At 38.2% G+C, this 57,671-nt stretch carries 53 protein-coding genes; 28 read left to right on the top strand and 25 right to left on the bottom strand.

Going from position 1 to position 57,671, the window contains the following annotated elements; genetic code table 11:
• Positions 1 to 42 precede the first annotated feature (42 nt).
• From PGN18_RS01940 to PGN18_RS01890, 11 genes are all read left to right on the top strand, one after another.
• The gene (locus PGN18_RS01940) at positions 43 to 342 is read left to right on the top strand and encodes a hypothetical protein (protein ID WP_090984289.1); all 300 of its coding nucleotides are present in this window, start codon (positions 43 to 45) and stop codon (positions 340 to 342) included.
• A gap of 136 nt (positions 343 to 478) precedes the next feature.
• Positions 479 to 3,955 (top strand): preprotein translocase subunit SecA, encoded by a 3,477-nt coding sequence (locus PGN18_RS01935; RefSeq protein WP_335317685.1) that lies wholly within the window; start codon positions 479 to 481, stop codon positions 3,953 to 3,955.
• 521 nt (positions 3,956 to 4,476) lie between these two features.
• Positions 4,477 to 4,920: an SPOR domain-containing protein gene (locus PGN18_RS01930; RefSeq protein WP_335317684.1), complete on the top strand. Its 444-nt coding sequence runs from the start codon at positions 4,477 to 4,479 to the stop codon at positions 4,918 to 4,920.
• Entirely contained in the window at positions 4,907 to 6,091 is a 1,185-nt protein-coding gene (locus PGN18_RS01925) for a M20 metallopeptidase family protein (protein ID WP_335317683.1), read from the top strand. The genes PGN18_RS01930 and PGN18_RS01925 overlap by 14 nt, the downstream gene beginning before the upstream one ends.
• A gap of 116 nt (positions 6,092 to 6,207) precedes the next feature.
• Positions 6,208 to 7,149, top strand: a complete 942-nt coding sequence (locus PGN18_RS01920; protein ID WP_335317682.1) for a hypothetical protein — start codon at positions 6,208 to 6,210, stop codon at positions 7,147 to 7,149.
• A gap of 122 nt (positions 7,150 to 7,271) precedes the next feature.
• Complete coding sequence (locus tag PGN18_RS01915; protein ID WP_335317681.1) at positions 7,272 to 8,963, top strand: serine hydrolase; 1,692 nt, start codon at positions 7,272 to 7,274, stop codon at positions 8,961 to 8,963.
• A gap of 18 nt (positions 8,964 to 8,981) precedes the next feature.
• Positions 8,982 to 9,641 carry an SGNH/GDSL hydrolase family protein gene (locus tag PGN18_RS01910; RefSeq protein ID WP_335317680.1) on the top strand — a complete coding sequence of 220 codons (660 nt, stop codon included), beginning with the start codon at positions 8,982 to 8,984 and terminating at the stop codon, positions 9,639 to 9,641.
• Between the two features lie 838 nt (positions 9,642 to 10,479).
• A complete protein-coding gene (locus PGN18_RS01905) occupies positions 10,480 to 10,659 on the top strand; it encodes a GIY-YIG nuclease family protein (RefSeq protein ID WP_335317679.1) in 180 nt (59 codons plus the stop codon).
• A gap of 415 nt (positions 10,660 to 11,074) precedes the next feature.
• Entirely contained in the window at positions 11,075 to 13,051 is a 1,977-nt protein-coding gene (dnaG, locus tag PGN18_RS01900; RefSeq protein WP_335317678.1) for a DNA primase, read from the top strand.
• A 167-nt stretch (positions 13,052 to 13,218) separates the two neighbouring features.
• Positions 13,219 to 13,584: a YraN family protein gene (locus tag PGN18_RS01895; protein WP_335317677.1), complete on the top strand. Its 366-nt coding sequence runs from the start codon at positions 13,219 to 13,221 to the stop codon at positions 13,582 to 13,584.
• Positions 13,562 to 14,644 carry a glutaminyl-peptide cyclotransferase gene (locus PGN18_RS01890; RefSeq protein WP_335317676.1) on the top strand — a complete coding sequence of 361 codons (1,083 nt, stop codon included), beginning with the start codon at positions 13,562 to 13,564 and terminating at the stop codon, positions 14,642 to 14,644. Before PGN18_RS01895 ends, PGN18_RS01890 begins: the two co-directional genes overlap by 23 nt.
• Before the next feature lie 70 nt (positions 14,645 to 14,714).
• On the opposite strand, the gene PGN18_RS01885 is transcribed toward PGN18_RS01890, so the two are convergent.
• From PGN18_RS01885 to PGN18_RS01870, 4 genes are all read right to left on the bottom strand, one after another.
• Positions 14,715 to 15,245 carry a DUF4251 domain-containing protein gene (locus PGN18_RS01885; RefSeq protein WP_335317675.1) on the bottom strand — a complete coding sequence of 177 codons (531 nt, stop codon included), beginning with the start codon at positions 15,243 to 15,245 and terminating at the stop codon, positions 14,715 to 14,717.
• A 117-nt stretch (positions 15,246 to 15,362) separates the two neighbouring features.
• Entirely contained in the window at positions 15,363 to 15,974 is a 612-nt protein-coding gene (locus PGN18_RS01880) for a hypothetical protein (RefSeq protein WP_335317674.1), read from the bottom strand.
• A 79-nt stretch (positions 15,975 to 16,053) separates the two neighbouring features.
• The gene (locus tag PGN18_RS01875; RefSeq protein WP_335317673.1) at positions 16,054 to 16,392 is read right to left on the bottom strand and encodes a TfoX/Sxy family protein; all 339 of its coding nucleotides are present in this window, start codon (positions 16,390 to 16,392) and stop codon (positions 16,054 to 16,056) included.
• Between the two features lie 7 nt (positions 16,393 to 16,399).
• The gene (locus PGN18_RS01870; RefSeq protein ID WP_335317672.1) at positions 16,400 to 17,047 is read right to left on the bottom strand and encodes a hypothetical protein; all 648 of its coding nucleotides are present in this window, start codon (positions 17,045 to 17,047) and stop codon (positions 16,400 to 16,402) included.
• A gap of 124 nt (positions 17,048 to 17,171) precedes the next feature.
• Between PGN18_RS01870 and PGN18_RS01865 the strand changes: the two genes are divergently transcribed.
• The 4 genes from PGN18_RS01865 (at position 17,172) to PGN18_RS01850 (ending at position 21,087) form a co-directional block, all read left to right on the top strand.
• The gene (locus PGN18_RS01865; protein ID WP_335317671.1) at positions 17,172 to 17,780 is read left to right on the top strand and encodes a ribonuclease HII; all 609 of its coding nucleotides are present in this window, start codon (positions 17,172 to 17,174) and stop codon (positions 17,778 to 17,780) included.
• Positions 17,781 to 17,802: 22 nt separating this feature from the next.
• Entirely contained in the window at positions 17,803 to 19,005 is a 1,203-nt protein-coding gene (locus PGN18_RS01860; RefSeq protein ID WP_335317670.1) for a glycosyltransferase family 4 protein, read from the top strand.
• 195 nt (positions 19,006 to 19,200) lie between these two features.
• Positions 19,201 to 20,280 (top strand): glycine cleavage system aminomethyltransferase GcvT, encoded by a 1,080-nt coding sequence (gene gcvT / locus PGN18_RS01855; protein ID WP_335317669.1) that lies wholly within the window; start codon positions 19,201 to 19,203, stop codon positions 20,278 to 20,280.
• Between the two features lie 90 nt (positions 20,281 to 20,370).
• Positions 20,371 to 21,087 carry a 2-phosphosulfolactate phosphatase gene (locus PGN18_RS01850; protein ID WP_335317668.1) on the top strand — a complete coding sequence of 239 codons (717 nt, stop codon included), beginning with the start codon at positions 20,371 to 20,373 and terminating at the stop codon, positions 21,085 to 21,087.
• A 111-nt stretch (positions 21,088 to 21,198) separates the two neighbouring features.
• Here the strand turns inward: PGN18_RS01850 and PGN18_RS01845 are convergent, their stop codons facing one another.
• Together PGN18_RS01845 and gldB are read right to left on the bottom strand one after the other, a co-directional pair.
• Positions 21,199 to 21,969: a patatin-like phospholipase family protein gene (locus tag PGN18_RS01845; RefSeq protein WP_335317667.1), complete on the bottom strand. Its 771-nt coding sequence runs from the start codon at positions 21,967 to 21,969 to the stop codon at positions 21,199 to 21,201.
• Positions 21,970 to 22,027: 58 nt separating this feature from the next.
• Positions 22,028 to 23,062 carry a gliding motility lipoprotein GldB gene (gldB, locus tag PGN18_RS01840; RefSeq protein ID WP_335317666.1) on the bottom strand — a complete coding sequence of 345 codons (1,035 nt, stop codon included), beginning with the start codon at positions 23,060 to 23,062 and terminating at the stop codon, positions 22,028 to 22,030.
• Between the two features lie 28 nt (positions 23,063 to 23,090).
• Here gldB and PGN18_RS01835 point away from each other — a divergent pair, with 28 nt between their 5' ends.
• Together PGN18_RS01835 and PGN18_RS01830 are read left to right on the top strand one after the other, a co-directional pair.
• Positions 23,091 to 23,765 (top strand): porin family protein, encoded by a 675-nt coding sequence (locus PGN18_RS01835; RefSeq protein ID WP_335317665.1) that lies wholly within the window; start codon positions 23,091 to 23,093, stop codon positions 23,763 to 23,765.
• Positions 23,766 to 23,821: 56 nt separating this feature from the next.
• Positions 23,822 to 25,462 (top strand): NAD+ synthase, encoded by a 1,641-nt coding sequence (locus PGN18_RS01830; RefSeq protein ID WP_335317664.1) that lies wholly within the window; start codon positions 23,822 to 23,824, stop codon positions 25,460 to 25,462.
• A gap of 302 nt (positions 25,463 to 25,764) precedes the next feature.
• On the opposite strand, the gene PGN18_RS01825 is transcribed toward PGN18_RS01830, so the two are convergent.
• The 8 genes from PGN18_RS01825 to rsmI all read right to left on the bottom strand — a co-directional run bounded on the left by PGN18_RS01825 (position 25,765) and on the right by rsmI (position 31,740).
• Positions 25,765 to 26,181, bottom strand: a complete 417-nt coding sequence (locus PGN18_RS01825) for an OsmC family protein (RefSeq protein WP_090983017.1) — start codon at positions 26,179 to 26,181, stop codon at positions 25,765 to 25,767.
• A 204-nt stretch (positions 26,182 to 26,385) separates the two neighbouring features.
• Positions 26,386 to 27,135, bottom strand: coding sequence for a M57 family metalloprotease (locus tag PGN18_RS01820; protein WP_335317663.1), 750 nt, complete (start codon positions 27,133 to 27,135; stop codon positions 26,386 to 26,388).
• Between the two features lie 129 nt (positions 27,136 to 27,264).
• Positions 27,265 to 27,771, bottom strand: coding sequence for a signal peptidase II (lspA, locus tag PGN18_RS01815; protein WP_335317662.1), 507 nt, complete (start codon positions 27,769 to 27,771; stop codon positions 27,265 to 27,267).
• 3 nt (positions 27,772 to 27,774) lie between these two features.
• On the bottom strand, positions 27,775 to 28,236 hold the full coding sequence (locus tag PGN18_RS01810; RefSeq protein ID WP_335317661.1) for a DinB family protein: 462 nt from the start codon (positions 28,234 to 28,236) through the stop codon (positions 27,775 to 27,777).
• Positions 28,229 to 29,857, bottom strand: coding sequence for an apolipoprotein N-acyltransferase (lnt, locus tag PGN18_RS01805; protein WP_335317660.1), 1,629 nt, complete (start codon positions 29,855 to 29,857; stop codon positions 28,229 to 28,231). Before lnt ends, PGN18_RS01810 begins: the two co-directional genes overlap by 8 nt.
• A gap of 174 nt (positions 29,858 to 30,031) precedes the next feature.
• Positions 30,032 to 30,283: a GIY-YIG nuclease family protein gene (locus PGN18_RS01800; RefSeq protein WP_335317659.1), complete on the bottom strand. Its 252-nt coding sequence runs from the start codon at positions 30,281 to 30,283 to the stop codon at positions 30,032 to 30,034.
• Between the two features lie 51 nt (positions 30,284 to 30,334).
• Complete coding sequence (locus PGN18_RS01795) at positions 30,335 to 30,988, bottom strand: PH domain-containing protein (protein WP_335317658.1); 654 nt, start codon at positions 30,986 to 30,988, stop codon at positions 30,335 to 30,337.
• Between the two features lie 38 nt (positions 30,989 to 31,026).
• Positions 31,027 to 31,740 carry a 16S rRNA (cytidine(1402)-2'-O)-methyltransferase gene (gene rsmI / locus PGN18_RS01790; protein ID WP_335317657.1) on the bottom strand — a complete coding sequence of 238 codons (714 nt, stop codon included), beginning with the start codon at positions 31,738 to 31,740 and terminating at the stop codon, positions 31,027 to 31,029.
• 119 nt (positions 31,741 to 31,859) lie between these two features.
• On the opposite strand from rsmI, the gene serS reads away from it, so the two are divergent.
• A complete protein-coding gene (serS, locus tag PGN18_RS01785; RefSeq protein WP_335317656.1) occupies positions 31,860 to 33,131 on the top strand; it encodes a serine--tRNA ligase in 1,272 nt (423 codons plus the stop codon).
• Positions 33,132 to 33,229: 98 nt separating this feature from the next.
• On the opposite strand, the gene PGN18_RS01780 is transcribed toward serS, so the two are convergent.
• From PGN18_RS01780 to fabV, 5 genes are all read right to left on the bottom strand, one after another.
• On the bottom strand, positions 33,230 to 33,544 hold the full coding sequence (locus tag PGN18_RS01780; protein ID WP_335317655.1) for a hypothetical protein: 315 nt from the start codon (positions 33,542 to 33,544) through the stop codon (positions 33,230 to 33,232).
• A 94-nt stretch (positions 33,545 to 33,638) separates the two neighbouring features.
• Positions 33,639 to 34,325, bottom strand: coding sequence for an SIMPL domain-containing protein (locus tag PGN18_RS01775; RefSeq protein ID WP_335317654.1), 687 nt, complete (start codon positions 34,323 to 34,325; stop codon positions 33,639 to 33,641).
• 510 nt (positions 34,326 to 34,835) lie between these two features.
• On the bottom strand, positions 34,836 to 35,288 hold the full coding sequence (locus PGN18_RS01770; RefSeq protein ID WP_335317653.1) for a cold-shock protein: 453 nt from the start codon (positions 35,286 to 35,288) through the stop codon (positions 34,836 to 34,838).
• 330 nt (positions 35,289 to 35,618) lie between these two features.
• The gene (locus PGN18_RS01765; RefSeq protein WP_335317652.1) at positions 35,619 to 36,158 is read right to left on the bottom strand and encodes a GNAT family N-acetyltransferase; all 540 of its coding nucleotides are present in this window, start codon (positions 36,156 to 36,158) and stop codon (positions 35,619 to 35,621) included.
• A gap of 94 nt (positions 36,159 to 36,252) precedes the next feature.
• Entirely contained in the window at positions 36,253 to 37,446 is a 1,194-nt protein-coding gene (gene fabV, locus PGN18_RS01760) for an enoyl-ACP reductase FabV (RefSeq protein WP_335317651.1), read from the bottom strand.
• An 891-nt stretch (positions 37,447 to 38,337) separates the two neighbouring features.
• Here fabV and PGN18_RS01755 point away from each other — a divergent pair.
• Entirely contained in the window at positions 38,338 to 39,045 is a 708-nt protein-coding gene (locus PGN18_RS01755; protein WP_335317650.1) for a DUF2490 domain-containing protein, read from the top strand.
• 87 nt (positions 39,046 to 39,132) lie between these two features.
• The gene (locus PGN18_RS01750) at positions 39,133 to 40,023 is read left to right on the top strand and encodes a hypothetical protein (RefSeq protein ID WP_335317649.1); all 891 of its coding nucleotides are present in this window, start codon (positions 39,133 to 39,135) and stop codon (positions 40,021 to 40,023) included.
• A 222-nt stretch (positions 40,024 to 40,245) separates the two neighbouring features.
• On the opposite strand, the gene PGN18_RS01745 is transcribed toward PGN18_RS01750, so the two are convergent.
• The 6 genes from PGN18_RS01745 to PGN18_RS01720 all read right to left on the bottom strand — a co-directional run bounded on the left by PGN18_RS01745 (position 40,246) and on the right by PGN18_RS01720 (position 48,462).
• Positions 40,246 to 40,692, bottom strand: a complete 447-nt coding sequence (locus PGN18_RS01745; protein WP_335317648.1) for a DUF1572 family protein — start codon at positions 40,690 to 40,692, stop codon at positions 40,246 to 40,248.
• Positions 40,693 to 41,466, bottom strand: a complete 774-nt coding sequence (locus PGN18_RS01740) for a hypothetical protein (RefSeq protein ID WP_335317647.1) — start codon at positions 41,464 to 41,466, stop codon at positions 40,693 to 40,695.
• 405 nt (positions 41,467 to 41,871) lie between these two features.
• The gene (locus tag PGN18_RS01735) at positions 41,872 to 42,603 is read right to left on the bottom strand and encodes a head GIN domain-containing protein (RefSeq protein WP_335317646.1); all 732 of its coding nucleotides are present in this window, start codon (positions 42,601 to 42,603) and stop codon (positions 41,872 to 41,874) included.
• Between the two features lie 160 nt (positions 42,604 to 42,763).
• A complete protein-coding gene (locus tag PGN18_RS01730; RefSeq protein ID WP_335317645.1) occupies positions 42,764 to 44,419 on the bottom strand; it encodes a M1 family metallopeptidase in 1,656 nt (551 codons plus the stop codon).
• 134 nt (positions 44,420 to 44,553) lie between these two features.
• On the bottom strand, positions 44,554 to 46,419 hold the full coding sequence (locus tag PGN18_RS01725; RefSeq protein ID WP_335317644.1) for a CocE/NonD family hydrolase: 1,866 nt from the start codon (positions 46,417 to 46,419) through the stop codon (positions 44,554 to 44,556).
• 171 nt (positions 46,420 to 46,590) lie between these two features.
• Positions 46,591 to 48,462 carry a CocE/NonD family hydrolase gene (locus PGN18_RS01720; RefSeq protein ID WP_335317643.1) on the bottom strand — a complete coding sequence of 624 codons (1,872 nt, stop codon included), beginning with the start codon at positions 48,460 to 48,462 and terminating at the stop codon, positions 46,591 to 46,593.
• Positions 48,463 to 48,809: 347 nt separating this feature from the next.
• Here PGN18_RS01720 and PGN18_RS01715 point away from each other — a divergent pair, with 347 nt between their 5' ends.
• The 8 genes from PGN18_RS01715 to PGN18_RS01680 all read left to right on the top strand — a co-directional run bounded on the left by PGN18_RS01715 (position 48,810) and on the right by PGN18_RS01680 (position 57,224).
• Entirely contained in the window at positions 48,810 to 49,631 is an 822-nt protein-coding gene (locus PGN18_RS01715) for a DUF6515 family protein (RefSeq protein WP_335317642.1), read from the top strand.
• Positions 49,632 to 49,898: 267 nt separating this feature from the next.
• On the top strand, positions 49,899 to 51,059 hold the full coding sequence (locus PGN18_RS01710) for an esterase-like activity of phytase family protein (protein ID WP_335317641.1): 1,161 nt from the start codon (positions 49,899 to 49,901) through the stop codon (positions 51,057 to 51,059).
• Between the two features lie 23 nt (positions 51,060 to 51,082).
• On the top strand, positions 51,083 to 51,748 hold the full coding sequence (locus tag PGN18_RS01705) for an HAD family hydrolase (RefSeq protein WP_335317640.1): 666 nt from the start codon (positions 51,083 to 51,085) through the stop codon (positions 51,746 to 51,748).
• 120 nt (positions 51,749 to 51,868) lie between these two features.
• Positions 51,869 to 52,402, top strand: coding sequence for a DUF2306 domain-containing protein (locus PGN18_RS01700; RefSeq protein WP_335317639.1), 534 nt, complete (start codon positions 51,869 to 51,871; stop codon positions 52,400 to 52,402).
• 36 nt (positions 52,403 to 52,438) lie between these two features.
• A complete protein-coding gene (locus PGN18_RS01695) occupies positions 52,439 to 52,990 on the top strand; it encodes a Crp/Fnr family transcriptional regulator (protein WP_335317638.1) in 552 nt (183 codons plus the stop codon).
• A 62-nt stretch (positions 52,991 to 53,052) separates the two neighbouring features.
• Complete coding sequence (locus PGN18_RS01690) at positions 53,053 to 53,409, top strand: bleomycin resistance protein (protein WP_335317637.1); 357 nt, start codon at positions 53,053 to 53,055, stop codon at positions 53,407 to 53,409.
• Between the two features lie 378 nt (positions 53,410 to 53,787).
• The gene (gene lpdA / locus PGN18_RS01685; protein WP_335317636.1) at positions 53,788 to 55,194 is read left to right on the top strand and encodes a dihydrolipoyl dehydrogenase; all 1,407 of its coding nucleotides are present in this window, start codon (positions 53,788 to 53,790) and stop codon (positions 55,192 to 55,194) included.
• A gap of 482 nt (positions 55,195 to 55,676) precedes the next feature.
• On the top strand, positions 55,677 to 57,224 hold the full coding sequence (locus PGN18_RS01680; protein WP_335317635.1) for a choice-of-anchor I family protein: 1,548 nt from the start codon (positions 55,677 to 55,679) through the stop codon (positions 57,222 to 57,224).
• The last annotated feature ends 447 nt before the right edge of the window (positions 57,225 to 57,671 follow it).

Raw genomic sequence — 57,671 nt, 5'->3', positions numbered from 1 at the left:
ATTTCTTTTTATAAAAGATTAAAACTAGCTTTGCCGCAATTAATGAAACACTTTGTTACCATATCGCTTGTATTTTTTAGCTTAACACATTTAGCAAAAGCCGAACGTGTTGAAGGGCTAAGGATATTAAATGAATATTGTAATGAGCATAATATTTGCGTTAACGCAAGTGGTAAAGCCTCGGTTCAGCTCAATGAAGACCGTAATCCTTATTTGTTATCGTACACTAAGTTAGCTTTAATCGGAACGCAAGCTCCATTAAAAGTGGCTAAATATGTAAGTGCAGATCAGGTAATTGCTGATTTAACCATCAGAAAAAAACCAAAAAACAATAGTCCATAGTTCTCTTTCTTTCTAAAAAATCTTTTGAGATTTAAACCCCATTAAACCAATAACTGCCAAACTGACTTAATAAAGGCAATGGCTTAGTTGTTGTAACACACCCATTTTTTAATAATAAAATACGATTTAAAACATAATGTTAGGATTTTTAGCGAAGATTTTCGGAAGTAAATCAGAAAGAGATATAAAGGCTATACAGCCATTAGTGGTTAAAATTAACGAACACTACAGTAAATTATCTGCCTTAAGCAACGATGAGTTACGTGGCAAAACCATTGAATTTAAAGAAAGAATATCAGCTTTTTTAGCTGATATTGATGAGAAAATTTCGGCACTAAAAGCTGAGGCAGAAAGCGAAGAATTAGATCTTCACCAAAAAACGGCAATTTATGATCAGGTTGATGCCTTAGGTAAAGACCGTGATACTGAACTGGAAAAGGTACTTCTGGAAATCCTTCCTGAAGCTTTTGCTGTAATTAAAGAAACTTCACGCCGTTTAAGTGAAAACGATTATTTAGAGGTTACCGCAACCCAGTTTGATAGGGATTATGCTGCAAGAAAAAACAATGTAAAAATTGTTGGCGATAAAGCACAGTGGGCCAATAAATGGGATGCTGCCGGAACAGAAGTAGCCTGGAACATGGTACATTACGATGTACAGTTAATTGGTGGTATTGTATTGCACAGTGGTAAAATCGCCGAAATGGCTACCGGTGAAGGTAAAACCCTGGTAAGTACATTACCAGCTTACTTAAATGCATTGGCTGGTCAAGGAGTACATATTGTAACGGTGAATGATTACCTGGCCCGTCGGGATAGTGAATGGAATGGTCCATTGTTTGAATTCCACGGTTTAAGTGTTGATTGTATCGATAAACATGAGCCAAACTCAGAAGCCAGAAGAAAGGCTTATGCCGCAGATATTACTTATGGAACTAATAATGAGTTTGGTTTCGATTACCTGCGTGACAATATGTCGCAAACACCAGATCAACTGGTACAGCGCAAACTGCATTTTGCAATGGTGGATGAGGTCGATTCGGTTTTAATTGACGATGCCCGTACCCCTTTAATTATTTCTGGTCCGATTCCACGCGGAGATGAACATGAGTTTTATGAGTTGAAACCACGCATTGAACGCTTGGTTAATGCACAAAAAGCTTATGTAACACAAGCGTTGAACGAGGCTAAAAAATTAATCAATGCAGGTAACAGCGGAACCGAAGAAGGCGAAGGTGGTTTAGCTTTATTGCGTGCGTACCGTGGTTTGCCGAAAAACAAGGCTTTAATTAAATTTTTAAGTGAAACGGGTATTCGTGGTTTATTGTTAAAAACTGAAAACCACTACATGGCAGATCAATCTAAGAATATGCCAAAGGTAGATTCTGAATTGTACTTCTATATCGATGAAAAGAACAACCAGGTTGAATTGACTGAAAAAGGTATTGAATTGATTACCCAATCAGGTGAAGATCCTCATTTCTTTGTATTGCCAGATGTAGGTACCGAAATTGCAGATCTTGAAAAATCTGACCTTCCTTTAGAAGAAAAGGTGATGCAGAAAGACGCTTTAATGCGTGATTATTCTGTAAAAGCAGAACGTATCCATTCGGTTAATCAGTTATTAAAAGCATATACTTTGTTCGAAATCGATGTGGAGTATATCATCGACGAAGGAAAAATCAAAATTGTTGATGAGCAAACCGGGCGTATTATGGATGGCCGCCGTTACTCTGATGGTTTACACCAGGCAATTGAGGCTAAAGAAAATGTTAAGGTTGAAGATGCTACCCAAACTTATGCAACTGTAACTTTACAAAACTATTTCCGTATGTACCACAAGCTTTGTGGTATGACGGGTACTGCAACTACAGAGGCTGGCGAGTTTTGGTCAATCTATAAATTGGATGTGGTAGAGATTCCTACCAACAGAAATATTTCGAGGATTGATGAGCAGGATTACGTTTATCGTACCGTTCGCGAAAAATATAATGCCGTTGCGGCAGAGATACAATACCTGGTTTTCCCATATTCTCATTACGAAACTGAATATGAAACCGATAAAGAAGGTAACGTAAAACAGAAAGATGGCAAACCAGTTGTTAAATATGACCAAACAGGTAGGGCTGTACCTAAATTGGATGCTAAAGGGGCTTTAATTCCTGCGGTTAATCCAGAAACAGGTCAATTGGAGCCAAAAGCTGGTCGTCCGGTATTGGTGGGTACAACATCTGTAGAGATTTCTGAGTTATTAAGCCGTATGCTTAAACTCCGCGGTATCAAACACAACGTATTGAACGCTAAAATGCACCAGAAAGAGGCCGATATCGTGGCTGAAGCTGGTCAAGCCGGAACGGTAACCATTGCAACCAACATGGCTGGTCGTGGTACCGATATCAAATTAGGGCCTGGTGTGAAAGAAGCTGGTGGTTTAGCTATCGTAGGTACCGAGCGTCACGAATCACGCCGTGTAGACAGGCAGTTACGTGGTCGTGCAGGTCGTCAGGGCGATCCGGGCTCTTCACAGTTCTTTGTTTCATTGGAAGATAACTTAATGCGTTTATTTGGTTCAGAGCGTATTTCTAGTATCATGGTGCGTATGGGTATCGAAGATGGAGAAGTAATCCAGCACTCTATGATTACCAAATCTATCGAGCGTGCACAGAAAAAGGTAGAAGAAAACAACTTTGGTATCCGTAAACGTTTGTTGGAGTACGATGATGTAATGAACTCGCAACGTACCGTAATTTATGCTAAACGTAAAAATGCTTTATTTGGTGAGCGTTTAGATGTGGATATGAACAATATGGTTTTCGATGTTGCTGAAGATATCGTGAGCGAATATAAACAAGAGGCAAATTACGACGGATTTAAACTGGAAGTAATCAAAAACTTCTCTTTAGATACGGAGATTACCGAAAAAGAATTCTCTTCAACCAGTATTCCTCAGTTAACAGAAAAGTTATTTGAAGAAGCAGAGGCATTTTATGCACGTAAATCAGAGGCTATTATTCAGCAGTCGCTACCGGTATTAACCCAGGTATATGAAGAGCGCGGTGAGCATATCGAACAGATTGTAGTGCCGTTTACTGATGGTATCCGTGGCATTCAGGTAGCTGTTGATTTAAAGAAAGCTATTGATAATAAAGGAAAAGAGGTGGTTCGTTCATTCGAAAAAACCATTGTTTTAGCCTTAATTGATGATAGCTGGAAAGAACATTTACGTGAAATGGACGATTTGAAGCAATCGGTACAAAATGCGGTTTACGAGCAGAAAGATCCGTTGGTCATTTATAAAATGGAAGCTTTCAACTTATTTAAAAACATGCTTAATGCTGTGAATAAAGAGGTGGTAAGTTTCTTATATAAAGGCGGTATTCCGGTACAACAAGAACCAGATCAGGTAAGAGAAGCACCGGCTCCGGTTAAACAGCCGAAGCTGCAAACTACTAAACAAGAGTTTGGCAGAGAAGAGCCAGGAATCGAATTTGGCGATACACGTGAAGCTGCTCCACAGCAGCCAATCCGAAAGGAAGCAACCGTTGGTAGAAATGAACCTTGCCCATGCGGTAGCGGTAAAAAGTATAAAAACTGCCATGGTGCCAATTTATAATTAACCTATCAAAGCATACTAAGCCCCGACAAAAAAATGTCGGGGCTTTTTTTTAACCAAATTTCTAATTCTCAAATATTCCTGGTTTTATTATTGATACTGCTACAGGTGTGATGATGAAATACGACCCAAAAGTTTACGAATTGACGTTAGAACCCAATAAAGCGAATTAATTTAATCCGCTTAATGGGAATAATTCCTAAAGCCAGGTCCGTAAGGAATTTGGCTTTTTTATTACTGTCATCACATAAAATTGGTCGTCATTTCGACTGAAGCTGCCGATCTTTCTTCGGTAGCGAAATGGAGAAATCTTTGAATTAAACTTAGCTGATTACCTACTCTAAAAGATTTCTCGACTTCACTATGTTTCGCTCGAAATGACGAACCGAAAAAAATTATCCAAATAATAACGATTTGCTTAACCCATAAAGAATGCCGATTTTTGCAACGATTTCGGCATTCTTGTTGTTAAGAAGATTGAGGTAATACATCCGCTCACCAAAATGCCAGTTATTTTGCCCATGAAAACAACATTAACTTTTATATCCTGCTTGCTTCTTACCATAAATGCTTTCGCACAGAAAGGCGAAGTGACTGTTATAAAAGACCCTTTAATTGATAGTTTAATTGCCAAGCGGCTGGAGGTTTACAAATCCTCGGGTGAGGTAAAGCCAGGCAAGCCGATTGTTTCGTCCTACGGCTACCGCGTACAGATTTTTTATGGCTCAGACCGGCGCGAGGTTTTTAACCAGCAGGCACGTTTTAAAGGGCTATATCCCCAGTTAAATACTTACCTTACTTATAAAGAACCCAATTATTATGTTCGGGTCGGCGATTTCAGAAGCCGCTTAGAAGCACAGCGCCTGATCAACGAACTCAGACCAGCTTTCCCTACACTTTTTATTTTTAGGGAGAAAATAAATGCACCAACTTTAGATACCACAACAACCAATGATCAAAAATAAAGTACAGGAACTGGCCGCTCACATTTTTAATGATGTAGTGGGTTATCGTCAACATATTCATGCCAATCCCGAATTGTCTTTTAAAGAATTCGAAACTTCATTATTCATTAAGGATAAATTAAAAAAATGGGGAATTGAATATACCGACTGTGCCAATACGGGTGTAGTGGGTTTAATTAAAGGCAACCAACCATCTGATAAAGTTATTGCCTTACGTGCCGATATGGATGCATTACCCATCCATGAAGCTAATGACAAACCTTATCGTTCCAAAAATCAAGGTGTAATGCATGCCTGCGGACATGATGTACACACCTCTTCGCTTTTAGGAACAGCTTATATTCTAAATCAGATTAAAGATGATTTCGGTGGGACCATTAAGCTGATTTTTCAGCCTGCTGAAGAACTTTTGCCTGGTGGAGCAAGTATTATGATTAAAGAAGGTGTACTCGAAAATCCAAAACCACATCATATTGTTGGCCAGCATGTAATGCCATTGATTGATGCCGGTAAAGTAGGTTTCCGTTCGGGTATTTATATGGCTTCGACCGATGAACTTTATGTTACTGTAACCGGAAAAGGTGGTCATGGTGCACAGCCACATCAAAACATCGATCCGGTTGTAATCGCTTCACATATCATCATTGCCTTACAGCAGATCGTGAGTCGCAATGCCGATCCCCGTATTCCATCTGTGCTGTCTTTTGGTAAAGTAACGGCTAATGGCGCAACCAATATTATTCCGAACGAAGTAAAAATTGAAGGTACTTTCAGGACCCTCGATGAAGAATGGAGAGATGAAGCGCACAAACGCATGAAAAAAATGGCCGAAGGGATTGCCGATAGCATGGGTGGAAGCTGCGATTTCGATATCCATAGAGGTTATCCCTTTTTAATCAACGAAGAAAAACTAACCGCAAATGCAAGAGCCTTTGCTGAAGATTTTTTGGGTAAAGAAAATGTGGTTGATCTGGATATCTGGATGGCTGCTGAAGATTTTTCTTTCTACTCACAGGTAACAGATGCCTGTTTTTATCGTTTAGGAACTGGGAACGCAGCTAAAGACACGCAATATTCGGTACATACACCAAGATTTGATGTGGATGAAGACGCCTTGAAAATATCGACCGGATTAATGGCTTATATTGCTTTAAAACAACTAGGAAATTAGGGCGGAAGATGTAAATAGGTAGGAGGGATGATGGAGGCGTAAAGTTTCATGATCTATCTTCCATCATCCGTTTTACGTTCTCCAGCTTAAACATCCATTACACATATCCATCTTAGATGAAAAAAATATTTCTGCTTTTGTTATTTATCCCATTCTTTCAGCAAGCTTTTGCTCAGGAAATCAACCGCTTTAATCCGGATACCATTAAAACCATTGTACTCGATTCGGCTGTAAATATCAAGGCCGAAAAATTGAATGTAGAAACATTTATCAGAAAGGTGATGTACGATACTTCCTTTTATCAGTCGTTCAGGGATATGAAACGTTATACTTTCATTGCCGAAAACCGGATTTACAGTTACGATAAAAAGAATAAGGTTGATGGAAAAATTTACCGTAAAATCCGCCATAACAATAGTGGTCCTTATAAAATGGAATATCTGGTAAAACAGGATACAGGGAAAATTTATAAAAGAAATGGAAAATACCAGTTATATACCGTAGAAATGTTCGATTACATTTTTATGAATGCTTATAATACCGATTTTGTACCCAATGCACCCAAACCTGATGGGAAAGGAGGGACGAACGAAAGTTACAAAGATAAACTGAAAACATTAATCTTTAATCCTGGTCGTCCAATAAAAGTACCTTTCATCGGGAGTAAAACTGAAATATTTTCGGCCAATATGCGCCAGTATTATGATTATGGTTTTACAAGTGGTACCTATCTGGATTCTATCCCTGTCTATCGCTTCAAAGTTTCTGTTAAACCTGATTTAAGTAAGTGGACGAAAGACGGTATTATGATCAAAGAACTGGTTACCATTTTTGATAAACGGAATTTCAATATTCTTGGCCGTTATGTCGACATGAAATACAGCAATATGTTGTTTGATTTTGATGTGCAGATGAATATCGAAATGGGTTATTTCGGAGAGGATAAATTACCCACCAAAATTACTTATCAGGGTAACTGGGACTATCCTTTCAAAAAAGAGGAGAGAGCGAGCTTTTTAATCGTACATAAAGATTATAAACTCGAAAAAGCTAAGTAATAACTTAAAATAAGCTATTTACAAGATACCTAAATCAGGATTGTCAACTATAAAATTTATCAAAATAGTTTACTGAGTCAGCTGCTTAAAATTGGGCGTCATGTCGACTGGAGCACAGCGAAATGGAGAAATCTTTAAACGATGTTTATAAAAAGCTGGAGATTTATTTCTTTGATCACCTTTCCTCAATTTATTATCGCATAAAAAGATTTAGTATCTTTAAAAGATTATTTAAAGCCATATTCATGCAATTCTTTTCTTCCTTTAAATTTAAAATATCAATTGCTTTATCGGTGTTTTTTAGTATCGGTGCGCATGCACAAATACTCACTTCAAAACAGATCGATAGTGTGGTCGAAAAAACCCTTAGCACGTTCAATGTTCCCGGTATTGCCGTTTCTGTCATTAAGGATGGCAAAATTATCCATTTGAAGGGGTATGGGGTGAGCTCCATCAAAACCAATAAAAAGGTGGATGAAAATACGCTTTTTGGCGTGGCATCAAACACAAAAGCTTTTACTGCGGCAGCTTTAGGTATGCTGGTTGATGAAAAGAAAATCACCTGGGATACGAAAGTAACGGATATAATTCCTGAATTTAAAATGTACGATGCCTACGTAACCAGTGAGTTTACTATCCGCGATTTGCTTACACACCGCAGTGGTTTAGGTTTAGGTGCAGGCGATTTAATGATCTGGCCTGATTCATCAACCGTGGATAAAAAGCAGCTTATTCACAATTTACGGTACTTAAAACCAGTTTCTTCTTTTCGTACCAAATACGATTACGATAACCTGATGTACATTGTAGCCGGAGAAGTGGTCGCAAGGGTTTCTGGAAATACTTATGAAGATTTTATCGAAAGCAGAATCATTAAACCTCTAGGCATGACCAAAACTGCAGCTTCATGGTACCGTTTAAAAGATAAATCGAATGTAATTGATGGTCATGCACCTTATGAAGGTAAACTGCTTCCTGTAGGGTTAAGCTTCGGCGAAATTGCGAATGCGGCAGGAGGAATTTACTCAAATGTTACCGATATGAGCAAGTGGGTAATGGCCATGATCAATGGTGGTAAATATGGCGAAACCCTGGATAAAAAACTGTTCAGTCCTGCTGTGGCAAGAGAGCTTTGGACTCCGCAAACCATTATTGCAGGTGGCAATCCGGCAGCTTTTAGCAGTTATGGTTTAGGCTGGTTTTTGAGTAATGTAAATGGAAATTTTCAGGCAACACATACCGGTGGTCTATCTGGAATTGTAACACAGGTTACCATACTGCCAGAACTGAAACTGGGTATCATTGTATTAACCAACCAGCAATCCGGAGCTGCTTTCAATGCCATTACCAATTCGATCAAAGATGGTTATTTAGGTATTAAAGGTCAGGATAGGATTAAAACTTACAACGATAATAGATTAAGAAACGAAAAACAAGCAGATGAGATGGTCGCCAAAGTTTGGAGCGATATTGCTGCACAACAAAAATTATCAGCTTCGAAACCTGATGTTAAAAACTACTATGGTACTTTCCACGATGCCTGGTTTGGCGCAGTAAGCATTAGTGACGTAAATGGTAAAATGCATTTTCAAGCGAAAAATGCACCAAAACTAAAAGGCGATATGACTTATTATAAGGGAAATACCTTTATTGTGAAATGGTACGACAGAAGTTTGGATGCTGATGCCTTTGTTAATTTCACTTTAGATAACAATGCCTTGGCTGACGGTTTTAAAATCGAGGCCATTTCCCCATTAACCGATTTTAGTTTCGACTTCCAGGATCTGGATTTTAAAAAGACTGATAAAAAATAACCTAACTAATTATACCAGATGAAAACAATAATGAAAACGAGTATTTTACTAAGCTTTTGCTTAATTGCATTCACCTCAATGACATTTAAACCAAAACGAATTATCTTTTTCGGCGATTCCATTACCCAACAGGGCGTTTCAAAAAACGGATATGTAACCCTGATTAAAAAATCGCTCGATTCTTTCAAATACGATGTAATAGGTGCCGGTATTGGCGGTAATAAGGTTTATGATCTTTACCTGCGTTTAGAAGATGATGTATTAAATAAAAAACCTGATCTGGTGGTGATTTATGTGGGCATTAATGATGTGTGGCATAAACAATCATCTCATACCGGAACCGATTATGATAAATATTTAAAATTTTATCAGGCTTTAATTAATAAAATTCAGGGCGTGGGCAGTAAAGTGGTGTTGGTTACCCCGTCAGTTGTTGGCGAAAAAAAAGACGGTACCAATGAGTTAGATGCCGATCTGAATAAATATGCAGAAGGAATCAGAGCATTGGCTGCAAAAAATAATCTTCCTGTATGCGATTTAAGAAAAGTTTTTGCTGAGTATGAAGCAAAAAATAATCCAGAGGATAAAGAAAAAGGTATTTTAACTGTTGATAGGGTACACTTAAACGAAACAGGAAATAAATTGGTGGCCGATCAACTATTGCCTTTGGTGAAGTAATAGGTTGTTAAATCGCAAAACTCGTTAATCAATCGCAAAGCACACATATCGTCATTGCGAACTGAAGAAATGGAATGTGCGATGGAGTGAAGCAATCTTTCCTGTAATGTGATTAGTGACTAAAAGGTATGATAGCAAATAAGATTGCTTCGTCGGCTGAAAAGCCTCCTCGCAATGACGCATTAGAGATCGTCATTGCGAACCGAAGAAGAGGAATGGGGGGATGGAGTGAAGCAATCTTTCTTGCAAGGTGATTAGTGACTAAAAGGTATGATAGCAAATAAGATTGCTTCGTCGGCTGAAAAGCCTCCTCGCAATGACGCATGAGAGATCGTCATTGAGAACCGAAGAAGAGGAATGGGGGGATGGAGTGAAGCAATCTTTCCTGCAAGGTGATTAGTGACTAAAAGGTATGATAGCAAATAAGATTGCTTCGTCGGCTGAAAAGCCTACTCGCAATGACGCATGAGAGATCGTCATTGCGAACTGAAGAAATGGAATGGGGGATGGAGTGATGCAATCTTTCCTGCAAGGTGGATTAGTGACTAAAGGGTATGATAGCAAATAAGATTGCTTCGTCGGCTGAAAAGCCTCCTCGCAATGACGCATGAGAGATCGTCATTGAGGACGGAAGAAGAGGAATAGGTGATGGAATGAAGCAATCTTTCCTGTAATGTGATTAGTGACTAAAAGGTATGATAGCAAAAAAGATTGCTTCGTCGGCTGAAAAGGCCTCCTCGCAATGACGCTGAGAGATCGTCATTGCGAACCGAAGAAGAGGAATAGGTGATGGAGTGAAGCAATCTTTCCTGCGTAATGGCTGATTTAAAACATAATAATGGAGCGCGGAGGAACAGTTTACATTATTACTAATTTTACCCATACCACGTTATATACCAGGGTTACTTCAGATATAGTGTTCAGAATGAAAGAACATAAGGAAAAGGAATATCCGAAATCTTTTTCAGCTAAATATAACATGGATAAACTTGTTTATTTTTGTTCTTATATTCGATAGAGGAAGCAATTGCAGAAGAAAAGAGAATTAAAGGCGGAAGCCGAAAAAAGAAAATAAAGTTAATAGAATCTATAAATCCCGGTTGAAAGGATTTATGGGAGATAGTAAAAGAATGAGGTAAGATGTAATCGTCATTGCGAACCGAAGAAGGGGAATGGGTGATGGAGTGAAGCAATCTTTCTTGGAAGGTGATTAGTGACTAAAAGGTATGATAGCAAAAAATATTGCTTCGTCGGCTGAAAAGCCTCCTCGCAATGACGCATTAGAGATCGTCATTGCGAACTGAAGAAATGGAATGTGCGATGGAGTGAAGCAATCTTTCCTGCAAGATGATTAGTGACTAAAAGGTATGATAGCAAATAAGATTGCTTCGTCGGCTGAAAAGGCCTTCTCGCAATGACGATCAAGAATAAATATGATAAACCGCGAAACGATAGATAAGATAATGGATACCGCCCGTATTGAGGAGGTAGTTGGGGATTTTGTGCACTTAAAAAAACGCGGAACTAGTTTAATTGGTAACTGTCCTTTCCATGGCGAAAAAACACCTTCCTTTCACGTATCTGTAACCAAAGGTATTTACAAATGTTTTGGCTGCGGTAAAGGGGGCGATTCGGTGCGCTTTATTATGGATCATGAAAAATATTCATATCCCGAAGCACTTAAGTTTTTAGCCAATAAATACAACATCGAGGTAGAGGAGACCGAACTTTCTCCGGAGGCTGCTGAAGCCCAGAGCGCCAAAGAAAGCCTATACATTGTATCGCAGTATGCTGCTACATTTTTCGTAAAACAGCTTTGGGAGACAGACGAGGGTAGAGGCATAGGCTTAAGCTATTTTAAAGAGCGTGGTTTTAGGGAAGATATCCTCAAAAAATTCGAGGTTGGTTATTCTCCCGACGTTTGGGATGCAATGACGCAAAGCGCAACCCATGCAGGTCATAAACTAGAGTTTTTAGAAGCCACCGGCTTATCAATCAAAAATGATAATGGAAAAATTTACGACCGTTTCCGCGGACGTGTGATGTTTCCCATCCACAACTTTACAGGTCGGATTATTGGTTTTGGAGGCAGAATGCTAAAAACAGATAAAAATGTACCTAAATACGTCAATTCCCCTGAGAGCGAAATTTACCATAAGTCGAATGTGCTTTATGGTTTATTCCATGCCAAAAAGGCCATCCGCGATTTAGATAACTGCTACCTGGCCGAAGGTTATGCCGATGTGCTTTCGGTACATCAGGCCGGTATAGAAAATGTGGTAGCTTCTTCGGGTACCTCTTTAACGGTAGAGCAAATTAAACTGATCGGGCGTTTTACCCAAAATATCACTATTCTTTTTGATGGTGATGCTGCCGGAATTAAAGCTTCGCTACGTGGTTTAGATATGATTTTGGAAGAAGGTCTGAACGTGAAGATTGTTTCCTTTCCTGATGGGCATGATCCTGATTCTTATATGCATCACGTGGGTGCAGGTGCATTTAAAACCTACCTGGAGCAAAATAGAAAAGACTTTATTCTGTACAAAGCAAATGTGCTGCTTAATGATGCCGGTAACGATCCGATCAAGCGTGCAGGTGTTATCCGGGATATTGTAGAAAGTATCGCTAAAATTCCAGATCCGATTAAGGCTTCGGTTTTTATCCGGGAAAGTAGCAGTCTGCTCGAAATCGAAGAACATATTTTGTTAAGTGAACTTAATAAAATGCGTTCGGCAAAACTTAAAAAGAGCTTTGAGGGTAATCAGCGGGCAACTCCTTCAGCAAATCCGAAATCTTATACATCAGGTCCACCAGAACTGCTTGGTCCACCTGATGATTTATGGGATGATAGCGTAGGACCATCAGAACAAACGGCTGTTGATGAAGATGAACCTCAGGAACAAGAAATTCTACGTCTTCTGTTAGCTTTCGGACACTTACAAGTCAATTGGGATCAAAATGAAGATTTATATATCGGTTCTTTTATATTGCAAAATCTCACAGATATTGTATTTAAATTAAGTTTACACGATAAAATTATCAAGCATTATTGGGAAAAAGCTGAAAAGGGCTATTTGCCAACCGAAAGAGATTTTATTCAAAATAGTGACAGAGATATCGCTGATTTAACAATAACATTATCTACAAGCAAATATCAGTTAAGTGAAAACTGGCTTAATAAGCATCTTATTTATGTAAAGGATGAAACTATGGACCTGAAAAAAACCATTTTGGGAGGGATATATCATCTTAAAAGGAATAAAATACAAGCAATCAAAAAAGGCATTCTTCTGGAATTAAAAGTAGAAAAGGATGTTTCTAATCAAGAGGATATTATGGTCAGGTATTCAAATGTGAAAAGGGTAGAAAAGATTATTGCAGATCATATTGGTGCAATAATTATTGAATAAATATTTAATTAAAGTATCTAATATCCGTTCGTCACCCTGAATTTATTTCAGGGTCTTTAGCAGGGAAAGATGCTGAAATGAATTCAGCATGACGATCGACTTAAATAATTAAACAAAAAAATGGTTATTATCGCGAAGATATTAGCAAAAATCCAGTCTGATCACATATGGCACTCCACAATGATTTAGGTAAAGAAGGCGAAAAAATTGCGAAGCAATATCTGGAAGATAAAGGATATGAGGTTTTAGATGAAAACTGGACACATGGTAAGGCCGAAGTTGATTTAATAGTGTATAAAAACGGCATCATGGTTTTTGTTGAAGTTAAGTCCCGAAGCTCCATTGCTTTTGGCGAACCAGAGGAATTTGTGCAAAAATCCAAACAAATTCAGATGGAATTGGCGGCTAATGCCTATATTGAAATCATGAATCATCAAAATGATATCCGTTTTGATATTATTGCAATTACCTTTACAAAAAATAAGAGTTATAATTTAAACCATATAGAAGATGCGTTTTGGCCTGAAGATTAAGCATATTAAAAATTTCATATTTGTTGGAACTGCACTTGCATTTATAACTGCATGCAAAGAAGGTGCGACTACAACCTACCGCAACTTTGTTTCTCCATTAACTGGTCTTAATGTTCCATCGGGTAATGAATTTGATGTTAAAGTGCAGTTTGGGGCTGATCAGAAAGTAGATTCAGTAGTGTATTTGATCGACACGATCAAGGTTGTTTCAAAGACCGATACTTTGGGACTTAAACTTAAAACAGACGGTCTGAAACTGGGTAATCACCTATTGACTGCTAAAATATTTGGTGAAGGAAAATCAGAAGATATCACTTCAAATATAAATATATTAGCCGCACAGGCGCCTGCTGAATATACTTATAAGGTGATCAAAAGCCTTCCTCATGATACTGCTTCATATGTAGAGGGTTTAGAATACCATGACGGCTTCTTTTACGAAAGTGCTGGCGATTATGGTCACTCAAGCTTACGTAAGGTAGATCCTGCTACAGGAAAAATTCTTCAGCAAACAGATTTAGATAAACAGTATTTTGGCGAGGGTATGACTGTAATTGGAAATAAGATTATCCAGCTAACGTATCGTGAAAAAGTAGGTTTTGTTTATGATAAAGCTACTTTCAAAAAATTATCGGAATTTTCTTATACCACAGGAAGAGAAGGCTGGGGTTTGGCTTTTGATGGAGAGAAGGTGTTGAATACCGATGGTTCAAACACAATCTTTTTTTTGAATAAGGATACTTATCAAAAAATTGGTTCGATCGATGTGTTTGATAACAAGGGCCCGATCCAAAATCTGAATGAACTTGAAGTTATTGATGGTAAAATTTATGCAAATGTATACACCACAAATGAAATCATGATCATTAACCCTGAAACAGGAGCCGTTGAAAGCAAGGTTGATTTATCAGGACTGTTGCCAGCCGATTATTTCAAGACAGAAGATGAAAAAGCCAATAATGTATTAAACGGAATTGCTTATGATAAGGCGGGCAAAAGGCTTTTTGTAACGGGTAAAAAATGGCCACACATCTTTCAGATTGAATTGATGAAGAAATAAATGCGATCGTCCTTGCGAGGAGGCTGAGAGCCTCCTCGCAAGGACGATATTTGGCACTTAATTGTAATTGTTAATCCTTTTTCTTTGGCTCGTCTAAATAGCCATTAAAAATAATGGGTTGTTTATTCATGCTACTGGCCGTTAACGAAGCATAACCATTGGTTGAAATATTGATCGTGAACCGATAATTTTCTCTTGTCACATCCTTTGTTTCAATTTGAATGGTGTACATTCCTTTTTTATTCTTTGATTCCTTGTATGTGAAATTTTTCGAAGTAAATTTAATTCCACCTTGTGTAGGATCCATTGGAGCAGAAAAAGATCTTCCAAAATAAGGTAGATAGGCAACAATACTGTCTTGGGTAACTTTTACATCATATTGGGATCCGGTTAGGTTTATCGAAGAACCGGCCATGCTTCCAGGCATCCTTGCCATTATCCTGTTGATATCGTTGTTAGCCATTGGTGTGGCTGTGTTGGCCACGAAAGTATAATTTTTGTTTGCTACAATTTTTAAAGTGGTTTCTTTATCGGTTTGGGCAAAAGATTGAAACCCGAGCGAAAGAAATGCAAGGCTTAATATTAAATTTAAACGTTTCATAATGTGTGTTTTAAATGTGTAACAATTTAAAGATGCACAGATTTGGAAGATTCCATAATAGTGCCAAAAAACGGAACGTAACGTACGTTAAATGGTTTTTGTTTTTTTACTAGGGATTTACTTTTCCGAATAACTGGATTTGTATGCTGAATTATTTTTTTCCGCTTCAGAAGCACCCATGGCAGTGAATTTATAGGTGCCTGCAGACAGGTTATTTAGTTCTATTTCTCCATTTTCGTTTGTGATTAAAGTGATTAACTTTCCTCCCGGATTTTTACCGCCTTTAATAACTATTCCGCCTATTGCTGATCCTGCTACCCGCGATTTGGGATTTGTGAAAGGAACCAAAATGATAAATTTATAATTCCCGGCGTTGTCATTATTAAATTCTATTTCTCCATTTCGATTTGTCACCAAATTAATAGCATTGCCTCCAGGGGTAGTTTCTGCTTTTACCACTATACCGCCAATAGGTTGCCCGGCCATAAAACTTACCTCTCCTGTAATTACATCCAGCTTGCCTTTAATGGATTTCATGATGCAGGGGAAATGGGATTCCGGGTAATTGAGTTTACAATAATCACAATAATGCGCGTCAGATACCTGCGTCTTTAGTTGTTTCGTATTTGTTTCTCTGGTTACTGTTGATGTAGAAGTTCTTTTAACTTGAGCCAAAATAGTTAATGAGATAAATAGCAGAACGATGGCTAAAGCAGCTCCTTTTTTCATAAAATTTGATTAGACAAAGTAAAATTAATCAAAAAATATGGCTCTTTCTAGCGTTAGCTTGTTTTGGAGTTGCTGCTAATTATTTCTTTTTTGATGCTTTGGCGAGCGGGTTAAAATCAAGGGCTAGTTTAACCCAAAAATCGATCTCATCATTTCTGACTAAAACATCTTCTGATACCGAAACATACCCCCGCATAGGCCTGTCACCCATTACCATTTGATGCCAACCATCTTTATGCGATAAGTTTTCTAAAACATTTGGATCGAGTCTTACCATCATGCTGTTCTTAGAAATCCCAAGGCACATTTTGCCATTCACCATAAATACCAATCCTGAAAACATCAGTTTCTCTTCTACATCAGGTATATGCATGAGCCTTTCGGCCACGCGGAGGGCAAGGGTTTCATTGTATTTCATGGCTTAATTATTGAGTATGTTTAGCTGTACCATATTTAATACCAGTATTGCGAAAGTATTTTCTGATCATATCATATTTTTCTGTGCAAAATTCTCCTGTTTTCATTTGCTCCGAGCTTTCTTCCCTTCGATGACATTCAAAGCAAATTTCTATATATTCTGCTATTAATCCGTCCTCCTTTAAAAATACAATCGCATTTCTGGGGTTGTAGCATCTGTAACCTTCATCTGCTGGTAAAAGCAGATTTTTATACGGCTTGGTAGAAGTATACCCAAAATTATATAATACATTGGTGAGTTGATCCACTTCCAAGGCTGATAAGATCTTTTTCTCTTTCAATCTCATTGAGTCTAATTTTTTATTCCTTTTCAATAATGCCTTATAAATTTCTTTTTTATCCGGGGAGTTGATTGGTGCTTTAGAAGTGTTGGTATAAATGATGTCTGCACTTGGCTCTGGTAATTCAAACGAGATTAACATAATCTTTTTATACTGGTTAAAAGGAAAGAACTTTAATCGTTCTATAGGAGAATATTTATTCCGGTACAAACAGGCCATACGTTTTTCTAAAACTGCATAGTCTGCCGCAGATGGTGGCATTATTGGAGGTGATATTTCAAACTTTTTTTCTTTTGGGCGAAAGCTGTAACACATAACAAACAAAATATAAGGGTTAATTTGAGTTTTTGCATAATTATGGTTTATGCTTAAAATTAATGTTTAAAAGATGTTGAACAAAATAATTTTCTTACTATCTCTATTTCAGTAAATTTGCAACATGTTGTTAAACTGCTATCAGGAAGAATTATTAGAGGCTGGGTGTGATGAAGCGGGAAGAGGCTGCCTTGCCGGGCCTGTTTTTGCAGCGGCAGTAATATTGCCCAAAGGTTTCGTACTTGAGGGACTAAACGATTCCAAACAGCTGTCTCACGAGCAAAGGGCGTTGTTAAGGCCAGTTATTGAACAGGAGGCTCTGGCTTGGGCAGTGGCCTCTTGCGACCATGAAGAAATTGATCGCATTAATATTTTAAATGCATCATTTTTAGCTATGCATAGGGCCATTGAGAAATTGCAAACACCGCCACAATACCTGGTGATTGATGGGAACCGTTTTAAAACCTACCCTCAGATTCCACATAGCTGTATTATTAAAGGTGATGGTAAATACCTCAACATTGCTGCGGCTTCCATACTGGCCAAAACACACCGCGATGAATATATGACCAATCTGCATGTGGGTTATCCTCATTACAATTGGCAGCAAAATAAAGGTTATCCAACAATTGCGCACCGTAAAGCCGTACTCGAAATCGGCTTATCACCTTTTCACCGCAAAACATTTAATGTGAGCGCACCTCAGTTAGAACTGTTTTCAAAAAACATCTAAAATTTCGTATTTTCACCACATCGTGAAAATTCTGTTGATTACTAAGCGGGTTCCCTTTCCGCCAAATAGTGGTTATCCGATTGTGGTATATAACACCATAAAAGGTTTGCTGCAACTTGGTGCAGATATTACATTGTTTAGCCTGAACCCAATAAGAGGTCGTGTAGATATTGAAGATATTTATGACCCTATTTTTGAACAGATTAAATATTATACCTACGATTTAGATACAGATGTAAATATATGGTCGGCATTTTTCAATATTTTCACCAACGAATCGTATAATGTTTCCCGGTATTATAGTGAGGATGCAGCGCGTCAACTGGAAAACCTCTTACGCGAAAATGCGTTTGATATCATCCAGTTCGAAGGTCTATTTGTGGTACCCTATCTGGATGTGGTTAAAGCAAATAGTAATGCTAAGTTGATTTACCGGGCGCATAACATCGAGTTTACGTTATGGGAACGTCTTTCGCATTTAGAGAAGTTTTTGATTAGGCGCAAATACCTAGCTTTCCTGGCCCAACGGCTTAAAGCTTATGAAACGGATCAGATTAACCGCTTTCACCACATTTTTGCCATTTCCGAACCCGATCGCCAAAGTATATTAAGGTTTGGTTGCGAAATTCCGATGTCGGTTTTTCCAGTGGCCATTGATTTAGAAAAATATAAGGTAGATAAAGCTAAAACCAGTTTTCCCACGCTATTTCATTTGGGGGCAATGGATTGGCGGCCTAATCAGGAAGGATTGGAGTGGTTTTTAGACGATATTTGGCCAGATATTGAAAAGTTAAATAAAGATCTCCGGTTTTATATCGCAGGGAAAAACATGCAGAAACATTTTTTCGAATACGATTCTGAGAACCTGATCGTGGAAGGTGAAGTATTCGATGCCGTGGAGTTTATGAATTCCAAAGCCATTATGATTGTACCATTGATTTCTGGTACTGGAATGCGGGTGAAGATTATTGAAGGCATGGCGATGAAAAAATGCATCATTGCTACAACCACTGCAGCTGAGGGAATTAATTATAAGCATGGACATGATATTTTAATTGCTGATTCTGCAGATGAGTTTTACCGTTCGATCTTGCAATGTGTGATCAATCCTAAACGCTGGGTAGAAATTGGAGAGAATGCACGTAAAACAGTCGAAAATGATCATGCTGTTCAGTTAATCTCCAGTAAAATGTTAAAGATTTATGAGGAATTGGTGAGTGCTTAAATTCCTTTTAGTAGATGCTGAAACAAGTTCAACATGACGCATGAATAGAAAATCAGTTAAAAAAGCCACTTAAAATTAACCGCAAAATTTTGTCTTTTTCTTAGTAGTTTTGCCCCGCGAAGAAAAAGAATAAAATCGCCATAACTGGGATTTAAACTGTATCGCTTCATTATTCATAAAAAATAAAATTTACGGATGAAAAATACCGCATTAACAGAAAAACACATCGCTTTAGGCGCTAAAATGGTTCCATTTGCAGGTTACAATATGCCTGTTACTTACGAAGGTATTAATGCCGAACATGCAACTGTTCGTAATGGAGTAGGTGTTTTTGATGTGAGTCACATGGGTGAATTTATTCTTAAAGGCGAAAAGGCGTTAGACTTGATTCAAAGCGTGACCAGTAACGATGCTGCTAAGTTATATAATGGAAAAGTGCAGTACTCTTGTTTGCCAAATCAAGATGGTGGTATTGTTGATGACCTTTTGGTTTATAAAATAGATGATAAAACCTATATGTTGGTGGTAAATGCCTCAAACATTGAGAAAGATTGGAACTGGATACAACAATTTAATACAGAAGGGGTAGAAATGCACAATATTTCTGATCAAACATCTCTTTTAGCCATTCAGGGACCAAAGGCAGCTGATGCTTTACAAAGCTTAACGGAGGTTGATCTGGCTTCAATGGAGTATTATACTTTCGTAAAAGGCTCTTTTGCTGGTGTTGATAATGTGGTGATTTCTGCAACAGGTTATACCGGTGCAGGCGGTTTTGAGATTTATTTCGAAAACCAATATGCTGATCAGATCTGGGATGCCATTTTTGAAGCTGGTGAGCCATATAATATTAAGCCAATTGGTTTAGGGGCACGAGATACTTTACGTTTAGAAATGGGCTTCTGTTTATACGGAAATGATATTGATGATACAACTTCGCCTATTGAAGCCGGTTTAGGTTGGATTACTAAATTTTCTAAATCGTTTACCAATTCAGAAGCGCTGTTAGCGCAAAAAGAAGCGGGTATTCAAAAGAAATTAGTAGGTTTTGAAATGATCGATCGTGGTATTCCACGCCATGATTATGAAATTGCTGATGCCGACGGAGATATTATTGGTAAGGTAACTTCTGGTACCCAGGCACCTTCTTTGCAAAAAGCAATCGGGATGGGCTATGTTGCAAAAGACTTTTCTAAAGAAGGAACTGAAGTTTTTATTTTAATCCGCAATACGCCAATCAAAGCTAAAGTGGTTAAGTTTCCTTTTTATAAATAATTAAAGAGTATCGAGTATTTGGTAGCAAGTATTAGGATGAATTTGTCTTGCTACTGAATACTCACTACTTGATACTTTAATACTCCTGAAATGTCGAAAAAAATAGAAGTTTGTTTAACGCCAGCCTTGATTGATTTATACGATATCGAGCAGAGCATCGTGGTAGTGATCGATATTTTGAGAGCTACTTCATCTATTACCTATGGGATAGATAATGGTGCTGAAGCGATTATTCCTGTAGCTCAGGTTGAAGATTGTTTGAACTATCGCGACAGCGGATTTTTATTGGCAGCAGAACGAAATGGAGAGGTTGTAGCAGGTTATGATTTCGGCAACTCACCATTCTCTTATACCCACGAAAAGGTAAATGGAAAAACGGTTGTTCTAACCACTACAAACGGCACCAAGGCTTTACATTTGGCACAGAAAAGGGCTCATCAGGTTGTAATCGGGTCTTTCTTAAATTTAGATTCGCTTTGTAATTATTTGAAAAGTCAGGATAAAAATGTGCTTTTGCTTTGTGCAGGCTGGAAAGATCAGTTTAATTTAGAGGATACCCTTTTTGCAGGGTCAGTGGTTACTAATCTCCGTCAAAATTTCGAGCATTTCGATGATTCCAGTGTGGCAGCAGAAGATCTGTATAATTTGGCTAAGGAAGATTTAAGGAAATATCTTCACAAATCATCACATAGCCATCGCTTAGCACAGCTGAATATAGAAGAAGATGTTGTTTTTTGTTTACAGCTAAACCTGTGCAAAACAATTCCGGTGTTGGAGGGTGAACGATTGGTAGCCTTAAAAAATTAAATTCTCTGTAGTATACTTATTGTTCGCGATAAAATCGCGATTCTCCCCATCCCCGTTGCAAACGGAGGACGATAGACTTTTCAGAAAAAAAATATTATGTAAGTCAATTTCTTATTTTGTAATTAATTCAGAAATGGTTGGGCTGTTTTTAATCGTAATTAGGGCTTCTTCGTGCGCCAGCCAGTAAATATCTTCTGCCCGTTTCATGTCGAATGTACTAATGGCTCCCAAGCCTTTGGGTTCGATCAATACATTGCAAAATTTAGCTTTTCTTTCCATATCATGGTTGATAGACATAATACCTGCACGGCCCATTAGATTGGTAATGCCTGTAATTTTATCAACTGGTTTGAGGTGGTTACAGGATGAGCCTATAATGAAATCGCAGTCGCCCATTAAAGGTTCAACAGGGAAATTATTTAAAATGCCTCCATCCACATACATCTGACCATCGATCATAATAGGTTTAAAAATGCCAGGTATACAGCTTGAGGCATGAATGGCTCTGATGAGTGGTCCTTTTGTAAAGTAAACCAGCCTGCCCTCGCTAAAATTTACGGCAGCGATGGTTAAAGGTATTTTTAGCTTTTCGATGGAATCTTCAGGAAAATATTCTTTTAAGATTAAAGCAGTATTTTCAATATTAATTAAACCTAGCGAACCTACTGCCGGACGCACGAAACGCCAAAGCTTTGTTTTAAGGAAAATACTTAAGCCTTCTTCGGGATCTATGCCGGCAGCAAAAAAGGCTCCGGCAATGGCTCCTGCACTTGTGCCGCTAATGTGGCTAAAGGTAATGCCTAAATTACTAAAGGCCTTTAAAACACCTAAATGTGCTATTCCCCTAATGCCTCCGCCTGATAATACAATGCCAACTTTCATTTTTTTGGGTTAATTGTTTGAACTGGTTAATCGGCTAACTGATACTGCTAACTGAAAACTATTTCTGTTGTTTCGGTTTATACTTTGATTGATTTAAAATTTTCTGCGCATCATTCTCTGCCATTAATTGCTGCAAAGTAATCTCGGGATGCGTTTTCATATATTTTTTAACCATCTGCCAACCTATCCATACGCCCAATTTTGGTGCCGATTCTCTATTTTCGCCTAAACCTGGCGTAAAAGGTCCTTCTGATAAAAAAACCTGGATTTTTTGATAGTCGGTTTCATACAGATAATTGTTCTCTAAAAAATATGCCCAGATATCTCCTTCAAAATTTTGTGCCCAATCAATTTGCTGTTGGGTATACCCTATTTTGGTAGAATCGCCTACTTTTTCGGGCAAAACCTGGTCTAGAAAGTATAAAATCTTTCCTTGGAAAATCATTTTAGCTAATAAAGTTCTATTATCATCTGGCTCTGCAAAAAGTTCTTCATGTGCATAGGTTTCGGCTACACGGGGCACAAGATATTCTGGTGTAAATCTTCTGGAAAGATATAAGGGAACACTTTGCACAATCGCCCTGTAGAATTTGCTGTCTTTGCCCAAAAACATGTCTAGACCAATGCCCAGATAGTTATCGCCCACGGGCATTTGATAAGCAAAACCTGAAACAAAGGAGATAAAATTCGGAATCTTTGCTTTTGGATAATAGTATTTAATGTATTTAAAAGTTTCGTTTAAACCCTCTTCCTGTGCTTTTAAATTTGGAAAAACACTATCCACTTCTTTACTTAAATCAATGTAGGCCTGATCCTGGTATAAATTGCCCAACGATTCGGTGTTGGAATATTTGCTGTCTAAAATGCGATGAATAAAATCGTCATAAAACACCCCATACTTTGACGCGAGTTGTTTATCCACATCAATTATATTTTTGTTTTTTCCATTAAAAAGTTCTTGATCAAATCTTTCAATTTTGATGTTTACCTCAATATTACTTACATCAGGTCGGTTGCTACGTTTGCAGGAAATAAATATGATGGCAAAAAGAAAAATTAGATAAATTTGCCAGTGTTTTACGTTATACATCATGTATCACAAATATATAAACACCTGTAGCATGAAAAGAATATCGATCATTTTAATTTTATCAGTTTTAAGTTTCAGTGCCTGGGCGCAAAATTTGCCCTTAACCAGTTATGGTTTTAGGTTAGGCTTAACCGCTAGCCCAACGTTTGGTTGGTTTAAACCTGAACAAGGAAAAACAGATGGCGTAGCTTTGGGCTTTTCGTATGGATTGATTGGTGATTTTAATTTCGCTCCCAATTACAGTTTTTCTACCGCTCTAACCATTACATCTATTAATGGTAAAAGTACAGAGGCTAATGTTTTGCCTTATTATACAGCAAGTGGCAGTACAACTCCTAAAGCTTACGATTTAAAATACAAATTACAATATATAGAATTGCCGCTAACCGTCAAGCTTAAAACCGTAAAAAGTGATGGGAAACGCTGGTATGGTCAATTTGGATTATCTAATTCAATCAATATCAGTGCAAAACAAAATGCGGTTACAGGTGGCATGGTTGTTGGCGATAATTTAAATGTATCTGATCACATCAAACTTTACCGTGCCGGATTAATTATTGGCGGAGGCGGCGAATTTGATATTTCGGGCAATACCAGTATCATGGCCGGATTAACTTTTAATAATGGTTTTACTAATATTGTAACGGACAAAGCCAGAGATGTTAGAAATCACTATTTAGCACTTAATTTTGGTGTATTCTTTTAATCTGGATGTCTGTCTTGATACACACTACTCAATACTCACTCCTTGATACATTAAACATGAAAATAGCATTAGCACAACTTAATTACCACATAGGGAACTTTGAGTCCAACACTAAAAAAATAATTGAAAATATTCAATTGGCAAAAGATAAAGGTGCTGATCTTATTGTTTTTGCCGAATTGGCTATCTGTGGTTATCCGCCGAGAGATTTTTTGGAGTTTGATGACTTTATTGCGTTGTGCGAAAGTGCGGCTCAGGAAATAGCAAAATACTGTACAGATATTGCCTGCATTGTTGGCTTGCCTATTAAAAATGAAATATTACAGGGAAAAGACCTTTATAATGCAGCTTATTTTATTGAGGAAGGAAAAATTAAGGCAGTTGTTAAAAAAGCATTATTGCCAACTTACGATGTGTTTGATGAATACCGCTATTTCGAACCGGCCACACAATTCAGCTGTATTGATTTTAAAGGTAAAAAAATTGCCTTGACCATTTGTGAAGATTTATGGAATATTAATGATAATCCATTGTATATCTCAAATCCTATGGATGAGCTGATTAAAGAGCAGCCCGATGTAATGATTAACATCGCGGCATCACCTTTCTCTTATACCCATGATGATGAACGTATTAAAGTATTGGCTGACAATGCAAAAAAATATCACCTGCCAGTATTTTATGTAAATCAGGTTGGTGCGCAGACCGAGATCATTTTCGATGGTGGTTCTTTGGTTTTCGATGCTGATGGAGCCATGAAAGCAGAAATGAAATATTTCGAAGAAGATCTTCAGGTATTTGATCTGGAAGAGGTTGAAAACGTCCGCAATAAGTATCCGCAATCGGAAAGATTAACGGATATTGAACAAATTCATGATGCGCTGGTTTTGGGGATAAAAGATTATTTTACGAAATCTGGTTTTAGTAAAGCGGTTTTAGGTTTATCTGGCGGAATTGATTCGGCAGTGGTTTGTGCCCTGGCCTGCCGAGCGTTGGGGCCTGAGAATGTAATGTCCGTTTTAATGCCGTCCAAATTTTCATCAGATCACTCTGTTCAAGATGCTTTAGATCTGGTTAATAATATTGGTTGTATGCACGAAATTGTGCCCATTAAAGATGTTACGGAAGCTTTTGATCACATATTAGCTCCAGCTTTTAAAGGTTTGCCTTTTAACCTGACAGAAGAAAATATCCAGGCTAGGATCCGCGGCATCATTAACATGGCGATGAGCAATAAATTTGGCTATATTTTATTGAATACCTCTAACAAAAGTGAATGTGCGGTAGGTTATGGTACCCTCTATGGCGATATGTGCGGTGCAATTGGCGTGATTGGTGATGTATATAAATTGCAGGTTTTTGAGCTGGCGAAGTACATCAATAAGGAGCGCGAGATTATACCAGTGAATACTATTGTTAAACCACCATCAGCAGAATTAAGACCTGATCAAAAAGATTCTGATTCTTTGCCTGAATATGAAATCTTAGATAAAATATTATACCAGCATATTGAAAAGAAACAAGGCTCAAAAGCCATTATCGCTCAGGGCTTTGATGAGGCATTGGTTTTACGTATTCTAAAGATGGTCAATATTGCTGAGTTTAAACGCTACCAAACACCACCTATTTTAAGGGTGTCGCCCAAAGCCTTTGGCATGGGAAGAAGAATGCCGATTGTAGGGAAATATATGGCTTAGGCTTTTAAGGCTGTAATGTTGAATGGTTTAAAAGTTGGGAGGTAATTGTTGGGATTGCTAGATTGCTCTGTTATTTTTGGCTATTATTAAATGAAAAGAGAAAACTGTTTATTTGTTAGTTAATCGCTTGATTATTTAAACTTTGAATTGTAGATAAGTCGTCATCTCGACTGAAGCGCAGTGGAATGCCCGCCTGTGCGGACAGGCCTGCCCGTACAGGCGGGGAGAGATCTGTTATAGATTTCTCGACTGCGTTGCACTCCGCTCGAAATGACGATCTATTATCGGTTTACCATTACATTTTAAGCTAAAGTAGCGTCAACTGTAATGGTTGTATTTAATAATTTAGAGATCGGGCAGTTTTTCTCAGCATCTGCTACCAGCTCGTCAAATTTTTCCTGCGTTAAGTCGGGCACAGAAGCTGTTAAAGTTAAATGTGATTCTACAATTTCACCTTTTGATGGATCCAAATTGATTTCACATTTCGTTTCCAACTTATCGGCAGTAAATCCTGCTTCAGTTAAGTTAGCAGATAGTTTCATGGTAAAGCAGCCTGCGTGTGCTGCAGCAATCAGCTCTTCAGGATTTGTACCAACACCATCTGCAAATCGAGTATTGAAAGAATATTGAGTATTATTTAAAGTAGTGCTTTGTGTAGTGATGTTACCACTACCTTCTTTGATAGAACCTTGCCATACGGCTGTTGCATTTCTTTTCATGATCGGATTTTATTTTTAGATTGTTTAACACTTAAAGATAAAAATATGTTTGTGTAATGCTGCCGATTCTTTGTCAAGAAATTATTGTGCTAAAAATTATTTCCTGATCTTTTTAAGTTAAGTATTTTAAAAAAAGCGAAGATGTTTCTTTGAAACAGCTTCGCTTTATTACGATCTTTTGAGGTTATTTATCTGATTTTGTTATTATAAAGGATACAATACTGCAGTTGCCTGTTTATCTTTCGTAGATAAAACAGTAGCACCACTTCCGCATTGTCCGCCGTTCATTAGCGATTGTGCATCTGTTCCGCCAACACCAGGAACATTCGTTGTGGTAGATTGGTTCGTGTGCTTAAATGAAATGGTATGACCAAACTCGTGTGTGATGGTTCTGGTACGCTGTGCAAAAGAATTGTTTTGGATAAGGGCCTGATTAATCCAAACAGTATTCCCCGCTTTACCATTTGATGTGGACAGATATGCTTGTCCACAAGTAGAACTTCCGATTGTATTATCCACTTTAATCAGGATATCATATACCGTTCCCGTAGTGATTACAAATTTTAGTTTAGAATTTGGTACAGTATTCCATTGGTTAATAGCAGAATTGATTTCGCTGGTCATACTCGTTATCGAGGGATCAATTTTTACGCGGATATTCGCGCTGTTGGTTACGATATAACCGTTGTAATATTGTTCTGTTATTGCTTTCCCGTAATCAGCCGGAACTTCCATTTTCTTGCTAAATACAATATCGCCATCTACCACATAATTATCGCCGCTTTCTACAATCTGTGCATCTGTAAATCCGAGATTTTTAATGTAAGCCAGCACTTTTTGATTTTGATTAGTCTGGATTTCCTGGTCAGCAGGAACATCATTTTTTTTCGAACACGAAAGGATAACTGTTGATAGCAAGGCTACCATGGCAGTTTTTTTTAATAAGTTTTTCATTGTTTAGGTTTTTAGTTAGATCGTAATTAAGTTTTACATCACTAAATATAGTCATAAAAATACAATTATGTATTTTTATGACTATTATTTTGTAGTCTTAATTAGTTAGTTCAAATCTAACCTGCTATCCTAACTTATTTCCTGTTTTAATTGATTATTTCTAATGGACTGTAAAATTAATATGCCTACACCGATCATAATTGAAATATCAGCAAAATTAAACACACCTGTTTGGAAGAGGTATAAGTCCATGTGCATAAAATCGGTAACTGATCCATGTACTATCCGATCATATAGATTACCAATGCCGCCACCAATCAGAAAACACAACGCGATTTGCATGGTCATGGTTAAATTACGTTTGGCGAATAGGAAATACAAGCCGTAGGCTAAAAATAATAAGGGTAAGCCTGTTAAAACAATGACCCTGAAAATATAGGGCATGTTATCACCCAGGCTCAAAAATGCGCCAGTGTTTTCTACTTTCGTTAGGGTGAAACGGTCTTTTATAATACTGATATTCTCGTAATTACTGATTTCATTACGTACAATTCTTTTAGAAATCTGGTCGCAGCCGAAGTTTAAGGTTAACAATAAGAGCAATACCGACCAGCGGAGGTTTTCTATTTTTTGCATATTTTATCTAATAATATCGGCATCCACGGGTGTGTAGCCTAAGTGCCTGCTTAACGACATGATTTGCCCCTTGTGATGAAACTCATGGGTAGCAACATGAGTAAATAACTGTAATGGATTTACGGTTAAAATCGCGTCGTTTCTGTTCAATACCATTTCCTGCAGCTCTTTCCCTTTAAATTTTTCGGTAAATAAGCCTATATATTCATCCACTTGTTTAAAATAAGTTTGGCAGTCTTGTAAGGTTTGGTACCTTTCGAAAGGTAAAAACTCCTGTTCAATGCCTAATGCCCTTTCGCCAATCCACGCGCAATAGGTCTGGCAAATATGAACCAACAAATTTCTGATGGAACCTCTACCGAACGAACTGTTATCGGTCAAAAAATCATTTTCTGAAATGCCCCCAATATAATTTAAAAGGGTATTCCTGGATGATAAAATGAAATCGTATTGTTGTTTAAGCATGGCCCGGTTTCCTGATCCATTTTTTAAAAGGAATAATCAAAGCTAAAAGAATGGCGGTAATACTTAATATTTTTGCAATAACATCACCGCTTTTTACATAAAAGGTAATTTCGTCATTCAGATTGATATTGGCCTTCAGTGCAGTTCTGGTCCACCATTTGGTTTTTTGTATGACGTCACCACGTTGGTTAATAAAGCAGGAAATTCCGGTATTGGCTGAACGCGCAACATCCCGATGGGTTTCAATGGCTCTCAGTTTGGCATACATCATGTGCTGATCTTTTCCCGAAGTATTTCCCCACCAGCCGTCGTTTGTAATAACAGCAATAAACTGTGCCCCATCTTTAACCTGTTCACCGATCCAATCGCCCCATAAACTTTCATAACAAACCACAGGCGCAACCCCAATGCCACTTTGAGCATAAAGCACACTTGGCTTATCTTGCCAGCCCCATCCGCCAACAGTTCCGCCTAACTGCGCAAAAACACCATCTAAAAAGGAAAATACTTTTGGGAAAGGCATTTTTTCTACCCCTGGAACTAATTTGGATTTATGGTAAAACTGAACATTGGCAGAATTTTCTACCTGCATAGCGGTATTAAAATTATCAAAATAAATACCCCGTTGGTTATCAAACTTTGAGGTTATTGTTCTCTTATCCTGGTAAATTTTAATGCTTTCTATACCGGTGATCAATGTTCCGTTTTTATACTTTGATAAAAAGCTTTGCAGGGTGATGAAATCATTATTGCTTCTGATCCGATCTTCATCTGCGTAATTTGGAACGGCGGTTTCCGGCCAGATAAAGTACTCTGTATTAGTTTGACCGATAGAATCTGATAGGTGTGTCAATATACTAATCTGTTCGGCTGGGGAAATATTATCTAATTTTTGATAAGGGTCGATATTGGGTTGAACCACCACCACATTACTTGGTGTACCCTTTTGTTCTGCTGTAAAGTATTTGGTTAATGAAATGCTGATGGGAATAATGACTATCAAAGCCCAAATCCCTGCTGTTCTAAACCTTAAGTAACCTGTTTGTGATTTAAATTTCTGATACGCTTCGAAAGCCAGGATATTGCTCACTAAAATCCAAAGTGAACCACCATAAATACCAGTATAATCATACCATTGAGCCAGCTGGTGCATTCCTGCTAAGCCATTACCCAAGGTCATCCAGGGGAAGGCTAAATCCCATGTTTGCTGCAAATATTCTAAGGCAATATAAAATGAAATCAGACCTAGATAAGCGATCTTTTTATTTACATACTTACCTAATCTATAGTATAACCAAAAAGCAAAGGTCATTAATGAAGCGCCTAGGCCGAAAGGGATCAAAGAAACAGGAAGCGCCACTGCTGTGCCGTTGTAAGCGCTTATTGCATTGTATACCCAATAAATTGATGCCGTATTCCAAACTAAAAAAGTTAAACCTGCCGTTAGGAAAATGCTTTTGCCCTGTTTTTTTTCTGAATTGGATGAAATAGAATTGAGCGCAATAAACAAAGGCACCAAACTGATCAATAATAAAGGTGTAGTAAAAGGCATTGGCGGCCAGGACAGCCAAAGTAAAAATGCACTTAAGAGGGCGAGGAGGTAGGTTTGTTTAGATTTCATTACTAAGCTGTAAAATCGTCATGCTGAATTTATTTTACAAGTAGCACTAGTATTGTCAATTGCCTTGTAGCTACTACGTGGTCAGCATCTTAAATGCTGTTTTCTTTTAAGGATTTCAACTAGAGAAGCATTTATTCAAGTGTAAAGAATAAATCATGCCAATTAGGATTTAATTCATTTATTAAGTTTATTTCTATGCCCCCTTTTCCAGTTCTTTAACTGTTTTTCTCTTATTATCGCTTCTTCAATGGCGTCAAATTGTTTAAAAAACACCAACAGATTGCAATTATATTTTGCAGAAAATGAATTAGGATGATATTTATCTTTATGTTCTTTAATTCTGAAATACAATTCTGATGTCACACCAATATAAAGAACCGTATGTTTAAAATTGGTTAATATATAAACACATCCGCCTCTTTCCATCCTTATCAATCAATTAAGACCCTGAAATAAATTCAGGGTGACGGATTTCGTCTACATACTATCTAAAATATTTGCTTTTTTGGCTTCATATTCTTCCTGAGTAATCAAGTGTTTATCATATAATGTTTTAAGCTTGCGTAATTTTAATGTGGTTTCATCTTCCGGCTCTTCTACCACTTCAGCTATTTGGATAACAGGTTGTACCGGCTCTGGAGCTGGTTCGTAAGCTGGTATTTCGGCAAGCGGCTGGGCGTTTAAATTAATGGGAGAGGCCGTTGCACGGTTTTCTTCCAGTTTTTGCTGGCGCAGCAATTCCTTATATTCTTCTAATTGCTGGTTTGCAGCCTGGTGTAACTTACGTGCCTGTACTTTTGGAATAAACTCGGTTACAATATTTTCGCCATGTTGTGGTACACAGATAAATTTAGAACCAAAAAATTCTTCTTTAAAAGAAACCTCTTTAATGCTTTTCCATGAAATATCTTTAAAATTCATCGTTAAGCCCAGATTGCCTGGTTCACAATAAAAAATGCGCTTATTTGAAATGGCAATGCTATCTGGTAATAAGTTTACCGCTGGTTTTTTCTGTACGGCTAAATATAAAAGTTCTTCGCCTGTGGTTAAAAGGTCGTTTAATTTTCCAATAACTTTTTCAACCGCTTTTGGGTCTTGCTCGTCACTAAGAAATCTATCTATACTCATCATAATATTTTTAAAATGTGGTGCTAGTTATGTTTTTGATGCTACTCTTCGGCATCTTCATATTTGTTTTTGCTTTTAACAGGGGGCTTACCCGCTATGCAAATTACAAATTCTCCTTTTAAAGTGTTGTTTTCAAAGTGTGATTTTATTTCAAGCAAAGTTCCACGAACAGTTTCTTCGAACATCTTCGTGAGCTCTCTACTTACCGATGCCTGCCTATCTGCACCTAAATACTGTGCAAATTCTTCCAAGGTTTTTAATAAACGGTGCGGGCTTTCGTAAAGTATAATGGTACGCTCTTCTTCGGCCAATTTTTTAAATTTGGTCTGCCTGCCTTTTTTAACTGGCAAAAAACCTTCAAAACAAAATGCATCAGCAGGTAAGCCCGAATTAACCAATGCAGGTACAAAAGCTGTTGCGCCAGGTAAACATTCTACCGCAATATCATTTTTTAGGGCTTCGCGTACGAGGAAAAAACCCGGATCTGAAATAGCAGGTGTTCCGGCGTCAGATATGAGGGCAATTTTTTGTCCTTCGTTTAAAAACCTAATAATTTCTGACGTGGCCTTGTGCTCATTGTGCTGATGGTGTGAGAAAACTCTTTTGTCAATCCCAAAATGTTTGAGCATCGGGGCACTGGTGCGGGTATCCTCTGCCAGGATCAGATCGCATTCTTTTAATATACGGATTGCCCTAAAGGTCATATCCTCCAAATTGCCTATGGGCGTTGGTACGAGAAAGAGTTTGCCATCCATATTTTTTTATGTGTCCGTCATTGCGAGAAGGAACGACGAAGCAATCTTTTTGTGGAGAGATTGCCGCACTGCGTTCGCAATGACGACTTAATTATTATCTTTGCTTAAAAAATTAAATAATGCTGCAAGTTAACTATATCCGCGAAAATAGAGAGAAAGTTTTAGAACGTTTAAGTATCCGTAATTTTAAACAACCAGAATTGGTAGATGAAATCATTAAAATTGATGAAGACCGCCGTTCTACCCAAACTTCCCTGGATAATATTTCTGCTGAAGCTAATGCAGCCGCCAAACAGATTGGCGATTTAATGCGTACCGGTAAAAAAGAAGAAGCCGAAGCCATTAAGGCACAAACAGCTTCTCACAAAGAAAATATCAAAAGCCTGAGTGATCAATTGAATGAGTTAGAAGCTGCTCAGCACAATTTGATTGTTCAGTTGCCTAATTTACCCTATCATTTGGTAAAACCAGGATCTACTGCGGAAGAAAACGAGGTTGTTTTAACGCATGGTGAACCTGCCCAGTTACCAAGCAAAGCTTTACCGCATTGGGAGCTTGCTGCGAAATATGATATCATCGATTTTGAGTTGGGCGTAAAGATTACCGGTGCAGGTTTTCCGGTTTATAAAGGAAAAGGAGCGAAGTTACAGCGCGCACTGATCAATTTCTTTTTAGATCACGCTACTGCTGCAGGTTATAAAGAAATGCAGGTGCCTCATTTGGTTAATGCGGCTTCAGGTTTTGGGACTGGCCAGTTACCTGATAAGGAAGGACAGATGTATCATTCAACTATTGATGATTTGTATTTAATCCCAACAGCAGAAGTACCGGTAACCAATTTATACCGTGATGTAATTGTTAAGGAAGAAGATCTCCCAATTAAAAACACAGCTTATACGCCTTGTTTCCGAAGGGAAGCAGGTTCATACGGAGCCCATGTGCGTGGTTTAAACCGCTTACACCAGTTTGATAAAGTGGAAGTTGTTCAGATTACCCATCCGGATAAATCATATGAAACTTTAGAAGAAATGAGCCAATATGTGCAATCTTTATTGAAAGAACTGGGATTACATTATCGCGTATTGCGCTTATGTGGTGGTGATATGGGCTTTACTTCTGCTATGACTTACGATATGGAGGTATGGAGTGCTGCCCAGGAGCGTTGGTTGGAAGTTTCTTCTGTTTCAAACTTCGAAACCTACCAGAGTAACCGTTTGAAACTACGTTTTAAAGGAAAAGAGGGCAAGGCACAGCTTGCGCACTCTTTAAATGGAAGCGCATTGGCCTTACCGCGTATCGTGGCTTCGATTTTAGAGAATTATCAAACTGAGAATGGAATTAAAATTCCGGAAGCTTTGGTGAAATATACGGGGTTTGATATGATTGATTAAGGTTCGATAAATCGTCAGCAGTGGCGATAGTCCTAATAAAAAAAGCTTTGCATTGATGCAAAGCTTTTTGTTTTTATAGATAGATGTGTTTTTTGCAATTATAAAATCAGAATCAATAATAAAATAATGATAATGATTGCACCAACGGAAAGGTAAACGCCACCAGAAATAGCACGAGCCTGACCTTTTAATTCTTTTAACTCGCTACGTAAAGCTTTACGTTCTGCTCTTGTTAAGTTAGATTTGTCCATGTCTCTGATTTCTTCAACACGGGTTTTGATTCTTTCCAGTTTCACCGCTTGTTCTGCAGATAATTCTGTTGGGTTTTTCGCAGGTTTATCAGCTGCCTGAGCTGAATTAAAACTAATGCCTAAAGAGAAAACCAGCGCTAGCGTGTAAATGAATTTTTTCATAATATTTAATTTTTTAGTGTTCAATCTTTATGTAACAAAAAACCTACCAAAATGTTCTTGGTAGGTTTTAAAAGCATTAATTTAATTATTAAAATTATTTGATCTCGAAAATCGCATTTACTGTAAAATTCAGTTTAATTTTTTTAAAATCAATCTCAGGTGCGCTGGAAGCATCAGCCATTTCAGCTTTCATCGCATAATTTCTGTAAACTGGCTGCATTACATTATCTCCGCCATCTTGTATTTCGATCACACTACCTAATTTATTACCTAGTGCTTCAACCATATATGCTGCTTTCTCTTTTGCGGCTAATAAAGCTTTAACTTTAAGCTCTTTTTTTAAGCTTTCGATTTTAGAATAATCGTAGCTTTCGATATTTGTATTGGCAATTCCTTTGGCATCTATAGATTCCAGTATAGCATTGAATTTGTTCAGATCGTTAACTTTTAAACGATATTGTTTGCTGGCCAAGAAATCGGGATTTTTCTTTTTTTCCGTTTCATAATTCCAGCTGCTTAAGTTGCTGATAGTTAAATTTTCTTTTGCAATACCTGCTTTTTGTATAGCGGCATACAATTGTTTTTCCAATGTTGTGATGTCTACTTTTTTCTTTCCGTTCAGGTATTCTTTAAGCGAAATGCCAATGTAAATGATATCGGGGGTAACTTCTGTTTCTGCTGTGCCGCTTACGCTAATTTTTCTGCGTAAATCTACTTGTTGAGCCATCGCTGACGATAAACCTAAAAATGCAACCAGTGCTAGTGCTATTAACTTTTTCATAATTTGTAGTGTTTTTAATGGTTATAAAGCTTGCATAAGCTTTTTGTAATTAGCTTTTGTTGCTTATGCAGGTTTCATAACCTAATTTCTTTGTGTGTACTGTAATGATGTAAATCATATGCAAATTCCACACCGAGATTTTATTTTTTTTATCGCATAAACGATTATCACGAATTAAAGGCTACAATTTTTCCTTTTAATAATCCTATCTGATTTATTTACAGTATGATAAATTATTCCGTGGTTGGTGAGGAAAAATTAGCTAGCAGGCATTCTTGGATTAATAAATTTCAGAATAATTTAGATGTCCTGTTCTTAGTAAGCTAAATTCCTTCAAAATTAAGTTGCACTTCCTGGGGAGAATACCAGATGAAAAAAATATGCGCAAGGTTTTATGCTTAAATAGACGGAATTATAAAATGGTTATAAAACCTGGCGCAGCAGAGCTTTCTGCAGAATTTTAATCATGTTTTGCAATCGGGAATTGCAAAAAGAATTTGGTTGTGGTAGTTAAACCTTTGATACTTTAACTGCTGTTGGTCCTTTTTGACCCATTTCTACTTCAAACGTAACTTTATCACCTTCCTTAATCTGGGTGATTAAACCGTTTGCGTGAACGAAAATACTGTCTTGTGTTTCAGTGTTTTTAATAAAACCGTAGCCTTTACTGTCGTTGAAGAAAGTAACTGTTCCTTTTTTAACAGGATTTTCATCAACAATGTCCTCTTGTCTTGAAATACCGATCTGAATATCTTCTGTATTAATAACTTTCTTTTTCTTCGGATCTGGCGGTGTAGAAGAGATGTTTCCGTTTTCATCAACGTAAGCCATCATATCTTCAAGCGATAAACCTTTTTTGGCATTAGCCTGACGCTCTTCTTTTTTCTCTTGTTTGTCTTTTTGTTTTTTTAATCGTTTTTTTTCGTTCTCTTTTTTACTGTATGTTGCCTGAGATTTAGCCATATTTTATTTAATTGTTTTGTTTTTTGAAAGGTGAGTGGAATGGAGAATTACACAAAGATAACAATACTTAAGCATAAACACGATTTTATTCGGTGATGCTGTTATCATTAGGGTAAAACAGATAATTAGGCAACATGTTTGCCAGAAAAAGAGCGCATTTTCAATATTTTTTAGATTTCTCCAATGCGTTGTATTCCCCCTCGAAAGGACGGCAACTCAAGACTATTAACCTCTGTGCAATTGTTTCCAATTTTTAATCACATATGAAAAGGACGAGCACAATAAGGAAAATAAAATCTGTGTTTATCTGTGAAAATCTGTAGTTCATTTTTATGATGCCCGGTTTCGCCATTTATCTTTAACCAATTGGTATACAAAATTCCATTTTAAAGGTTCACCATAATAGGCAACTTCTAATTCAGCGATTTTAACAGCGCCTAATTTTTCAATTGCTTTTTGCGAACGGAAATTTGTAGCACCAATATGTAAAATTACTTGATCTACAAATTGAAAAGCATGATTAAACATTAAGGTTTTTAAAGCCTTATTATGTCCCTTACCCCAAAACTCACGCGCAACAAAGGTATAGCCAACCGCAACTGAAGAGTGACTTTCATCCAGATCGTAGTACCTGGAACTGCCCACAACTTTATTAGTTCCATTTTCGTAAACGATAAATGCACCCTTTGATGCTATTGCACCTTTAAAGAAGTTTTCGAATACCGCTCTTTTATAACGGTCTTTATTGGGATGTTGCTCCCAAATTAAAGGATCGGAAGCTACTGCAAAGAGGCTATCAAAATCTTCTGCTTTTAAGGGAACTACAGTAATCAAATCGTTTACCAACGTCGGCTGTAAATCGAAATTCATATGACTCGGACATAAAGACGGCTGGTTTTAAGGCCAGCCGTTTGTGATTAAATTATGATGTAGACCATGAAACAAGTTCAGGGTGACGGATAAACTAGTTTACTAAACCTTCAATTTCTACTACTTCCTGGGCGTCTTTTTGATAATCAACCTGATCAATTTCAAAACCAAATAAGCTTAAAAAATCAGATCTGTAGCCGGGTAAATCGCCTATTGCAGGTAAGGTTTCAGTTGTAGCCTCTTCCCAAAGTTTGGCTACTTTAGCCTGGATATCCTCACGCATTTCCCAATCATCGATTCTGATTCTTCCTTTTTCATCAACAGGAACAGGGTTGCTGGTGTATAATCGATCGGCATATAAACGTTGGATCTGCTCAATTGTACCTTCATGAACACCTTCTGCTTTCATCACTTTGTAAAGCAATGAAATATATAACGGAATTACCGGGATGGCAGAACTTGCCTGAGTTACCAATGCTTTGTTAACTGATACATAAGCTTTGCCATCAATATCTTTTAATTTATCAGCTATTTTAAACGCCGTTGCTTCTAAATCATCTTTAGCTCTTCCAATGGTTCCTTTGCGGTATACCGGTTCGGTTAATGCCGGGCCGATATACGAATAAGCTACTGTGGTAGCCCCCTCGGCAAGTAGATTCTCTGCTTTTAAAGCATCCATCCACATGTCCCAATCCTCGCCGCCCATTACCGCAACGGTATTGGCAATATCTTCTTCAGTAGCTGGCTCAATGGATATTTCGCTCACATTACCTGTATGGAAATCGACAGTTTTATTGGTATAGGTACCACCTATAGGTTTTAAGGTAGAGCGGTGCAATACCTCGGTATCAGGGTGTTTCCTTACCGGAGAAGCCAGGCTATAGATGACAAGATCGACCTGGCCAAGGTCAGCTTTGATCAGTTCAATGGTTTTTTCTTTAATTTCCTTAGAGAATGCATCGCCATTTATACTTTTAGCATATAAACCTGCAGCATGGGCTTCTTTTTCGAAGGCAGCAGTGTTATACCAGCCTGGTGATGCCGTTTTCCCTTCGGAAGGTGCTTTTTCAAAAAATACGCCAATGGTAGAAGCGCCAGAGCCATAAGCAGCAGTAATGCGTGAAGCTAAACCAAAACCTGTTGATGCGCCAATCACCAATACTTTTTTAGGACCGTTTATAGCACCTTTAGATTTTACATATTCAATTTGATTCTTTACGTTTCGCGCGCAGCCATCAGGATGTGCAGTTAAACAGATAAAGCCCCTCATTCTAGGTTCAATAATCATTTTTGTTCTTTTTTACGTTTTGTAATGTTAAAATAAGCACAATTTTAAGGTGATGGAAAATGCCTTAATGTCCAAATCTTTAACGAAGATATATTTTTAATTCTTTAACCTTAAATGAAATTTGTTTTTAACCGCAAAGTGGACAATGGTTTTTCGCAGCGCGCGCAAAGTTGAAGGTATGGTTCGGGCAATTAAACCTCTGACCTCCGTCTCCGCACCTCTGACTTTTTTTAACCGCAAAGTGGGCAAAGGTTTTCGCAGGGCGCGCAAAGCTGGAGGTATGGTTCGGGCAATTAAACCTCTGACCTCCGTCTCCGGACCTCTGACTTTTTTTAACCGCAAAGTGGGCAAAGGTTTTCGCAGGGCGCGCAAAGCTGGAGGTATGGTTCGGGCAATTAAACCTCTGACCTCCGACTCCGGACCTCTGACTTTTTTTAACCGCAAAGTGGGCAAAGGTTTTCGCAGGGCGCGCAAAGCTGGAGGTATGGTTCGGGCAATTAAACCTCTGACCTCCGTCTCCGGACCTCTGACTTTTTTTAACCGCAAAGTGGGCAAAGGTTTTCGCAGGGCGCGCAAAGCTGGAGGTATGGTTTAGGCGATTAAACCTCTGACCTCCGTCTCCGGACCTCTGACTTTTTTTAACCGCAAAGTGGGCAAAGGTTTTCGCAGGGCGCGCAAAGCTGGAGGTATGTTTTGGGCGATTAAACCTCTGACCTCCGTCTCCGGAGCTCTGACTTTTTTTAACCGCAAAGTGGGCAAAGGTTTTCGCAGCGCGCGCAAAGCTGGAGGTATGGTTCGGGCGATTAAGCCTCTGACCTCCGACCCCTGACTTCCGACTTTAACATATTTCTACTAATTTAGCGGCACACAGGTAAAACCGGTTTATCTATTATGAAAAAAATATTATTGTCTGTCGTGATGGTACTCATCATGGCTGCTGGAAAGCTATATGCGCAAACTCAACATCAAAATTCGGGTTGGTTTATGTTTTTAAATAACACCAAGTTCAATGATAAATGGGGATTGCAATTTGATTTTCAGGCACGTTCAGCTGATGATTGGGGTTATGTGCGGAATACTTTGGTGAGGCCTGCGCTGCAATATTTCATCAATAATAAAAGTAATGTTGCGTTGGGGTATCTCTGGCAAACCACCACAACTGAAATGACTGGAAGTGCAAATCTTACCCTCCACGAACACCGTATTTTTGAACAGTATATTTACAATCATAAAATCAGCCCGGTATTTGTCAGTCATAGGTTTAGGCTTGAACAACGTTTTATTGGTAGGACGGGAGAAGATGTGTTTTCGCAGAGGTTCCGTTATTTTATAAGACTGATACAGCCCTTACAAAAAACGCAACCTGCTTTCACAAAGGGCGTTTTTGTTGCTTTACAAAATGAGGTTTTTTTAAATCTTCAGAACAAAAGCAAAATCAATAATAGTGTGTTTGATCAGAACAGGTTATACCTTGCTGCAGGTTATCGTTTTTCTAAACAGGTCGATCTGGAAGCCGGTTACATGAACCAGGCCACGCACGGTCTTTCAAACAATACAGTTAATAACATCATTCAATTAGCCATATACACCAGGTTTTAATGGTTTTAAAGTCATTTTTCACTCTACGAGGTTGGGCGAAATGTTAAAGCTATTGTAAATGACTAGCCTTTTTGCTCAATTTGCCATGTGAAAAAAATTACCATTCTTTTTTTAGCATTCCTGTTTGGCAAGCGGATGCAGGCACAAGAGATTCAAGGTTCAGCAACAGACCATACACCAACTTCGAAAAGCTTATTTAATCCAGAGCTTAAGAGAAATTTTTCGCGAAAAGGCGATTTCTTTTTCCATTGGGGATATAATAGTTCCTGGTATGGTAAAAGTGATATCAGGTTTCAGGGACCTAATTACGATTTTACGTTAAAAGATGTAGTTGCACACGATCGGCAATCGAAATTGAGCTGGAGTTATTTAAATCCGGGTTTAATTACTGTACCACAATATAATATCCGCGCCGGATATTTTATTAAAGATAATTACAGCATTTCCATTGGCTGGGATCACATGAAATATGTAATGGATATTCCCCAAACAGTCACCATTTATGGTCATATTGGTTCTAATATTTCGCCAACAAACACGCCCACAGGAAGCATAGCTGGTGATTATAACGGACAAAGTATTAACGTAAAAGAAAATATGCTTACTTACGAGCATACCGATGGCTTCAATTATGCCAATATTGAAGTTGAGCGTTACGATGATATCTGGGTTGCACCTGGTGGCAATACTTCTTTAACTTTAGAAACGGGTCTTGGTGGTGGCTTAATGGTGCCACGCTCTGATGTACGCCTTTTTGGCCAGGGCAGAAATAACCATTTCAGCATTTCGGGTTACGGCTTCTCGGCAAAAGTTGGACTTAAGTTTTATGTTTGGAAAAATGTTTACCTTCAGAATACCACAAAATTTGGTGGCACTAATTTAACAAATGTACATACCACAGGTTGGGATGAATATGACCATGCCAGTCAGAAAATTAATTATATTGAAAATATGTGGTTGTTCGGGGTTCAGTTTTAAAACATGTTAAAGGAGGTTAGCCTCCTTTTTTTAAAGGTACCATTTAAAAAATTGCCGCGAAAACACAGAATGCACGGGGAATTCACTTGGCTAATGTTGATAATGCAGTAGGCTAACCAGCGAAATGGAGACGTATTTTAGTGTAGTTTTAAAGATTTCCTCCTTAATCTTCAGAATCGCAGTGATCTTGGATAGTTCGTTAACATCTCACCCTTATCTCTATTACTCATCTAACAATCTTCTGTGGTAATTAATCTGCCCCAGGTGGTAGGCTAAATGTGTAGTAAGGTGAACGAGGAAAAATTCGGTAGCCGTTTTTTCTTCAAATACCAGTATCGGATACTCATTATCCATCTGCTCCTGGCTCATATTGCCCAAAGTTTCGCTAACAACAGTTATAGTTGCTTCAATCATGTTGATCAGCTCCTGCCTTGGGATATCTTTTAATGAAAATTCCAGTTCGCGGTTTCGAACATAATTGGTGCCACCTAAAACTGCGCCGATGTAAGTATTCAGGTTACCCACTAGGTGCAGGCAGAGGTTCCCTGCCGGGTTTGCAATGCCATGGCCTATCCGCCAGAGATTCTCCTCATTTTGGTAAGCTTCAATTTCGGATTTCAGCTTGCTAAGATCCCGGTTAAAAAGTTTTTTTAGTGTTTCGGTAAGCATTTATTGCAACAAAGGGTTGATTTTTTTCGCAGACTGCGATAATATTTCTTTTCCAGCCTTAGTAATAACCAATTGTGCAGAGGGAGCATCTTTTTCGCCCATTACAATGATGAAGCAGGTGTATACGTAGTCGCCGCTTTTAAATTGATAATTATGATTTCCGCCACTGCCATCAGGCCTAAATTTTCCATGGGTTAAAATTAATTTAGGCTTATCGCTTATTTTACTTTTTATGGGCCATGAAGCATAGCGGTAATTGTCGTCGCCCAGGTCATCAATCCTGATCCGGTACTGAGCAGTTTCGAAAACAAGAACTGGTTGTTCAAAATTGCCAATTGATGGATGAACACTGTTTTTATTCACATTGATCAACCTGGTTTTCTCTTTTGATTCCAAGCTCGATTGGTGATTAACTGCGATTAATTTTCCATCGGTATCAAGCCATAAATCACCACGCAGTAACATAATGCCACGCCAACCAACATCACTCCAATCGGTTTCAGCTTTACTGGTAATGATCTTTTTGATCAAGTTATCATCAAATACTTCTTTGTAACGCTTAATAAATTCCTGTTTGTTTTTAATTGGCGGAATAGGGTATGCCCTGTTTAAAGGATACTTAATTTTGCTGCACAGCTTTTCTACATTTCCACTTTTAACAACTTTGATAAAATCGGCAACTATTGGGCGGTATTTTTTATCGAGTGTTTGATTCTGGGCATAAAGAAGGCTGGTTGTGCAGATTAATAAAAAGGCTAAAAATATTTTTTTCATTAGATGGAGGCTATTAAGCAAATATAATTTTTTGAGCTGAATACCACTTCGTATGACGTGTTTTTGCATCATAATAAATCTTTTTGCAGTACCGACAGTTGTTTTGTTGAAATACAATTTCCTTTTTGAAAAGCAGGTTCCTGAGTGCATCGGTTCCGAAAGCCCTGCCATCCGCTTTACTTCACTGCGTTCGTGCCCGCTCCTGTCAGGTTTAAATTACTTAGGCAGACCTTTCTATCCTAATTCCCTGCCCGTGCAGGCGGACGACAGCCGTGGTAGCCCCTGATTCTCTACCGATTTGCAATTGTGGTTCGTGAAGACACGAACCATGGTAGTGATTAGAGAGATATTAAAAAACGCCCCAAATTTCTCTGGAGCGTTCTTGCTTAGATCATGAGTCTGATGTTATACTTTTCTTACGCTGCCTGACCCAATAACCGTTTTATCAACAGTTGGATTGCCTGAATAATTAACGCTTCCTGATCCACTGATAACTGCTTTAATGCTATCGCTTACGGCAATATTCACCGTTCCTGAACCGCTAATGGTGCTGGTTAATGTTTTTGTAGCAAAAGATTTGCCTGCAAAAGTGCCGGAACTGCTGACTACTACTTTCGAATGGTCGGCACCTCCGGTAATATTAATTGCTCCCGATCCGCTAATCACACCACTATAATTATCTACATCTGCTGTCGCTTTAATATTTCCTGAACCACTAACGGTGGTTGTTAGATTACCTGTGCTGATTTTTCCATTTACGGTTAAACTTCCATCACCACTAACCGTTAAACTCGCTAATTCTTTGGCTGATACATAAGCCGTGATTTTTTTGCCTTCATATTTTCTCGACCAACTGGTGATGCTGGTTTGCGGACGGATCACTAAAATATTGCTTTTAACTTCAGTAACAATTGTTGCTAGTGCTTCGGCATCACCTTCTAAACGACAGCTTTCGTTATTCCCAAGCGTTACAATTACATTTATAGGACCTGCTACAGCAACGCCATTAAAGTTTTTTACTTCTCTGTCGTCACTGTTATTTTTGGAAGTGACGATGCTGGTCTGATCTTTTGCGACTGCATTAATGCTAAAGCTTAGTGCTAGGGAGGCTAATAATATGGCAAATACTTTTTTCATGATTATAGATTTTGTTTTTTAGATAAATAATGCGCTTTTTTCTATAAGACGTTGGTTTTTCCAAAAAGTTGCGTAACACAACATTTAATTCTCGTTATCAGAAATTTGATTGTGTCTTAACAAAGAAGTCAAGTTTCAAAAAACTTGACTTCTTTAAGATCTAACCCGATTTTTTTGTATTGATATAAAACAATGGATCGTGTTTAAAATTATCTGCGCTTATACTGGGATCTACTGCAATGGTTTTCCAATTATTGGTAGGGTTGATCAACGTATATGCGCCGGTTTTTAAGGTTACACGTACGGGCATATCGAATCCTTTAACATCAGTTAGCCAACGATACGATAGTATACCATTGCTGATTTTATATTCCAGAACAGGTGGCTGGGTGTGACGGAGATACTGATCGAACACTTTATCTAATTTTAAGCCGCTCTGTTTGGCTACGTAACTTTCAACCTGTGCGGTGGTTACTGTCTGGTGATAAAAGGTTTTGTTCAATCCACGGAGAATCTGTCTGAATTTTTCATCGTTATTAATGAGTTGGCGAATGATGCTCACCAGATTAGCACCTTTTGGATACATATCGCCAGAACCTTCTTTGTTTACACCGTAGGGACCGATTAATGGTATATCATTCTCGATAATTTTCTGTAGTCCGATTACATATTCGTTAGCCGCAGCTTTACCTTCGGTACATTCTGTAAACAGCACCTCCGAATAATTGGTAAAACCCTCGTGGATCCACATATCGGCGATATCTTTTGCGGTAATGTTGTTACCGAACCATTCGTGGCCACTCTCATGAATGGTAATAAAATCCCATTTCAAGCCATGTCCTGTACGGCTTAAATCTTTACCTAAATAACCTTTTTTAAACTGGTTTCCGTAAGCAACTGCACTTTGATGTTCCATACCCAAATGTGGTGCCTGAACCAGTTTATAACCGTCTTTGTACCATGGGTATGGGCCAAACCAATATTCAAAACATTTTAGCATGGGCTTAACATCGGCATCCCAATGTGGGCGGGCTTTGGCGCTATCAGTTTGCAGGGCCCAGTAATCAATGCTCAGCTTGCCGTTTTCGCCATCATAACTATCTTGCCAATGGGCATATTTGCCAATGTAAAAAGTAACATCGTAGTTGTTGATGGGATTAGCAACAAACCAATTGTATTGTTTACAACCATCAGGTTGATCTACTGTATTTCTCAGTCTGCCATTAGATATTTCCTGTAAGGTTTTAGGAACAGTAATGCTAATTAGCATGCTGTCTACCTCATCACTCTGGTGATCTTTATTGGGCCACCATACACTCGCTCCTAAACCCTGACAGGCTACAGAAACAAATGGATTGCCAGCTGCATCTTTTTTAAAGATAAAACCCCCATCCCAGGGTGGTGTTTTTGCTACTAAAGGATTACCGGAATAGAAAACAGTAAATTTATCTTTGGTTCCCTTTTTTATCGGTTTAGGAAAGGTTACAAAAACAGCATTATACTCGCGGGTGAAAGGTAAATCGGTACCTTTATACACTACTTTTTCTACTTTGAGGTTATCGAAAAGATCAAATTGTAGTTTAGTGAAATCCTGCGTAGCGGTAAACGCAAATTCGTTGCTTCCAGCGATAGATTTTTGATCGATATCTATTTTTACGTCTAAATGGTAATAATTAATGTTGTAACAGGTACGCAAGGGGGTAAGTGTTCCACGGAGACTATCAGCCCGGGAGTTGACCTGCTTTTTGCCCAGTAACTGTGCCTTTACAGTTAGCATGCTGAAAGCAAGTGCGAAAAGAATAAATAATTTTTTCATTTGGTTTGTTGATTGAGTAAAGCCTCGGCCCATATGTTCAACCGAGACTTTGGGTATATTTTAATTTGTTTAATAATCGTTAGGAACGATCAATTATTGCACGGCTCCTTTCCAAGCGAGCGTGAGCAATTAATTTATTTTATCACGTCAACTTCGATAAAACTATCATTAAAAACCGTTTGCGTGGCTTTAATATAGTCTGCTTCAGTAGCCTTATAAGGATTTTCTAGAAATTTTTGTGGATTACGGGCAAATAATGGGAAAGCTGTACTTTGCACCTGGATCATAATTCTGTGTCCTTTTTTAAAGGTGTGTAATACATCCTGTAATTTAAAATTTACGTTGGTTTTTTGATTGGCCACCAGGGCTTCAGGCTTTTCAAAACTATTGCGGAAACGGGCAGGCATTACTTCCGAACGTACCATTTGCCAATAATTGCTTAAGGTAATGTTCTTATTTGGCATGTAAGGATTGTTCGGCTCATCGGCCGGGTATACATCGATCAGCTTAACAATAAAATCTGCATCTGTACCGGTAGTGGCAATTTTAAGATACGACATGATTTCGCCACCCAAAGTAATGTCATCATCCAATACATCGGTTTGGTATACCAATACATCTGGTCTCCTGCCGGCAAAACGCTGGTCTTCGCTCATATAATTATGCGGGGTAAAACCTAGTGTAGTGGTTAAGTCTTCTGTGTACGGTACTGGTTTTAACGGATCGCTGATATAATTTACCGAGCCAGTAGTTGGTGGAGCAGTCATGCTCAATTTACCATCTGCACCTAAGTATAATTTTTGTTTGCTTGCTTTTGCTGTCGGCCATTTGTCAAAGGTTTCCCATTGTTTTTTACCAGTATCAAACATGTAGGCTTCTGGCAATCCGGTATTTTTATCACCACTACCTTTTAAGAAGTGATTAAAAAATTTGGCTTCAATTTCTTTCTGGTAAAAAGTAGCAATGCTATCGCCAAAATATACGTTGCTGTGCATGGTGTGACCAGTTTCACGGCTCCATCTGCCATGCCCGAATGGACCCATTACGATGGTATTATAAGCATTGGGATTTTTCTTTTCGATGGTTTTGTAAATGTTTAATGGTCCTGATAAATCTTCGGCATCGTACCAGCCGCCAACTACCATTACTGCAGGTTTAATGGAGCCATAGTGCTTCAGCAGACCACGCTTTTGCCAAAACTCATCGTAGTTGGGGTGGTTAACGGTTTCCTGCCAGAAGAAGTTATTTTTGTAATACCTATCTGCGTTGGTTAATGGACCAAGGTCTAACGCAAACTGATAGCCATCTTTGGTTTTTGGCAAAATCATTTGGTTGTTGTACCAGGGTTTTGAAGTGGTATCTGTTTTTTGTACACCAAACACCGGGAAGGTAAAAAAGTAACTTTGTAAAAATGATCCATTATGGTGGAAATCATCAAAAAAGAAATCGGAAATGGGCGCCTGTGGAGACGATGCCTTTAGCGCAGGGTGATTACTTAGAATCCCGGCTGCGGTATAAAAGCCTGGATAGGAAATACCCCATTGACCTACTTTACCGTTGTTATTGGTCACATTTTTAATCAACCAATCAATGGTATCATACGTGTCTGAACCTTCATCCACATCTTTCTTCGATTTTTTATTGTCGATTACGGGTGTCATATTGGTCCAGTTACCTTCACTTTTCCAGCGGCCGCGTACATCCTGCATCACGACGATATAACCTTCTTTCATCATGAGTTCGGATGGACCTAAACGTGCCGGGAATTTATCTTCACCGTAAGGGGCAACACTGTAACAGGTACGCTGCATTATCATCGGATACTTTTTATCCTTCGAAGCATCTTTTGGTGTGTAAATGGCGGTAAAAAGTTTGGTGCCATCGCGCATGGGGATATACACTTCTTTTTTGGTATAATTTGTTTTTGGATATCCTGCATCGCTTTGTGCAAAAGCTGAAGATGCTGAAAGCAGGATGATGATAAATTTAAGGTATTTCATTTTTTAAGAATAAGTAAGTTGTTTTGTGTTTGGTTCGTGGTGATACGAACCAAGGCGGCTTAAATTAGGATAATCAGTAATATAAGTATTTCATTTTTTAAGGATAAGTAAGCTGTTTTTGTTTTTGGTTCGTGAAGACACAAACCAAGGCGATGGTGATACGTAACGGTTTTATTTTAATACCGAAACGGTAAGGAAAGAACTGTTGTGTACATCATGATAAATTCTATGTGTTGCTTTTTGAAAATCCTGCGGCTCGGCCTGATAAATATCTATAAATTTCTGAGGATTGCGATCGGCCAAAGGAAACCATGAGTTTTGGATCTGGATCATAATTTTATGTCCTTTTTTAAAGGTATGCGCTATATCTGGCAATGGGTAATTTACTTTGGTAATGGCTCCAGGAACAAATGCTTCAGGCTTTTCAAAACTGTTGCGGTATTTCCCGCGCATAATTTCTCCGCGCACCAACATTTCATAACCGCCCATGATTAAGTTTTTTGGATTCAGCACAGGGTTTGGTTCATCTTCAGGATAAACATCAATCAATTTAACTACATAATCGGCATCTGTTCCGGTGGTAGAAATTACGAGATTTGCCAGCACGGGTCCGGTTAGGGTAATATCTGCTGTTAAGGCATCAGTCTGATAAGTTTTAACATCGGGGCGGCGGGCTGCAAAACGCTGATCGTCTATCATGTATTCGCGGGTGCGTCTGGCCTGAACGCCATCCTGGTAAGGAACAGGATTATTCGGATCGCTCACATATTCATCCCAGCTATCGGTTCTGCCAACTTTATCGAAACTGAGTTTTCCGTTGGGTTGTAAATATAGATTTTTGCTTTCTACCTCTTGTGGTGGCCAGGTGTTGAATTTTTTCCATTCATTACTCCCGGTTACAAAAATATTAGCTTCTGCTGCATTAAACTCTCCTTCGCCCTTTAAATAATGTTTGAAAAAAGGTAGTTCGTATTGCTGTTGATAATCGATACTGGTGGTTTTGCCAAAGTTGATGTCCCCAAGAAAAGAACCGTCACTGCGTACCCAGCCACCATGAAACCAAGGTCCTGCAACCAGGATATTGTTTGCGCCGGGATTTTGTTTTTCAATAGCTTTGTAGGTATCAAAAGTTCCATAGGCATCTTCAGCATCGAAAAAGCCACCCACAACCATTACCGCAGGTTTTATTTGGGTTAAATGAGGGGTAATTAAGCGTGCTTTCCAGAAAGTATCTAAATTTGGGTGTTTAAATAAATCGTTCCAGAATTTAATACTGTCAGCAAAATAACGGTCTTTTAAATTTTTAACTGATCCGGCTTCTAAATAAAAACGATAATTGTCCTGAATAGGAAACTGAAAACCTTTAGGCCCTTTATCTGGCGTAATCGGTTTAGGCCTTGGTACACCGAAACTGCTCATAAAACTGAAGGCGTCCATCAAAAATAAGGTACCACGGTGGTGAAAATCGTCACCCATAAACCAATCGGTAACGGGTGCCTGGGGAGAAACAGCTTTTAGTGCCGGGTGAGCATTTGGTAATGAGGTGGTAGAATAAAAACCAGGGTACGAAATACCATAAATACCAGCATTTCCATTGTTTCCTTTAACATTTTTAACCAACCAATCGATAGTATCGTAAGTATCTGTACTCTCATCAATTGCTGTTTTAGATTTTTTGCCAGTTAATTGCGGGCGGATATCAGTAAAAGTACCCTCACTCATCCAGCGGCCGCGTACATCCTGGTAAACAAAAATAAAGCCTTCGCGCATCATAGCGGGGAAATTGCCGAGGCTAAGCTTGTATTTATCTTCGCCATAAGGGGCAACAGTGTAGGGCGTACGGTTAATTAAAAATGGATATTTTTTGGATTGATTTTTTGGTATGTAAATGGAAGTAAATAACTTAATTCCATCGCGCATAGGAATCTGGCGTTCTATTTTGGTGTAATTTTCTCTCACATATGCCGAATCGGTTTGTTGAGCCATTAATTTATTAGAAATAAACAGGCAAAACAAAAGGCCAAAAATTCTGGTAAGGTTCATTTGAGCTGGTTTTAGGAATAAAATTTAAATATAGGTGATTAACGATTGATAAGAAAATATAGCGCGTAAAAGGTTTGTTAGTAGGGAAAATGATAGAAGATGGATCATGGAAGATGTGATATAGAATTTCGAAGAACTTAGTAGTCGCCATGTGCAAAAGGAAATTTTCGGTTATTTATAGATAATTGAAAATGGAATTAATTGGTATAGCCGTGCTATTGAATATTTCTGTGGGACCCTAATCTGCTATTCGTCATTGCTTTATCAAAATTTAGTTAAATACCGTTAAGGGATAATCTTTTAAACGTTTTAACCGTCTGATAGGTAATTGACATAAACACAAAACAATGAACAGATTATTCAATAAAGGATTGGTTGTTTTCGCTGCAGCAGTGATGATCGCAACCTTGAGTATAGAAAGTGTTTCTGCACAGCGGCCAAGTAGAGGCGGAGGTTCTTTTGGTGGGGGCAGATCAGGCTCAATTGGCTCATCCAGAGGTGGTGGATTTTCTCATCAGCCCACTATGCGTGGACCTGGCAGAGGTAGTTTTTCTACTGGTATCCGTTCCCACAGATCAGGTTATAATTATTACAGACCAGGTTATCGCGGGGGATATGGCAGGCCATACTATGGTTACAGATTTGGTTACGGAAGGGCTTTTTACAGACCTTACTATGGTTATTATAATTTTTACAGACCGTTTTTAGGTGTCAGGATTAGTGTGTTGCCATATGGCTATTATCCATTCTGGTACGGCCCAACGCAGTTTTATTATTCCGGTGGATTGTTTTATCAACAAAATAATGATCAATACGAAGTGGTAACACCACCAGTTGGTGCAGAAGTTCCAAATTTACCAGCTGAGGCAAATAGGGTAACCATTAACGGAGTTGATTATTACGAATATAAAGGGGTTTATTATACCCAAAAAGAAAATGCTGATGGTAAAACGGTATATGTGGTGGCTGGAAAAGATGGTGTTTTAAATACCACAGATGGTTCAGCTGATACGCATAACATTGGCGATATTATTAACCAGTTGCCTGAAGGATGCAGAGAGGTGACCATTAAAAACGAGAAATATTTTGTTTCTCCTGATGATATTTATTATGAAGAGGTGGTTGATGGAACAAATGTTACCTATCGGGTAATTGGTAAGTTGTTTTAATCGTTCAGGGTTGTCAACTTTCCGTTCAGGCGGCTATTTAGAGTTGACAACTCTTTTTGGTTTAAATGTGCAGTCGGATGTTGCCACCCGACTTTTTTTTCAAAAAGGGGGTAATTATAGGACCCTAAATTATTGTTGATGCCTGTTACCTGGTAATATCTGACAGCACACTTAATAACTTTTTCTAAAGCGACCCTGAAATAATTAAGGATCGACTTACCCCGGGCCATCAAAAAAACATATTTTTACAGTCTAAAATATTTCGATTTGAAATTCATACGACCATATATCATTGCTTATGCTCTTTTCGCTGTTGTTTTCTCCTCCTGTTCAATAACTAAGCATGCTAAAGTTAAGCAGGATGGAACTAGTATTTCAGCCATAAAGTTTTTGGATGAATACATCATGCCCTTAAATCCTATTTTTCAAAATACAGTTATTGGCGGCTTATCTGGAATTGATTATGATATAAAACGGAACCAGTATTATATGATCAGTGATGATCCTTCGCAGTTTAGTCCGGCAAGGATTTATACCGCAAAGATTGATCTCAAAGAAAATAAAATTGATACGGTCCGGATTATGGATGTTACTTTTCTTTTACAGGAAAACGGAAAACAATATCCAAAATATGGAACCGATAAAAATGTGAAGCCAGATGGAGAGGCTGTTCGTTATAATCCAATTACCAATCAACTAATTTGGAGCAGTGAAGGCGAACGGTTGTTTAAAAATGGTGATACGACCATTGTTCAACCTGGTTTAACTTTTATATCTACAACTGGCAAATTTTTAGATACCATTCCGTTACCAAATGGCTTTCATTTTACCAAAACAGAAAGCGGTCCACGGAAAAACGCATTGTTTGAGGGATTAACTTACGCTGATAATTACAAAACCTTATATGCTAGCTTAGAAGAGCCACTTTATCAGGATGGTCCTCAAGCTGCTTTTGAATATGATAAGGCTTTAACAAGGATTTTAAAGTTTGATGTGGTGACTAAAAAAAATGTTGCACAATATGCTTATAACCTTGGTGCCTTACCTGTTAAACCAACTGTAGATAATGACTGGAATGTAAACGGAATTTCGGAAATACTGGCTATTAACCATCATACGCTTTTGGTAATGGAGCGGGCATGGGCAAAAGGCCATGATGACCATACTTTTTTAAAACTTTACCTGGTTGATCTCAATGGTGCAGAAAATGAAATCAATAATCCATCTTTTACTAAAAACCCGCCTAAGCCGCTCAATAAAAAACTACTTTTCGATTTTGATAGCTTAAACAGGCACATCGATAATTTTGAGGGTGTAACTTTTGGACCAAAACTTGCCAACGGACACCATTCTTTAATATTTTGTGTAGATAATAATTTCGGTAAATCTCAGATGCAACAGTTTTTTCTTTTCGAGGTTATCCCATAAACCAATTCAGTTAAAAATTTATAATGAATAAAATAAAAGCCCTGCTTTTCGATTTAGATGGTACATTAATTGATTCTGAAAAATTTCATTTCGATTGTTGGAATACTTTTTTATGCCCCTATAATGTGAACATCGAATTTAAAGATTGGCTAAGCAATTATGCGGGGATTCCGTTACCGAAAAATGCAAAAACCATTGTAGACCGCTATAAAATTGATGAAGATTTGGCAAGCTTCATTGAAAGGAGAGAAAAGATAACTTTTGATGGCTTTATGACAACAGATATAGCGCTAATGCCATATGCCTTAGAATTTGTACAGTTTGCTTACGAAAAAGGACTTACCCTTGCAGTGGTTACTGCCAGTCCGAAGATAGACGTTGAAGCTGTTTTCGAGCGCAATGGTCTGGCCAAATATTTCAGCTTGTTTATCACCCGTACAGATGTAAGCAAATCTAAACCCGATCCCGAGAGTTATAACCTTTGTGTAGAGCGCCTGGGCTTAGCAAAAGAAGAGTGCATCGTTTTTGAAGATACTTTAAATGGGGTTAAATCGGCACTGGCTGCTGGCATTACCTGCTACGCTATACAAAGTAATGTGCGGGCACATCAAAAACTAAAAATGGCTGATGAGCTTTTCCTCAGTTTTGCCAATGCCAAAACATTTATGTTAGAAAAAGAACTGATTTAATTATTGAAATTAACTAGCTTAGTATGAAGTAACAGGACGCTCAGTATGGTAAAAAAAGGATTACGGATTTTATTTGCAACTTTCGCATTGCTGATTGGGCTTTATCCAATAATTTACTTTTTGATTGATAGAAAATTTGGACTGTTAGGTTCGAAGTCGGTAGCGTTATTAAGCAATACCTGCTGGAATATTGGCTTTTATACGCATATCATTTTCGGAGGAATTGCTTTACTGATCGGTTGGACACAATTTAGTCCGAAAATGAGAAACAGGCAAATGGCATTACATCGAAAACTAGGTAAAGTTTATATAATTTCTGTACTGCTCAGCGCATTAGCAGGTATTTATGTTGGCTTTTTTGCTACAGGCGGGTTGATTTCTTCAGCAGGATTCATTTGTTTGGGCATCATTTGGTTTTACACTACTTTAAAGGCTTATTTATACATTAAACAAGGAGAAGTTGCAGCACATCAAAAAATGATGGTTTATAGTTATGCGGCTTGTTTTGCTGCGGTAACATTAAGGATTTGGTTACCCATTTTGACAATAATGTATGGCGATTTTATAAAGGCATACCTGCTTGTTGCCTGGTTATGCTGGATGCCAAACCTAATTGTTGCTTATTTAATCAACAGAAAAATAGCTCACCAATAAGTGCTTGATATGCTATCTTCCGGAATAATCTAGTTTATGATGTCCACTCAGGAAATTTTAGCAAATGTAGGAACATTTTCCTCCCATGATCTGCTGTTGTTTGAAGAAAAAGCGCTGCGAAAGATCGTTAAGAAAAATGATAAGGTATTGCGCCAAGGTGAGATTTGCCAATCTGTTTATTTCATCCTTTCCGGGTTTTTCGTTCAATTTCAGTCTGATGATGTAACGGAAACCATCATCGATCTGCATTTACCAAAAGAATGGATGTTTAATCACCCGAGTTTGATTGATCAAATGCCGTCGGGTACAACCATTAAAGCATTTGAGGATGCGGAGGTAATCGAATTGAGTTTAATTAGTATGCACGAGTTGATAGCGAGGTCACAGTCTTTCTTAAGTTTAGGGAAAGTTTTTGGTCAAGCTAATCACCGGACTTATCTTTTCGACAATGCATTAAGTCCTGCACAAAAATATGATTATATTAAAAATGTTAAGCCCTTTATTGTACAGGTATTTCCGGTTAAACTAATCGCCTCGTATCTTAAAATAACTCCCGAAACCTTAAGTAGGGTTAGGGCAAACTATTGAATTTCCTGATTTCGATCAAGTGCTGGTTTTGAGAAAATTGCTCATTTTTGAAATAAAAAAATATGCTGACAGAGATCAACCCGAAACTTCCTATGCGTGATAAAGAAATCACCAAAGATTTTTATGTAAATAAATTAGGATTTAAAGACATTGGCGCTGATAATTTCAAGGATTATCTAATGGTTAAAAAAGACCATATTCAGATTCACTTTTTTTTATTTGAAGCACTTGATCCGAAAGAAAACTACGGACAGGTTTATATCCGAACAGATGATATAGATGGTTTGTACAACTGGATGTTAGATACTAAACAAAGCATTCACCCAAATGGGCATTTGCAAACAAAACCATGGGGACAAAAAGAGTTTTCCATGCTCGATCCGGATAGTAATTTACTTACTTTCGGGCAGGAGGCTTAGGGTTTATTGGTTCAATAGTCATTAGTTCATTGGTCATTAGTTAATGGTTTATTGGTCAATGGTTCATGATTGAAAGTTTGTGGTTATTTATATTGTTAATTAACGTAAAACATCATAGACTTAGCCGAGTGATCCGGTTTTTTACTGGGCCATTCAAATACATTATAGTCTTAAAGTAAAATATTTTTTATGCTCAGCAACTTATAGATATTGAACTTTGTGAGAATATGCTATTCAGTGTCGGGTAGTGCAGCATTGGTTCTGGGTGTGGGCTCATGAACTATAATGCTAGCTGTAATTACAATACAATTGCCCATTCTACTTTCAGCTTTCCGCCTTTTTTCCATACATTTGGCTAATTAAAATACTCAAGAAATTATGCAATACGATGTCGTTGTTATCGGTTCAGGGCCTGGCGGTTATGTAGGCGCAATCCGTTGTGCTCAGTTAGGTTTAAAAACTGCAGTAGTGGAAAAATATAAAACTTTTGGAGGTACTTGCTTAAATGTAGGTTGTATTCCATCAAAAGCTTTGTTAGATTCATCAGAGCATTTTCACAACGCTGCTCATACATTTACTACTCACGGTATCGATTTAAAAGGCCTTAAAGTAAATATGCCACAAATGATCGCCCGTAAAGATGATGTTGTTGCTCAAAATACTGCAGGTATCACTTATTTGTTCAAAAAAAACAAAATCGATTCTTTTGAAGGTGTTGGTTCTTTTGTAGATAAAAATACCATTTTGGTAACCAAAGCCGATGGATCTACTGAAACTTTGTCTGCTAAAAATGTAATCATTGCTACGGGTTCTAAACCAACAGCCTTGCCATTTTTGCCAATTGATAAAAAACGCATCATTACCTCAACAGAAGCTTTAAATATTAAGGAAGTGCCAAAGTCGATGGTGGTAATTGGTGGCGGTGTTATTGGTTTGGAGTTAGGTTCTGTTTACGCCCGTTTAGGCACAAAAGTTTCAGTAATTGAGTTTTTACCATCCATCATTGCAACAATGGATGCAAGTTTAGGAAAAGAACTTCAACGCGTGCTGAAGAAAAACCTTGGTATGGAATTCTTTATGAATCATAAAGTTACCGGTGCTACTAACAATGGTAAAACAGTAATGGTTACTGCAGAAAATGCGAAAGGTGAAGCCGTAAGTTTCGACGCTGATTATTGCATTGTGGCTGTCGGCCGTACCGCCTACAGCGAAGGTTTAGGTTTAGATAAAATCGGTATTACTGTTGAAGAAAGAGGAAAAAAAATTCCGGTTAACGAGCATCTGGAAACGTCGGTTAAAGGTGTGTATGCCATTGGAGATGTAATTACTGGCGCAATGTTGGCGCACAAAGCAGAAGATGAAGGTACCTACGTTGCCGAAACCATTGCCGGTCAGAAACCACATATCAATTATAACTTAATTCCGGGTGTTGTTTATACCTGGCCAGAGGTTGCTTCTGTAGGTTTAACCGAAGAGCAATTAAAAGAAAAAGGTGTAAAATATAAAGTTGGTTCGTTTCCTTTTAAGGCCAGCGGACGTGCGAAAGCAAGTATGGATACCGATGGTTTTATTAAAGTTTTGGCCGATGCAACAACTGATGAGGTTTTAGGTGTACATATGATTGGTCCGCGTGCTGCAGATATGATTGCTGAAGCCGTTATTGCAATGGAATTCCGCGCATCTGCTGAAGATATTGCACGTACCTGCCATGCGCATCCAACTTATACAGAAGCACTAAAAGAGGCAGCACTTGCTGCAACTGATAACAGAGCGATACATATTTAGTACAAAAATTTGCTCAACTTCTATTCTAACAGAGGGAAGCATGAATAAATATCCAGAAAGCCGGTAAGCAATTGTCGGCTTTTTGCGTTAAATATTTTTTTGGCATGTCTCAAGCTACGCAAGGGTCGGGCTATACGTTTCAATCTTTTGTTTCGCTTCCAACTACGCTCAAGCCAACAACAAAAGGATCTACACTGCTATCCCTGGTGCAAAAACCCAGAGCAGATAGTAATCATCGGCTTTAATTTTAGCGTTGTCAACTTTCGTGATTTTAGCGTTGTCAACTTTTTAACGAACTGGTTAGCAAAGTTGACAACTCTTGAACAATTACATATCTCTCTTAACCTTTAATTGATTGAAATCTACAGTGTTCGATCACAACACTTTATCCCTTTATATTTTGTTAATAAAATGATAACAATTAGCGCATAAAAAATAATGTTATGTGCTTCTATTTTTGCTGCTCAGATATTAAAAAAACCATGAACTGTAAAAAACTATTTGGTGCAATTTTTATTGCTTCACTGACATTTGCTGCCTGTAAAAAAGCTTCAACTGATGATCCGATTGTAAATCCTCCAGTCGAAGCTATCGTTCCAGAAAAAATAGACAGCTTTAAAGAAACTGCTTCAATTGATTTAGGAGGTGAATTCGCTTCTGAAATTTCTGCTTACGATCCCTTAACCAAAAGATTATTTGTAGCGAGCAATGATGGTGGTGCTAAAGTTGATGTAGTAGACATGAGCAAATATCCAACGGTTACAAAATTGCAAACGTTACTTTTTGCAGCTAATGCAGGTATCAATAGTGTGGCAGTAAGTAACGGTTTATTGGCAATTGCTTTAGATGGAGCTGATAAGCAGGGCAATGGAGATGTTTTGGTACTGAAGACTTCAGATTTATCAGAAGTAAAAAAAATTACGGTGGGTGCCATGCCAGATATGGTAACGTTTAGCCCAGATGGCAACTACATTTTATCTGCTAATGAAGGTGAACCCAATCTGGCCTACACGGTAGATCCAAAAGGGACCATTTCAATTATTAATATAAAAGAAAATTATTCAGTAAAAACAATAGATTTTTCAGCTTTTGAATCGCAAAAAGCTGCTTTGCTGGCTGGTGGTTTTAGGATATATGGTTACAATGCCAGTTTTACCCAGGATATAGAGCCTGAATATATTACAGTAAGCAGCGATTCTAAGAAAGCTTATGTGACGCTGCAGGAAAACAACGGTGTGGCCGAAATAGATATGTTAGCAGGCACCATTACGAAGATTTTTCCATTAGGTACGAGAGACATTAGCCTGGCTGAAAATGCTTTTGATGTTAGTGATAAAGATGGTAAAAAAGTATTGAGTACCTGGCCGATTAAAGCTTATTACCTGCCAGATGCAATCTCTTATTTTACAGCTAATGGTACAGCCTATCTGGCGCTGGCCAATGAAGGTGATACCCGCCAGGATTATACACCGAAAGAATCAAAAGAAGAGATTCGCGTAAAAGACCTTATTTTAGATCCGGTTAAATTTCCAAATGCCGCAACTTTGCAATTAGATGCAAATCTGGGAAGACTTACCATAACCAATACCGCTGGATTTACCATGGTAAGTACAAACAAAGTATATCAGGAATTATTTTCAACCGGAGGAAGATGTGTGAGTATTTTAAATGCAACTACCGGAACTTTAGTATCCAACATCGGGAAAGATCTCGAACAACACATAATTGATGCTGGTAAATATGATGATGATCGCTCCGACAATAAAGGTGTTGAAGTAGAAAGTGTAACGGTTGCCCAGGTAAACGGACAAACCCTGGCGTTTATTGGCATGGAACGTGCAGATGCGATAGCCATTTATGATGTTACCAATCCGGTAGCACCAAAATTTGTTCAGTTATTCTCTACCGGCGATGCACCCGAGGGTTTGATGTTTGTAAAACCAAAAGATAGCCCGAACGGCAGAAGTTTATTAATTGTTTCAAATGAAGGAGATGGTACCGTTCGGTTCTATCAGCCCGATAAAATATAGTCTCTATCCCTTTATTAATTATTATGTTTTAGGTCCCGGTATTTATGCCGGGATTTTTTTGTTTTAGGCTAGGGCGCTAACTCCACTAATCATCATCTCGAGCGAAGTACAACGCAGCCGAGAGATGTATCTCGAGGTAGCTTTCTCCGCTGCGGTCGAGATGAAGAAGTGGGCGCTTTAGTCTTTAGTCTTTCTGCTTTGGTCTTTACACTTTTTCCCTTTTTTTTCCCAACAATAAAAACTAAGCCCTATATTGCGCTACAATAAAAACTTTAGGGGTGCCTTCAAATAAGTTGGCTGAGAATATACCCTTTTTGAGGTTAAAGGTAGAAGGTAAAAAGGTAGAGGGCTAATTCCTTCACCCTTAAAACCCTCCGGCCATCAACCTCGAATGGACCTGATCCGGATCATGCCGGCGTAGGAAACTAGTTTGTCTGCAATAATTGC

The sequence above is a fragment of the Pedobacter terrae genome (assembly GCF_036946585.1).
GTDB lineage: Bacteria > Bacteroidota > Bacteroidia > Sphingobacteriales > Sphingobacteriaceae > Pedobacter > Pedobacter terrae_C.
Note: the sequence above shows the minus strand (reverse complement) of the source record. Positions and strands in the feature narration are given on the sequence as shown.

What these genes read in the sequence shown, in the direction of transcription:
- PGN18_RS01935 (WP_335317685.1), top strand. Translation starts at nt 479, where the DNA reads ATGTTAGGATTTTTAGCGAAGATTTTCGGAAGTAAATCAGAAAGAGAT.
- PGN18_RS01925 (WP_335317683.1), top strand. Translation starts at nt 4,907, where the DNA reads ATGATCAAAAATAAAGTACAGGAACTGGCCGCTCACATTTTTAATGAT.
- PGN18_RS01870 (WP_335317672.1), bottom strand. Translation starts at nt 17,047, where the DNA reads ATGTGTTACAGCTTTCGCCCAAAAGAAAAAAAGTTTGAAATATCACCT.
- serS (WP_335317656.1), top strand. Translation starts at nt 31,860, where the DNA reads ATGCTGCAAGTTAACTATATCCGCGAAAATAGAGAGAAAGTTTTAGAA.
- dnaG (WP_335317678.1), top strand. Translation starts at nt 11,075, where the DNA reads ATGATAAACCGCGAAACGATAGATAAGATAATGGATACCGCCCGTATT.
- PGN18_RS01730 (WP_335317645.1), bottom strand. Translation starts at nt 44,419, where the DNA reads ATGAAAAAATTATTTATTCTTTTCGCACTTGCTTTCAGCATGCTAACT.
- rsmI (WP_335317657.1), bottom strand. Translation starts at nt 31,740, where the DNA reads ATGGATGGCAAACTCTTTCTCGTACCAACGCCCATAGGCAATTTGGAG.
- PGN18_RS01930 (WP_335317684.1), top strand. Translation starts at nt 4,477, where the DNA reads ATGAAAACAACATTAACTTTTATATCCTGCTTGCTTCTTACCATAAAT.
- PGN18_RS01845 (WP_335317667.1), bottom strand. Translation starts at nt 21,969, where the DNA reads ATGAAAGTTGGCATTGTATTATCAGGCGGAGGCATTAGGGGAATAGCA.
- PGN18_RS01755 (WP_335317650.1), top strand. Translation starts at nt 38,338, where the DNA reads ATGAAAAAAATATTATTGTCTGTCGTGATGGTACTCATCATGGCTGCT.
- PGN18_RS01740 (WP_335317647.1), bottom strand. Translation starts at nt 41,466, where the DNA reads ATGAAAAAAATATTTTTAGCCTTTTTATTAATCTGCACAACCAGCCTT.
- fabV (WP_335317651.1), bottom strand. Translation starts at nt 37,446, where the DNA reads ATGATTATTGAACCTAGAATGAGGGGCTTTATCTGTTTAACTGCACAT.
- PGN18_RS01720 (WP_335317643.1), bottom strand. Translation starts at nt 48,462, where the DNA reads ATGAACCTTACCAGAATTTTTGGCCTTTTGTTTTGCCTGTTTATTTCT.
- PGN18_RS01835 (WP_335317665.1), top strand. Translation starts at nt 23,091, where the DNA reads ATGAAAAGAATATCGATCATTTTAATTTTATCAGTTTTAAGTTTCAGT.
- PGN18_RS01865 (WP_335317671.1), top strand. Translation starts at nt 17,172, where the DNA reads ATGTTGTTAAACTGCTATCAGGAAGAATTATTAGAGGCTGGGTGTGAT.
- PGN18_RS01680 (WP_335317635.1), top strand. Translation starts at nt 55,677, where the DNA reads ATGAACTGTAAAAAACTATTTGGTGCAATTTTTATTGCTTCACTGACA.
- PGN18_RS01795 (WP_335317658.1), bottom strand. Translation starts at nt 30,988, where the DNA reads ATGATGAGTATAGATAGATTTCTTAGTGACGAGCAAGACCCAAAAGCG.
- PGN18_RS01910 (WP_335317680.1), top strand. Translation starts at nt 8,982, where the DNA reads ATGAAAACAATAATGAAAACGAGTATTTTACTAAGCTTTTGCTTAATT.
- PGN18_RS01695 (WP_335317638.1), top strand. Translation starts at nt 52,439, where the DNA reads ATGATGTCCACTCAGGAAATTTTAGCAAATGTAGGAACATTTTCCTCC.
- lpdA (WP_335317636.1), top strand. Translation starts at nt 53,788, where the DNA reads ATGCAATACGATGTCGTTGTTATCGGTTCAGGGCCTGGCGGTTATGTA.
- PGN18_RS01915 (WP_335317681.1), top strand. Translation starts at nt 7,272, where the DNA reads ATGGAGAAATCTTTAAACGATGTTTATAAAAAGCTGGAGATTTATTTC.
- PGN18_RS01830 (WP_335317664.1), top strand. Translation starts at nt 23,822, where the DNA reads ATGAAAATAGCATTAGCACAACTTAATTACCACATAGGGAACTTTGAG.
- PGN18_RS01895 (WP_335317677.1), top strand. Translation starts at nt 13,219, where the DNA reads ATGGCACTCCACAATGATTTAGGTAAAGAAGGCGAAAAAATTGCGAAG.
- PGN18_RS01775 (WP_335317654.1), bottom strand. Translation starts at nt 34,325, where the DNA reads ATGAAAAAGTTAATAGCACTAGCACTGGTTGCATTTTTAGGTTTATCG.
- lspA (WP_335317662.1), bottom strand. Translation starts at nt 27,771, where the DNA reads ATGCAAAAAATAGAAAACCTCCGCTGGTCGGTATTGCTCTTATTGTTA.
- PGN18_RS01715 (WP_335317642.1), top strand. Translation starts at nt 48,810, where the DNA reads ATGAACAGATTATTCAATAAAGGATTGGTTGTTTTCGCTGCAGCAGTG.
- PGN18_RS01905 (WP_335317679.1), top strand. Translation starts at nt 10,480, where the DNA reads ATGGAGCGCGGAGGAACAGTTTACATTATTACTAATTTTACCCATACC.
- PGN18_RS01770 (WP_335317653.1), bottom strand. Translation starts at nt 35,288, where the DNA reads ATGGCTAAATCTCAGGCAACATACAGTAAAAAAGAGAACGAAAAAAAA.
- PGN18_RS01800 (WP_335317659.1), bottom strand. Translation starts at nt 30,283, where the DNA reads ATGGAAAGAGGCGGATGTGTTTATATATTAACCAATTTTAAACATACG.
- PGN18_RS01875 (WP_335317673.1), bottom strand. Translation starts at nt 16,392, where the DNA reads ATGAAATACAATGAAACCCTTGCCCTCCGCGTGGCCGAAAGGCTCATG.
- PGN18_RS01825 (WP_090983017.1), bottom strand. Translation starts at nt 26,181, where the DNA reads ATGAAAAGAAATGCAACAGCCGTATGGCAAGGTTCTATCAAAGAAGGT.
- gldB (WP_335317666.1), bottom strand. Translation starts at nt 23,062, where the DNA reads ATGATGTATAACGTAAAACACTGGCAAATTTATCTAATTTTTCTTTTT.
- PGN18_RS01690 (WP_335317637.1), top strand. Translation starts at nt 53,053, where the DNA reads ATGCTGACAGAGATCAACCCGAAACTTCCTATGCGTGATAAAGAAATC.
- PGN18_RS01810 (WP_335317661.1), bottom strand. Translation starts at nt 28,236, where the DNA reads ATGCTTAAACAACAATACGATTTCATTTTATCATCCAGGAATACCCTT.
- PGN18_RS01705 (WP_335317640.1), top strand. Translation starts at nt 51,083, where the DNA reads ATGAATAAAATAAAAGCCCTGCTTTTCGATTTAGATGGTACATTAATT.
- PGN18_RS01885 (WP_335317675.1), bottom strand. Translation starts at nt 15,245, where the DNA reads ATGAAACGTTTAAATTTAATATTAAGCCTTGCATTTCTTTCGCTCGGG.
- PGN18_RS01920 (WP_335317682.1), top strand. Translation starts at nt 6,208, where the DNA reads ATGAAAAAAATATTTCTGCTTTTGTTATTTATCCCATTCTTTCAGCAA.
- PGN18_RS01725 (WP_335317644.1), bottom strand. Translation starts at nt 46,419, where the DNA reads ATGAAATACCTTAAATTTATCATCATCCTGCTTTCAGCATCTTCAGCT.
- PGN18_RS01780 (WP_335317655.1), bottom strand. Translation starts at nt 33,544, where the DNA reads ATGAAAAAATTCATTTACACGCTAGCGCTGGTTTTCTCTTTAGGCATT.
- PGN18_RS01940 (WP_090984289.1), top strand. Translation starts at nt 43, where the DNA reads ATGAAACACTTTGTTACCATATCGCTTGTATTTTTTAGCTTAACACAT.
- lnt (WP_335317660.1), bottom strand. Translation starts at nt 29,857, where the DNA reads ATGAAATCTAAACAAACCTACCTCCTCGCCCTCTTAAGTGCATTTTTA.
- PGN18_RS01745 (WP_335317648.1), bottom strand. Translation starts at nt 40,692, where the DNA reads ATGCTTACCGAAACACTAAAAAAACTTTTTAACCGGGATCTTAGCAAG.
- PGN18_RS01890 (WP_335317676.1), top strand. Translation starts at nt 13,562, where the DNA reads ATGCGTTTTGGCCTGAAGATTAAGCATATTAAAAATTTCATATTTGTT.
- gcvT (WP_335317669.1), top strand. Translation starts at nt 19,201, where the DNA reads ATGAAAAATACCGCATTAACAGAAAAACACATCGCTTTAGGCGCTAAA.
- PGN18_RS01735 (WP_335317646.1), bottom strand. Translation starts at nt 42,603, where the DNA reads ATGAAAAAAGTATTTGCCATATTATTAGCCTCCCTAGCACTAAGCTTT.
- PGN18_RS01765 (WP_335317652.1), bottom strand. Translation starts at nt 36,158, where the DNA reads ATGAATTTCGATTTACAGCCGACGTTGGTAAACGATTTGATTACTGTA.
- PGN18_RS01820 (WP_335317663.1), bottom strand. Translation starts at nt 27,135, where the DNA reads ATGAAAAACTTATTAAAAAAAACTGCCATGGTAGCCTTGCTATCAACA.
- PGN18_RS01880 (WP_335317674.1), bottom strand. Translation starts at nt 15,974, where the DNA reads ATGAAAAAAGGAGCTGCTTTAGCCATCGTTCTGCTATTTATCTCATTA.
- PGN18_RS01850 (WP_335317668.1), top strand. Translation starts at nt 20,371, where the DNA reads ATGTCGAAAAAAATAGAAGTTTGTTTAACGCCAGCCTTGATTGATTTA.